Here is a 57671-nt window from a genome sequence, read left to right as displayed (position 1 = left end):
CTTCGTCACCATGCTCCAGCATCTCAGCGTCGAGGCGGACCGCTTTGTCTCCAGCACCGGCACGATCTCCGAGATCCAAACCTGAACCTGCATGACCGCCGCCGATGCGCCTTCCTCCTTCACCGTTTCAACCATGAAAACACAGTTCATCCTCACCGCAGTTCTGCTCACTGCTTTTCGCCTCCACGCTGTCGAGCTGGTCGATCCAGCTCGCTATGAAAAAGAAATCCTCGTGCCAGCGGCGCGTGATGCGGTCCAGTTGGAAGTCCTCCCAGGCGGTGATGTCATCTTTGCCGAGTTCTGGGGCACGATTAAACGTTGGGACGCAAAGTCAGGCGGTGTGAGCATTCTCGGCTCGGTGCCGACTTATGCGAAGGGCGAGATCGGACTGCTCGGCATGGCGGTGGCGCGGGATTTTGAGCAAAGCGGGCATCTCTATGCGCTTTTCTGCCCGGTGGCGCAGCAGGACACCGTGCGCGTGAGCCGCTTCACGGTGAAGGATGGTAAAATGCCGGCGGAGTCGGAGAGCGAGCTGCTTTCATGGCCTTATGATACCGAGCATGTCTTCCACATGGGCGGCGCGATGTGGATGGATGCGAAGGGCGATCTCTACATCGGCAATGGCGACAACTGTCACTATGATCCGGGCTTGCCCCAGGACACGCGGCCGGATCGCAAAAACTGGGACGCCTTCCGCTCCGCCGCCAACTCGCGCGACCTGCGCGGCAAGGTGCTGCGCATTCATCCGAAGCGGGAAGGCGGCTACTCCATCCCCGAGGGCAATCTTTTTGCCGATGGCAAGGACGGCAGGCCGGAGGTATTTGCCATGGGCGTGCGCAATCCCTTCCGCCTCTCCGTGGATGACAAGACGGGCACGCTCTACTTCGCCGATGTCGGCCCGAATATCATGCCGGTGCTCGGCGTGAAGCCGGATGGCTACGAGGAACTCAATGCCACGCAGACCGCAGGGAACTTCGGCTGGCCGCTCTTTGTCGGGCCGAATGAAGCCCTGCCGCTCTATGACTTCGCCGCGAACAAGGAGGGCAAACGCTACGACCCGCAGTCGCCGGAAAATTTGTCGCCGCGCAACACGGGCATCCAAAAACTGCCACCTGCCAGGCCCGCGCTCATCTGGTATTCCAGCCTGCCTTCGAAGGACTTCCCCACCGTCGGCAGCGGTGGGCGAACGATCATGGCCGGACCGGTGTATCGCTATGACGCGGCGAATCCTTCTCCTATCAAGCTTCCCGAGGCACTCGATGGTCGCCTCTTCATCTACGAGTGGATGCGCAACTGGATTCAGACCGTGAAGATCGGCACCCCAGGGCCTGAGATCGAGCCCTTCGTGCCGACGTGGAATCTGCGCCGCCCCATCGACATGAAGATTGGTTCCGATGGGGCGCTCTACATGATCGAGTATGGCGACCAGTGGTGGGAGAACAACGACAGCCGCATCGTGCGAGTCGTGTATCGTCGCGGCAATCGTGCGCCCGTTGCACGGATCAGCGCGAGTGAAACAGCGGGCAAACAACCGCTCGCGCTCACCTTTGATGCTTCCACCTCCACCGATCCCGATGGCGATGCGCTGAAGTTCGTCTGGAGCATCGCGGGCAAGGAACAGACCGGCGGCGGAGCGAAGTTTTCGCACACGTTTGATCAACCCGGCAGCTATGAAGTCAGCGTCACAGCGCTCGATCCCAGCGGCGCGAAGAGCACGGCGAAGGAGATGATTCACGTCGGCAATGGCCGGCCCGTCGTGCGCTTCGAGTCGCCAGCGCATGGTTCGTTCTTTGATTGGGATTCCAAGATTCCTTACCAGGTGTCTGTCACCGAAACCGATGGCGACGCGGTGCAAACGAATCTCGCCACCGTGCAGGGCGAGTTTCGCGGACGCCGTTTTGCCAGCGAGGGTGACAAGGATGTGCTCGATCCCGGCCTCGCCATGATGCGCGCCAGCACCTGCTTCGCCTGCCACATGGCCGACACACCATCCGCTGGTCCGCCTTACAAAACCGTCGCTTTGAAATACAAGGACGACCCCGCTGCTGTCGAACGTCTCGCGCAGAAAGTCCTCAGCGGCGGCACGGGCGTTTGGGGGCAGCTGCCCATGCCGCCACATCCGCAGCACAGCCTCGAGCAACTCCGCCGCATGGTCGCCTGGGTGCTCTCGCTCAAGGACGATCCCGCCAGCCCGCCGCAGTCCGGAGCCAGCGGCACCTTCACCGCGCCGAAGAAGCCCGAAAAAGGCACACGCGTGGACGAAGGCGTGCTCATCCTCACCGCCGCTTATACCGATGATGGCAAGCAAGCCACCCTGCCTCGCCTGCGTGGTGAAGGCACGGTCGTGCTGCATTCCCGCCGCAAGAAAGCCGCCCTCTATGATGAGAACCACGGCATGGCCTACGTCGAGCACGCCTACGGGGAGAAGGCCATCGTCGGCCACTTCAAAGACGGCACCCACATCCTCTGGCGCGACCTGAACCTCACCGGCATCACGCACCTCACCGTCCGCGCCGGCTGCTTCGACACCAAGGGCGGCACCCTCGAACTCCGCAGCGGCTCACCCACCGGCCCCGTGCTAGCCAGCGTCGAAGTCAAACCCACCGGCCAGGCCGACTCCGGCGAGTTCCTCTCCCTTCCCGCCACCCTCACGAACGCCACCGGCCTCACCGACGTCTGCGTCATCGCCCGCTGCGCCGACAAGAACACCGAACTCGGCCTGAACTGGATCGAGTTTCAACCGTGATCCGATCTGCCGAGGAACGAGCCCTCACCGTTGCCTGCATCTCTGTGAAATCAGTTTGGCAGACTGTTAGCCGTGGCCCTTTCAGGAACTCCGCGATGCGATGGGTTTGAGCACCGTCCACCCTGGCTCGTGAGCGTGGCATCAGTCGGAGATCCATCGGCAGGATCAAAGGCGGCTTCAACTGCCCGATGATCAGTGAACCACTGGACTCTGAGCCCAACCAACTACTGCCCGATCAACTGAGATCAGCAATTCGGGAATGAAGACCGGAGCGGTGACGAGCGCGGCTACCCCTGATGCCGCATGCGAAACTGCTTCGGCGTTAGGCCGATGCGTTTGCGGAAGTGTTGGGTGAAGGCGCTTTGGTCGCAGAAGGCGTGGGCTTGGGCGATTTCGATGACTTTGTCGGTGGTTTGGATGAGGGCTTCGGCGGCGGACTCGATGCGGATGCGGAGCATGAGTTCATAGGGCGTGACGCCGAGGGCTTGGTGGATCTTGCGATACAGGGTGCGCTCGGAGAGGCCGCATTCGCGGGCGAGTTCGGCGGTGCTGAGGATGCGGCTGGTGTTCTTCTGGATGTGGCTGACGATGAGGGTGACTTCGCTGCTAGGCTGATGACGGCTGCGACCTTCATCGCGGCGGGTGAGGCCCATGAGGCCGATGATTTTGCCGTTCTTGCCTCGCAGCGGCACCTTGGTGGTGAGGAACCAAGTCAGCGTGCGCTGCTCGTCATACCAGACTTCGAGGCGATTGATCAACGGTTTGCCCGTGCGGAAGACGAGCGCGTCATCGGCTCGGTAGGCCTTGGCCGCTTGCTCGGGGTAGAAGTCTTCGTCGAGTCGGCCAATGACATCGGCTTCACCTTCGAGGCCCAGGCGGGTCCACATCGGCTCGCTGGCAGCGATAAGGCGGCTCTCGCGATCCTTCACAAAGAAGAACACGTTGGGCTGCTGATCAAACATGAGCCTGAATGCCTGTGGATCGGTCATGCTGGCAAAAAACGCGCTTTGGATGGACTTGGGAGACATGGCAGGATGATAACAACTTTTGGCAGATCTAGGCCATGTATTTGCAAATGGAAGGGCGTTTTACTGCACCCATGAAATCCTGCCGTCTCTTCTCCTTCTTCACTCTTTGCCTGCTCGCCTGCACGGTGGCCTCGGCCCACAACACGGTGCTCACGCTGCGTCAGGATGATGCGACGAACACGATCTCGGTCTATCGCGAGAATAACAAGGAGGCAATCCTCACGCAGAATGTGCGGCCGGATTTTCGGCCTTACCTTCATCCGATTGTGGCACCGGATGGGAAGGGCTTGCTGACGGAGTATAGCCCAGGGCATCACAAGCATCAGACTGGGCTCTATTGGGGGCTGAAGCAGGTGAATGGGCGCGACTATTTTCACAATCCGGGCGCAGGCTTCTGGCGCAAGGTTTCGAGCGCGGTGCTCGTGCCGAAAGGCGAGGTGGTGAAGTGGACGACGGTTTATCAACTGCTCGGTGCCGACGGCAAGCCGGTGATGAACGAGACGCAGGTGTGGACGATGCGCGATAACGATGGCCGTTACTTCCTGGAGCTTGAATGGAAGGGTGAAGGGCTCGTGGACTTGACCATGGCCAAGCAGCCCTACGGCGGACTCTTTCTGCGCATGCCGTGGAAGCCTGGCATGGAAGGCAGCGTGATGAACAGCGTGCGTCAGGGCAACGGGCGTGCCGAAGGTCAGCGCTCGATCTGGGTGGATGTCGGCCTGAAACTGGATGGTCGCGAGGACCAGGCGCACATCGCGATTTTTGATCATCCGAAGAACGCGGGTTACCCGCAGCATTGGCGTGTGGATGGGCAGATGGGCGTGGGGCCTTGTCGCGCGATTACGGGCGATTGGAAGATTGCCAAGGGCAAGTCCGAGACGGTGCGGCATCAGTTCTTCGTCTATACGGGCAAGCTCAACGATGTGGTAGTCACAGATGCGTGGAAGGCCTACACCGGCCAGGGTTCGGATGCAGTGATGTGGGGCATCGCCAAGGCGGCGGGCAAAGAGGCGGCTTTTCTTACCGGCGAACAAGCGGTGGCGAAGATGACGGTGCCCGAGGGTTTCGAGGCGAAGCTCGCCGCCGTGGAGCCGATGATCACACAGCCGATGGCGTTTTGCTGGGATGATCGCGGGCGACTTTGGGTCGCAGAAAATCGCGACTATGAAACACGCAGCGCAGGATTCTCTGCCGATGGCAACAGTCGCATCCTGATCCTCGAAGACACGAATGGCGATGGGAAGTTCGACAAGCGCACCGTCTTTCTCGAGGGCATTCCGTTTCCATCGGCCATTGCGGTGGGCTTTGATGGACTGTGGCTCGGTGCGCCGCCGAATCTGCTCTTCGTGCCGGACAAGAATCACGACGACAAAGCCGATGGCCCGCTGGAAGTGCGGCTCACGGGCTGGGGCATTCAAGATCGTCATGAAGTGTTCAACAGCTTCAGTTGGGGACCCGATGGTTGGCTCTATGGCTGCCAGGGTTTCGCCACACGCTCGACCGTGGGCAAGCCTGCCGATGGCGGCAAAATCTTGCGCAAGGGTGATCCGTTCCCCGTCGAGATGCCGGTCAAAGATGGCCAATACATCGACGGTGGTGTTTGGCGTTATCATCCCACGAAGGATCGCTTTGAAGTCGTCGCGCACGGCTTCAGCAATCCATGGGGCCTCGACTTCGATGACCACGGCCAGATTCTTATCACTGCCTGCGTCATCCCGCATCTCTGGCACGTCATCCCCGGCGGCATCTATCACCGCCAGGGTGGCAGCCACATCAATCCTTATGTCTTCGATGACATCAAGACCATCGCCGATCATCGTCATCGCTCCGCGCATGGCGGCGCTCGTGTGTATCTCGCGGATGAGTTCCCAAAGGAATATCGCGACCGGATCATCATGGCGAACCTGCACGAGCATGATGTGATCACGGATATCCTCAAGCCCAGCGGCTCGGGCTTCATCGGTCATCATGGCAATGAACCGCTCTTCGCCAATGACAACGCCTGGGTGGGTTTCAGCATGGAGATCGGACCCGATGGCGCGGCGTATGTGCTCGACTGGCATGACACCGAAATTTGCGGCAATGCCACGCACGACAAAGACACCGGCCGCATCTACCGCCTCGCGCCGAAGGGCCTGCCAGGGAAGTCAGGCATCAATCTCGCTGCGCAGTCCGATCTCGAACTCGTCGGCCTGCTGACGCATCGCAATGACTGGTATAGCCGTCGTGCTCGTGTGCTGCTTCAGCAACGCGCTGCGGCTGGTCAACTCAATGCGGCAGTGCCCGCAAAGCTGTGGGAACTCTTCGCGCAATCCAAGACCTCCGCGCATCAACTCCGCGCACTCTGGGCGTTGCACATCACGCAGAATCTCCCTGCGGATCGTTTGCTGCCGTTGCTCGATCATGCGGAGCCGTATGTTCGTGGCTGGGCCATCCAGTTGCTTGGCGAAGATCGCGCTTACAGCCCGGCGGCCCTGGCAAAGTTCACCGCGATGGCGGAGAAGGACAGCTCGCCCATCGTGCGCCTTTACCTCGCGGCGGCGCTTCAGCGCATGAACGTGGCGGAGCGTTGGCCCATCGCGCAGAACCTCGTCGCTCATGCCGAGGACGCTGCGGATCATAACTTGCCGAAGATGCTTTGGTTCGGCATTGAGCCAATGGTCGAAGCCGATGCCACGCGGGCGATGGCACTCGCCACGCACAGCAAGATCCCGCTGCTCGCGCCATACATCGCCCGCCGCGCCATCGCTGCCAAACAGCTCGAACCCGTGGCCGCCACACTGCTGAGCAACACCGATTCCGCCCTGCGTCTCCAGCTTCTCGAAGGCGTGCGTGATGGACTCAAATCGCTGGGCCGCAATGTGGTCACAAAGCCGAAGAACTGGGACGAAGCCTTTGCCGCGCTCGATGCCACCAAGGAGGCAAAATTGAGCGACTTCACCGCTCAGATCGGCCAGCTCTTTGGCGATGCCAAAGCCGCCGCAGCCCAGCTCGCCGTTCTCAAGGACAAGGCAGCACCCGTTGAGCGTCGCCGCCAAATCCTGGCCGCCTTTGCCCGCGATGCCTATGCCGCTGCACTGCCCGTGGTGCTGTCCCTGCTCGATGAACCCGCCGTGCGCCGTGATGCCATCCGCGCTCTGGCTTCGTTCGATGCTCCGCAGATCGCGCCGACATTGATCCAGCGCTACGCCAAGCTTTCCGCCGCCGAGAAAGCCGAGGTCGTATCAACGCTCTCCGCACGCCGCAGCACTGCGAGCGCCCTGGTCGCTGAGTTGAAGAAGAACACCATACCGAAGACCGATGTCACCGCATTTGACGCCCGCCAACTCTACCGCGTCCTCGGGCCATCGTTTGTCGAGTTCTGGGGTCCCATCACCCAGCTCGCCAGTGATAAGCAGGCTGAGATGGCAAAATACAAAGCCATGCTCACTGATGCCGTGCTTGCCAAAGCCAACACCGGCCATGGTCGCGCCATCTTCGAGCGCACCTGCATCGCCTGCCACATGCTCTACGGCGCAGGCGGCATTGTCGGCCCTGATCTCACCGGCTCCAATCGCGCCAACCTCGACTACATCCTCGCCCAGATCATCAACCCCAGCGAGGTCATGCAGGAGAGCTATCAACTCGTCATCGTCACCACTCGCGATGGCCGCACCCTCTCCGGCACGGTCGCCGCTGAAGACAACCAGCAGCTCACGCTCCGCCTCGTCGGTCAGGACAGCATCGTCACCAAATCCGAGATCCTCTCCCGCGAGAAATCCCCCATCTCGATGATGCCAGAGGGCTTGCTCAAAACCCTCAAAGACGACGAAGTCCGCGACCTCATCGCCTATCTGCGCACCACCGCGCAGGTCCCGCTGCCGAAGCCGTGAGAACGCACGCGATGAAAGACTCACTCTGCCTCCGCATGCTTGCTGCGCTCGTCGTTTTCAGCAATCTTGTCCGCGCCGACGAACCACCGCTACGTGTGGCGATCACGCCGGATTCGCTGCGCTTTGCGTGGCAGCCCAGCGCGGGTAAGACGGAGATTCGCGAGTTGATGCTGCATACTTCGGCGGCGGGAGAAGGTCGCGTTTTGTGGAGCGGCGAGGGTGAGGAGGCAACGGTGCCTCGCTTCGATGGCAAACGCGACCGGCTGTTCGCGAAGTTTGAACGTCGCTCGGGTGGGAAGGCTCTTGGACCGCCGCAGCATGTCACGGATTTCTCCGCGCTCCCGCAGCGGACGAACTCCCTCGGCTCGCTCGCGAACAAGAAAGGGATCGCCTGCCTACTCGACGTGGAGGATGGCAAGGCGCTCGGCTTCGGGCAGTCGAACCAGAACATCAACATCGGCTGGCTGATCGATTGGCAGAGCGTGGAGCCCAAGCTCAGCTTCGAGTTTGAGGGGAGAAAGATCGGACTTCGTCCGGCTGCGGTCGCGGCGCTTGATCGCGACTTGCAGGCGCTCCACGCGGCCAAGATGCGGGTGACCGGCATCCTCGGGAATACCGTTCCGAAGACCATGTCACGGACATCGCCGCTCGTGCATCCCCTCACCGATCCGGCGACGGTTCCTGAGGGCCCGGCGGCGTTCAACACGGCGACGGAGGAAGGCGTTTTCTTCTACCGTGCGATCCTCCATTGGCTGGTGGATCGCTACACGCGCGAGGACGCGAAGTTTGGCCAGATCGCCGGGCTCGTGATCGGCAACGAAGTGCAGAACCACTGGGGCTGGTATCACATGGGCGCGGTCGAGCCGGAAGTTTTGTTGCGCGAATACAGCGTCGCGCTCCGCATCGCCGATCTGGCCACGCGCAGCGTTCATGCGGACTTCCCGATCTTTATCTCGCTCGACCATCACTGGACGCTTACCGCGACGACGGATCGGACGCACGACTTCACCGGCCTGGAGGTTCTGGAAGGAGTCCACGAGCGTGCGAGACGTGAAGGCGATTTTCCATGGAACCTCGCGCATCATCCGTATCCAGAGAACCTCAGGAAGCCAAGTTTTTGGGATGACCGCTCCGCGCCCCTGCGCTTCGACGCGCCGCGGATCACATTTCACAATCTCGAAGTGCTGCCCGCCTTCCTGAGCCAGCCGCGCTTCCTGTTCGAGGGCAAGCCACGCCGGATCGTGCTGACCGAACAAGGCTTTGACTGCCCGCCCGGTCCCGACGGTGAACTCGCGCAAGCCGCCGCTTTCGCGCTCGCGTGGAAGAAGGTGCAGGCGCTGCCGGGCATCGAGTCCTTCCTGTATCATCGCCATGTCGATCATCCGAACGAAGGCGGTCTCCTCTTCGGCATCCGCGAGCACGATGGCAGTGCGAACGTCAACGGCGTTGGCCGCGCGCGGAAGCTATGGGACGTCGTGCAAAAGGCCGGCACGCCGGAGGAAGAGGCCGCATTCGACTTTGCTCTGCCCATTGTCGGGCGTAAGGACTGGAGTAATGTCGTGGCGACCAAGTTCGACCCGCCGCGTGCGGTGAAGCGCGAGACGGGGTGCGTGGTCTTCGACTTCGTCGCACAGCGAACGAAAGCGCAGCAGGAGAATGTGCAGTCAGTCCAGCTGCGGCGCATCGGCCCGCCGGACGAAGTGCCGGAGGATGCTCTGCAGCAGCATCCGAAGCCGAAAGGCCGCGCCCTGCTGACCTACCGCGTCGCCATTCCCGCTACGGATGCGAAGCGCTGCCTGCTCACCTTTGACGCGCTGCTGAACAACCCGAAGAGCAACGGTGCCGCCTTCGCCATCGAGATGGACGGACGCGAAGTCTTCGCGCGCCAGCTCAAAGGCGCAGAGCGCGTGCCGGCAGAGATCGATCTCGCCGACTTCCGTGGTCGCGAAGTCAGCATCGCCTTCATCGTCGATCCCCTCACCGACCCCGCAGGCGACTGGGCGACCTGGGTCGCCCCGCGCGTCGTGCTGCGCTAAGATCGAGGCCGCGCGTTCAGCCCCGTTCCATTTGATTCAACCATGAAATCATTTCTTCGACACCTCTTCGCCTTGCTGCTCGCGCCGCTGGCGGCATCAGCATGATCTTGGAGTCAAAACACAGCCCAAACCCCGAGCAGCTGCCGAGGCGCTTGCAGGAACTCCGGGAAGCGATGGGTTTGAGCGCCGTCCGGCTTGGCTCGTGAGCGTGGCGAAAGGCGGTCATTTTCACCCTCTGAAAACTATTTTCGGCAAATGAGCGCATGGCTGGCGACGACCCTCCTCCACTGTTCATTGCTCTTTCAGCCGCTTGATCGTGCGTGGGGGCGATTTGAAGTGACGGGTGAAGATACGGCTGAAGTAGAGCGGATCGCTGATGCCGACGGCGTAGGCGACTTCTTTGACGCTCAGGGTGGTTTCGCGCAGCAGTGTGCGGGCGCGGTCGAGGCGGGTTTCGAGCAGCCATTGAGTGGGCGGGCGGCCGGTGTGCCGCTGGAAGACGGCGCGGAAGTGCGAGGGCGAAAGTCGCAGGCGTGCGGCGAGTTCGGTGGGTTTAAGCGGCTCGGCGAGGTGGCTGCGCATGTGCCGCAGGAGTTGATCGAGTTTGTCCTCCGTCGTCGTCGCTTCGGTCGCCGATGGGGAGTGGCGGTGCCAGGTCCATTGCGCGACGAGCGCGGAGAGCAGTTGGGAAGCGAGGCTGAGTTGGCCAGGCTTGTGAACTTGCTCCAGCGCACAAAGGGCCTCTTCGTGAAGGGTTGTCTGGACAGGGTCGTTGCCGACGTGGACGATGTGACCGCCGGTGGCGAGCGCTGCGGCCATTTGAGCGGCGGCGTCTCCCCGACAGTGGAACCAGCGCAGAATCAAGGCTTGCTCGGTTTCGTAGCCGTAGGCATGCGGCGTGGTCGGTCCGAGCACCATCACGTCGCCGGGATGAATGACATGCCGTTGGCCGTTCACCTCGCACCAGCCGCTACCTTGAAGAAGCCAGGCAAAAACAAATTCGCCAGCGCCGTGCGGTCGCGAACGGTCATGGCCGGCGGCATGAGGAAAGTGACCGGCGCTGGTGGCGAGGAAGCTCTGGCAGCAAGGTCCGCGCGCCTCCGCCATGCGGTAATGATCGACTTTTACGATGCGCCAGCCGCTCGGGACAGGCCAGCCGACGGGGTTCGCAAAGGACGGGGTTCGGGTGGGACGTGATTTCATGGCGATGGCTCAATCAGCGAATTGTCCATGGGCGCGGCGTTTCGTCCATGATTTTGGATGTTTGTGCTGTTGATAGGACCAGCAACGCTTCGTTAGCATGGAACCATGAGCCGCCGCTTTCATTTCACAACGATTACAACCAGCATTCTGTCCATCGCGCTTGCCTTGGGCCTTTTCGTTTCGTCAGGCTACCTTGCTCTTGCCGCCGAGCCTGCAAGTCACCCGCCGGTGCCTATCCGGTTTCATCTGGATGAGCCTCGCACGGTCACACTGGTCATCGAGGACACAGGGGGGCAAAGGATTCGGAATCTCATCAGTGCGCAGTCGTTTCAGGCGGGTGATCAAACGGTGTGGTGGGATGGAATGCGCGAGGATGGAGTGGAGGAGATCCACGTTCAGGGCATCGCGCGGTTCAATCGTCAGCGCTATGCCGTCGCGCAGCCGGGATCGTATCGCGTGCGCGGGTTGTCGCGTGGGGCGCTGGATTTGAAGTTTGAGTTCACGCCTTACACCGCAGGCAGTCCGCCATGGAAGACCGAGGATGGCTCGGGCGGCTGGCTGCATGACCATTCGCCGCCGTCAGACATCCTGTGGGTGCCGGAGAAGAAGCAGTTCTTCGTCGTGAGCTTTGTCGGCGAGATCGGCCACGGCGCGGTGTGGCTGGATGAAACGGGACGCAAGGTGTCGGGCACGCGCGGCTTTGGTGCGGCGGGTGGATGGTGCGGGGCGCAGTTTCTGGCGCGTGACAGCAAGGCCAGGGCTGGCGTGTGGGCGCACAGCGCGGTGGCCTTTGGGAAATTGTGCGAACTGTGGGAACACGGTGCCGGTGCGCGACGGGTGTGGCGGCAGGAGTTTGGGGACAAGGACGACGAGCGCATCGGCGGACTCGCAGTGCACGATGGCGTGGCGGTGCTAAGTTTTCCGAAGACGAACCGGCTGCTGTTTGTGTCCTGCGCCAAGGGCGAAACGCTCGGCGAAACGACACTCGATGCGCCACGTGGCATGGCGGTGGATGCGCGAGGTCGTTTGCTGATTATCTCCAGCCGCACGCTGCTGCGCTATCCGAGCGTGGCGGCGGCGCGTTCGGGAGAAAAGTCGGAGACGGTCATTCCGGCAGAGCGCCTCGACGAACCGCAGCGCATCACGGTGCATCCAGATGGAAGACTCCTCGTCAGCGACTGGGGCGGCAGTCATCAGGTGAAGATCTTTTCCGAAGCGGGCGAGTTTCAATCGGCCATCGGCAAAGCCGGCAAGCCTCAAGCGGGCCGCTACGATCCGCTGCATCTTCATCATCCGAACGGCTGCTGCATCGCCCCCGATGGCAGTCTGTGGATCGCGGAAGCGGACATGGCACCGAAGCGCCTGAGCGCCTGGAGCCCCGACGGCAAGCTGCTCCGCGCCTTCTACGGGCCCTCCGGCTATGGCGGCGGCGGGACGATTGATGCGAGTGATCCGTCGCGCTTCTTCTATGCCTTCAGCGGACATCTCGATGCGCGTTGTGTGATGGAGTTCAAGCTCGATTGGAAGACGGGCGGCTGGCAGTTGAAGAACGTGCTGTCGCGCCCGGACGAACATGGCGGGCTGTCACTTCCCGGGGCTCCCGAGTTGCCGCTGCATAGGGATGGTCGCACGTATCTCGTCGATTGTTTCAACTCCAACCCCATCGGCGGCAGGCCGGTCGTCAGCATGGGGCTCATTCGCGAGGATCGCCTGATTCCCGTGGCCGTGGTGGGTCACGCCAAGCCGCTGATGAGCAACTGGTCGCCGCTCAAAGCACTGGATTTGAAAACCAAGTTCGGCGGCAAGGAAGAGTCGGCATTCCTGCTCTCGTGGAGCGATGGGAATGGCAATGGGGCAGTTGATGCCGACGAAGTGCAAGTGATCGAACGCGCCGGTGCCGATGGCCTGCTGACGATGCTGCCCGACTTTCGCATCCTCAGCTCCGCAGGCTGGGAAATCGCGCCGCCGCAGTTCGGCAAAGACGGTGTGCCACGCTACGACCTCACCCAGATGAAGCGTCATTTTGAAGGACGCCTCAGCGGTCAACCGCTCCTCGCCGCCGACGGCACCTGGGTGGTGAGCGGTGGTCCCTTCACCGGCTATCGCGAGGGAAAGGTGCGCTGGAGTTATCCGAACGAATGGCCCAGCCTGCACGCCAGCCAGAACTTCTCGCCCAAGCCTCGGCACACTGGCGATGTCATCGGTCCGTGCCGCGTGCTTGGCTACCCAGTCAAAGCATCCGACACACGCATCGGCGAGCTGTGGGCCATCTATGGCAACTTCGGCGACATCTTCCTGATGACCACCGACGGCCTGTTCGTGGCGGAGCTGTTCCATGACCGCCGCGTGCTCGGCCTCGGCAGCGGGCCAGATTACACCCTCGGGCCTCGCGATGGATCACGCGGCGTGTCGCTCGCCCACCTCAGCCTCACGGAGGAAACGTTCTGGACCACCTGGACGCAAACGCCCGACCAGAAGGTGTATCTCGTCGCCGGTCACGGCCATTCCACCATCAATCGGCTGGATGGATTGGAGACGCTGCAGCCTTTCCCCGCGCAGACCATCGAGTTCACCGCCGAACTCGCGCAAGCCTCGCAAAACTACGCCAGTGAACAGGAGAAACTGCGACAGGCGAAAAGCCGCGACGAAGGCCTCTCCATCCTCATGCGCCGAGGACGCAACGTGCCCGTCGTGGATGGTCTTGATGGCGATTGGATCAAAGCCCCGTGGGTCACCATCGACGGCAGGACCGAAGCCGCGATGCAGACCGGCAATGACAAGGTCTTCGTCGCCGTGCGGTCTGCCGATCCCGGCCACGAACGACTCACCCGCAACGTCGCCGACTCGAAGACGCTCCTTTTCAAAGGCGGCGGTGCCATCGACCTGCAACTCGGCACCGACCCAACCGCCGCAGCCGACCGAACCAAGCCCGTCCTCGGCGACCTGCGTTTGCTCGTGACCCAGCATCAAGGCAAGCCCACCGCCACGCTCTACCGCCCCGTCTCCGACAGCACCCTGCACCGCGAGACCTTCACCTCGCCCGTGCAAACCGTGGCCATCGACGAGATCGTCGACGCCAGCCCCGATCTCGCCCTCAAAGAATCGCACACCGCCGACCGCAGCTTCTACGAGTTCTCCATCCCTTTGAAACTCCTGCGGCTCCAACCCGATGCGACCAAGGCACTGCGAGGCGACATCGGGGTCATCATCGGCAACGCCATCGAAACCACCGCCCGCGCCTATTGGCACAACAAGCGCATGACCATCGTCACCGACATCCCCACCGAAGCCAGCCTCTACCCGCAGCACTGGGGTGCGCTCCGTTTTGAAAAGGCCGAGTGAATGAACCGCCGCCGATTCTCTCATTACCGCAACACCCGACATCATGAAACCACTCCTCGCCTTCCTTCTTCTCACCACCAGTTTCTCCTTCGCACAGACACCCGACCTGGCGCTCGCACGCGACAAGAACTGGCTCGTCATCCAAGGCCCGCATCTGCCGAAGGGCGAGATTCGCATCAACTATCTCGAAGCGTATTGCCGCACCCACTCCACCACCGCCGACTGGCACGACACCACCATCGGCCACACGACAGAACTCCTCTCAGTCAGCGAGGACAAGAAGACAATGAAGCTGCGCTGCACCGTCAAAGACGGCGTCATCGTCGATCACACCATCACCGCCAGCGCCGACGATGTCACCTTTGCCATCAACGCGCACAATCCCTCCGCGACCGCCTCCGGCGCGCACTGGGCGCAGCCCTGCATCCGCCTCGGCGACTTCACCGGCTATGACAACAAGGGCAAGGATATCGACGACTACCTTCCCAAGTGCTTCCTCTTCCTCGACGGCAAGCTCACGCGGATGAGCGACATCAAGCCATGGATCAAAGAAGCCCGCTACATCCCCGGCCAGGTCTGGTGCCCGAAGGACGTGCCACGCACCGACGTGAACCCGCGCCCGCTCAGTCCGCTGGTGCCCAGCAACGGCCTCATCGGCTGCTTCAGCGGCGATGAGAAACAACTCTTCGCCGTCGCCTTCGACCCTTACCAGGAACTCTTCCAAGGCGTCGCCCGCTGCCTCCACTCCGACTTCCGCATCGGCGGCCTGAAACCCGGCGAGACGAAGTCCATCAAGGGCAAGATCTACATCCTGCCGAATGACGTGCCCGCGCTGCTGACGCGATACGCGAAGGATTTTCCAACGCAGCCAGAGAAGTGAGGCTCGAAAACACTCACGCATGAACCGTCATGCCCACAGCGCCGGACAACCACGACGCCCATGACTACGCCGAGCGCATCCGCGAGCGACTGCGGTGCCGATTGCAGGAGCTGCGGGAACGCTGCGGACTGAGCAAATACGGCCTTGCTCGTGAGAGTGGCATCATTCGCGAATACATCGGCAAGCTGGCAGCAATGAGACGGCTCTCGCGATCCATCACAAAGAAGAACACATTGGGCTACTGATCAAACATGAGCCGGAATGCCTGTGGATCTGCCATGCTGGCGAAAAAGGCGCTTTGGAGTGACTTGGGAGACATGGCAGGATGATGACAACTTTTGGCAGATCTAGGCCATGTATTCCCGAATGGTGGGGCGTTTTACTTTCACCATGAAATCCCGGCGCTTCTACCTCCTCTCTCTGCTGCTCGCGCCGCTCGTCACGCTGCACGCGGCCAGTCCTGTGCCATCCAAACCGAACATTCTCGTCATCCTCACCGATGACCTCGGCTACGACGACGTAGGGTGCTACTGGATGCCGGACAACCGCTCGGGCTTCGAGAAGATCCGGACACCGAACCTCGACCGGCTCGCCGACGAGGGTGCCAGGTTCACCGATTTCTATTCTCCCGCCCCCGTTTGCACCCCGTCCCGCGCAGCACTCATGACCGGCTGTTACCCGGTGCGGGTGGGCATGTCCAGCTTCGGACGCAATGGCGACGGCGTCCTCGCACAGCAGCACGTGGAGGGGCTGAACCCCGACGAGGTCACTCTGGCTGAGATTTTGAAGGGGCGCGGCTACGCCACCGCCTGCATCGGCAAGTGGCACCTCGGGCACTTGGCCCCATTTGCCCCGCGCGAGCATGGCTTCGACGCGTTTTACGGGATGATGTTCCCCAACGACATGAAACCCTTTGTCCTCCACCGCGACGAGACGGTCATCGAGCCGCACCCCGACCAGAAGACGCTCAACGAGAAGTTCACGGAAGAGGCGGTGAAGTTCGTGAGGGCGAAACGCGACCAGCCGTTCTTCCTTTATCTCGCCTACAGCGCACCGCACATCCCGTTGCACGTCTCCGACCGCTTCCGGGGAAAATCGGCGCGGGGCTTGTATGGGGACGTCGTCGAATGCATGGACTGGGGCGTGGGCGAGGTCCTGAAGGCCCTGGACGAAACCGGGCTCGCAGGCCGGACACTCGTGGTCTTCACTTCGGACAACGGGCCGGACACACGCGGACCCTACGACAAGCGCGGCCAGGCCTTCCCCCTGCGGGCGGCGAAGGCGACCACGCGGGAGGGAGGCGTGCGTGTTCCTTGCCTGATGCGTTGGCCGGGCCGAATCCCCGCCGGCCTCGTCTGCCGCGAGATCGCCTCCGCGATGGACGTCCTGCCCACCGCTGCCGGTATCGCCGGAGCGCAGCCTCCGCAGGACCGGATCATCGATGGAAAGGACATTCTCGCGCTGATGACCAAGCCCGGTGCGCCGAGTCCTCACGACGCGTTCTTCTACTACAACGGGGAGAAACTAGAGGCGGTCCGCAGCGCGAACTGGAAGCTCGTCTTCCCGCGCACGGCAATGGATGACACCCCGTATGAGCGGAAGCCGGGAGCCGCGAAGGAGGCACTTCTGCCCGAGGCGCTCTACGATCTCGCGGCGGACGTGGGCGAGACGAAAGACTTGATCAGACAACACCCTGAAGTCGCGCAACGTCTGCGTGCTCTAGCGGAGAGGATGCGCGACGACATGGGTGACTCCGCCACCAGCCAGAAGGGCAAAAACCGCCGCCCCGTGGGCCGCCTGCCTGCTTCGGGCCAGTGATGAAAAGGTGTGACCGTCGGGGCCGTTCGTGGAATGACACGAAGCCACGAACGATCATGCCCCAACCTCCACCAACTCAAGCACGCCGCGTCGTGCTCTTCTTCGCCGTCACTTTGGCGATCATTACTTATGTGGATCGCGTCTGCATTTCACAGGCGGCTCCCGCGATGCAGGAGGATCTGGGGCTGACGAAAATCCAGATGGGTTATGCCTTCACCGCTTTTGGTTGGGCTTACGCCTTGTTTGAAATCCCTGGTGGCTGGCTCGGGGATCGCATCGGGCCGCGCAAGGTGCTGATGCGGGTGGTGGGCATGTGGTCTCTCTTCACGGTGGCGACGGGTTGGGCATGGAATCTCTGGTCGCTGGTGGTCAGCCGGTTCTTCTTTGGCATGGGCGAGGCCGGTTGTTTTCCGAACATCACGAAGGCTTTTACCAATTGGTTTCCGGCGGCCGAGCGCGTCAAAGCACAGGGCATCCTGTGGCTGAGCGCCCGCTGGGGTGGTGCCTTCACGCCGCTCATTGTCGGCTGGATGCTGGCGAGTGGTGGTGAGGGCAAGTTCGGGCTTGGCCTGCATTACCGCTGGGTGTTTCTGATCTTCGGTCTGCTGGGTGTGGTGTGGGCGCTGTCGTTTTATCGTTGGTTTCGCGATCACCCGAAGGATCATCCGGCGGTGAATGCGGGCGAGCTGGCGGTCATCGGCGAAACCCAACACGCAGGAGATCATTCCATGCCGTGGGGCAAGCTGCTGGCCTCACGCACAGTCTGGATGCTCTGGGCGCAGTATTTCTTCATGTCTTACGCCTGGTATTTCTACATCACCTGGTTCCCCACTTACCTGAAGGAACAGTTCACTGGCATGGGCGACATGCAGCGAGCCTTGCTGGCCTGTGTGCCGCTGTTTTTCGGAGGCATCGGCTCCATCCTTGCGGGTCTGCTTTCGGCGCGGTTGGATGTTTGGCTCGGCAGCATCGCCCGCACACGCCGGTGGCTGGGCGTGCTCGGCATGGGCGCTGCGGGTCTCATGCTGCTCATCTCGATGCAACTCCACACACCCGTGGCATCCGTGCTGGCCATTGGTCTCGCGGCCTTGTGCAGCGATCTCGCCATGCCCGGTGCCTGGGGCGCGTGCATGGACGTTGGCGGACGCCACACCGGCGCACTCTCCGGCAGCATGAACATGATGGGCCAAGTCGGCGGTGCCATCGCGCCCATGGCCGTGCCGCTCGTGCTCGCCGCCACGAACAACAACTGGACCGTCAACATGGGCATCTTCGCCTTAAGCTACTTCCTCGGCGCCATCTGCTGGGTCTTCATCAAATCCGACGAACGTCTGCACGAATAACCCAACTCTCCACTACACTCCCTCAATCCCAATCGGACCGACGACTTTAACAGAAAAACTTGCGAGAGGACTTTTCTATCAGTTAAGCATGCGCTCGCACCATCCACATCCATGAAAAGCAAACTCATCCTCACGGGCGCTCTCCTCGCTATCGGTGCGCTCAGCGTACTTCTTTATCAGCAGCTGCACAAGCCCGCACCAGTGATAGCAGCGAAGCCTGCACTGCGGGATTCGCCGGTGAATACAGCGCGCCTGGCCGACTCGTCCACTCCTTCCATCAGCCAAGATACGAAGCCCGAACTTAGCGAAACAGCACGCATCAAAGCGGAAGCCTTCATCCGCAACCATCGCGGCCTGAGCCAGGATGCCCTACTGCAAAGCCCCGAGATTGCGATCTTTAATGAAAACTGGCAGAGGTTGATGAATAGTTTTTCGCCGCACGACAACCAGCGCATTCAAGATGCCCAGGATACTTTCGTCGCCATCAACGGAAAAAAATCTGGGTTAAGCTTGACCTTGCGCAATGTGGACGACCCCGCGTCCAGGGAGATGATCGAGGCTGCCTTTTCAGACGATCCCGCTTACGTCGCGGACTGGTTGTTGCGCAAACTTGACGCCGCAACCTTTGAAACGGCGATCAGTCCCGGCGTCGGCGAAACCAGTGAAGGGGTGAAAATCGTCCGTGGTGGTCTGAAGAAATCAGGCCATGTCACGCCGAAGTGAAACCGCTACAGCCAATCTGAGTCCACAAGAATTTTTTTCCAATGATCCTCTCCTCGCTCGATGTCCTCCAGGGCGAAGCGCCGACATCGGAGCCCATCGACACACCTCCGACTCCCGGCTTGTTAATCCAGATCACCACTCCACCACTCCATGAAACACCTCATCCTCACCCTACTAACCGTCGGCCTCCTGTCCGCTCAGGCTGAAGTCACCAAAGACAACTTTGGCACCACGCGCGACGGCGAATCCGTCGAGCGTTACACCTTGAAGAACAAGCATGGCCTTGTCGCAAAGGTCATCACCCTGGGCGGCATCATCAACGAACTGCATGTGCCGGACCGCGCGGGCAAGACCGCCGACATCGCACTCGGATTCGACACCTTGGCCGAATACGAAGAGCACAACGGCGGCGTATTTTTCGGCTGCATCACCGGGCGCGTGGCCAATCGCATCGCGGGCGGCAAGTTCGACCTCGAGGGCAAGTCCTACACGCTGGATCTGCATCCGAAGACCAGCTTCCACTTGCACGGTGGATTGAAGGGTTTCAGCAAGGTCATTTGGAAAGCGGAAATCATCACCGACCCACGCGGACCTGCTTTGCGCCTGACCTATCTCAGCAAGGATGGCGACCAGGGCTTCCCCGGCAATCTCAACACCAGCGTCATCTATGTGCTCACCGAGGAGGATGCGTTTGTCATCGAGTATGAGGCCACGACTGACAAAGCCACGCCCATCAACCTCACCAACCACACCTACTTCAACCTCGCCGGAGCAGGCAGCGGCACCGTGCTCGACCATCGGCTCACCTTGCAGTCGAAGCACTATCTTGAAACCGATGCCGACCTCTTGCCCACGGGCAAACTGCTGCCCGTCACTGGCACCGCGTTTGATTTCACCAAGAGCGAAGTCATTGGCAGCCGCCTCGATCAAATCTCCATCGGCGGCTACGACCACGCCTTCGTTCTCGCCGAGAAGCCGCAGACCAAGCCCTCCCTCGCCGCCGAAGTCTATGAGCCCAAGAACGGTCGGGTGATGCGAATCCTCACCGATCAACCTGGTATCCAGCTCTACACCGCCACCTACACCACACCGCTGAAGGGCAAAAACGGCGCGGGCTATGACCGCTTTCACGGCCTCTGCCTGGAGACGCAGCATCATCCCGACTCCGTTCATCACGCCGAGTTCCCCACGACCATCCTCCGTCCCGGAGAGACTTATCGCACCACGACCATTCATCAGTTCACCACGCGCTGATCGTTGTGGTTTGTGAAACGGGACTGGCATCAATGAGTCGGAACATCTTTGGCCCAGCAAAGCGTCCCTATCATTCTCGAGATTGACCGATGATTTTTGTTCAGGATTGAAAGAGCTCTAACAGTATACCGTATAGAAACGGTATACCACATGAGCATACCTCCGACGACAACCACCCGTTCCGACATCACCGTCTCCCGTCTCCGGCAAGAAATCCTCGATGGTGAAATACATCCCGGTCATCTCCTCGCCGAGTCAGCCGTTGCGCAAAGGCTTGGCGTCAGTCGCGTGCCAGTGCGGGAGGCGTTGTTCACTCTCGAACGCGAAGGGTTGGTGGAGTTCAGCGGCACGGGTCGGGCCTATGTCAAAGACCTGACGCCGCATGATTTTGAAGAGCTGTATGTGCTGCGTCTCGCGCTGGAACCTGTGGCGGCACGATTGGCGGCACCAGCCCTGCGCGAAGACTGCTCGCGTCTTGAGAAAAACATCAAGGCCACCAGCAAAGCCACCACCTTGCTTCAAGTCACGCAATTGGATCTCGATTTCCACGAGATCATTCTGGAGGCATCGGGGAATGCACGACTGCTCAAGCTGTGGTTCTCGCTGCGCAGTGAACTGGAGCTTTGGCTGGGGCGGCTGCATCGCTCAAAGCAACTCCAGACGCGCGGCACGCGTGCAGAGACGGTGAGCAGTCACCAAGGTGTGGTGGAGGCATTTAAAACCAAGTCCCCCACCGAGTGCGAACGGCTCATGCGCCAGCACATCCTGAGCTGGCGTGAATGGCTGCCGGTGCTGCCTGAGAACAAATGATTTTGTCGATGTCTCGAACGTCCACTCTCCACTCAACTCATGATCCGATTCTTTATCACCTCTTCAGTCGTGGGCTTCGCGCTCACGGCTGCTGCTGCCGATGGTCCGGCTGAACGAGCGAAGGCGTATGCGGAGCGGATTCATCCGTTGATGGTGAAGACCTGCGGCAAATGCCACGGCAAGGAGCCAAAAGACAACGATCTCGACCTCACGAGCCTTGTCACCGCTGAGGCGCTGCTCGCGCAGCCGAAGGTGCTGGAGGACATTGCCGAAAGGTTGAATGAGGGCGACATGCCACCGAAGAAATCTCCGCAGCCGAGTTTGGCTGAACGAGATCAGTTGCTTGGCTGGATCGGAGCAGCGGTGGATGAGGCGGCGGCAGCACATGCGGGGGACCCTGGGCCGGTGACGCTGCGCCGACTGACGAATGCGGAGTATGACCATGCGGTGCGTGATCTCACGGGCGTGGACATGCAGCCGACGCAGGCCGGTGAGTTTGCGCCCGATAGTGTGGGCGGCGAGGGGTTTGCCAATGTCGGTGAGGCCATGCCGATGACGCCGGGGTTGGTGGAGCGCTATCATCAGGCCGCGCGCTATGTCGCGGCGCGGGCGGTGCTGCTGCCCACGGGCTTCCGTTTTTCAACCTCTGCGGACCGTCCAGACTGGACGGCGGAGGCGGAGAAGGCTCTGCGCAGTTTTCACTCGCTCTATGCGGACAACTGGGGAAGGCCGCCGCTCCGTGCGCATCTCCTGGCGACGCTGAAACATCGCGACCGGCTCACTCGCGGTGGTCCGGCAGCCATCAAAGAAGTCGCCGCGGAGGAGAAACTCAACGCAACTTACCTGGCCGCGCTCTGGGCGGGACTCAGCGCCCAGCCGGCGGCGGTGCCCGATGCGCAATCGAAGCAATGGGAGGCAAAAGCAGCCCAGGTGGAAGCTGAGAGAAAACAGCGGCAGCAGGCTCTCGACTCGGCGCGGCAGAAAATCGAGTCGCGCTGGACTACATCGAAACGGGTGCTCGTGGCGTCGAAGGTGCCGGAAGCGGGCTCGGTGCCCTTCGACCATGCGGTGTCGGTTCGGCGCGGCGAAGTGCTGCTCCTGACTGTGCTGCCCAACGAAAGCTATGGAGCCGACAGCACGCTCATCGAATGGACGATCCGCGAAACGACCGGCGCTCGGCGAAGCTGGAGCGTCGCGGATGTGATTCCCGATCTTTTGAAGGGCAACCCGAGGTCGGACAAGCACGGGGCGAGTTGGAGCTTCCTGGAGACGACATCCGCCCCGGTGTTCCTCACCGAGCAGCGTAACAGCATCGCCGAACGCACCGAGTTGAAATCGTGGAGCCTCGGCTCCGAGCCCTCGATCTTTGTGAACACCGGCACCGAACCCTTGCAGGTCTGGACGAAGTTGCCCGCAAGGTCGGTCTTCGTGCATCCGGGACCGAAGCGCCATGTGACGGTCGCCTGGACAAGCCCAATCGATGCCGAGGTCGCGGTCGCGGGTCGTGTCGCCGATGCTCATCCTTCAGGGAGCGACGGTGTTGCATTTGAACTCTCGCATCTCGCCGCACCGGAGCTGGGGCAAGCGCTGGCCGTTGTGGGCGAGCGGCCTGCGATCCTACCGAGTGCGGGTCTGCCAAAGGATATGCTCGGCTGGATCCGAGAAAAATGGCGGACGACCACGACCGATCCCGCCCCCATTCTCGACGCGATCACGGCCATGCAGGACAAGTTGTTCGCGAGCCGCTATTTCAAGTATAAGCATAGTGTCCTCGCGGTGGGCAACGGCTTCCCCGCGTGGGAGGACACGATGCGCGTGGTGGCCACCGAGCGCATGCAAAGCGCGGCACGCGAGCCGATCTTCCGGTTGGTCGCTCGGCAGGTGGCACCGGCGGTGCCAGGCACGTTCGTGGTGTGGGATAAACTTCGATTGGAAGGTGGCGATGCGCCCGCTCTGGTGCTGGCGGAACACGCCGAGCTGCGATCAGCCATCGAAACCGCATCCGGGCTCCGTTTTGGCCGACATCCGAAAGGTCGTCCCGTGCCCCCGACGGCGCTGGTCACGGAGGCTGGCTCCGAGGTGCGCCTGGATTTGAAAAAGCTGCCAGAGCCGCTGATGAAGCTGCTCGCCCTGCCGCGATTGCTCCGTGCCGATGTGAGCCTTGAAGTCGGCAGCCCGCAGACGGCCACGGTTCAGGCGCTGCTGCTCGCGGAGCCGGACTTCCGGGATGCAAAGGACCCGAACAGGCTCAATCCCCAGCGGACCAACCCGACGGCGTTTCGGTCCGGCGATCCGCTCGTTGTGGACGAGCCCGAACTGCGTGTCGCACAGATCGTGCATCCGCGTGTCGCTGCTGAGCGCGCCCGCCCTGCCGCGGAGTTTCGCGCTCTGTTTCCACCCTCGGTGCTTTTTGAGCCGATCATCCCGCGTGATGCGCAGGGCAGCCTGTTCATGTTCCATCGCGAGGACGAACCGCTGCGTCGTCTCATGCTCAACGATGCGAGCCGCGAGGAGCTGGAGCGCCTGTGGAGCGAGCTGCATTTCCTGCGCGAGGACGCCCATGCCCACGCGCTGATGTATGCGGAGTTGCTGAAGTTTTACGCGAATCCGAACGGCGCACCGCGCATGGATTTCTTCTTCAATCCGGTCATTGGAGAACGTGTGAAGCGGGAGGAGGCGGCGCTGCTGGCCCAACAAGTTGCCGCCGAACCGAAGCACCTCGATGCGCTGCTCGCTTTCGCTGCAAGGGCGTGGCGTCGGCCCCTCACCGACGATGAACGCGAGACCCTTGTCTCTGCGTATCGCGCTGATCGTGCCGAGGGCATCAAGCATGATCCCGCTCTGCGTGCCGCGATGGCTCGCGTGCTGTCGTCACCCTGGTTCCTTTACCGCGTGGAGCAGCCGGCGGCCGGGCCGCGCTGGCAGCCGGTGTCGGGCGATGAATTGGCCACGCGGTTAAGCTTCCTGCTTTGGGACTCGATTCCTGATGACGAACTGCGTGCGGTGGCCCCGCGCCTCCACGAGCCCGCCGTGCTGGAGGCACAGGTGCGCCGGATGATCAAAGACAGGCGGACTCGCGGCATGGCGGAGGAGTTTGGCGCACGCTGGCTCGGCGTGCGAGACTTCGTCGCCAACCATGGCCGCAGCTTGAAGGACTTCCCCGAGTTCACGCCCGCTGTGCGTGACGCGCTGGCCGAGGAACCGGTGCGCTTTTTTGAAGACCTGCTCACCAACGACCGCGCGGTGAGCGACGTGATCGCCACCGATGCAGTCATCATCAACGAGGTGCTCGCCAAGCACTACGGCATCCCCGGCGTGAAGGGGCCCGAGTGGCGTCGCGTCGAAAAAGTCGCCACCTACGGTCGCGGTGGTCTGCTGGGACTCGGCGCCGTGCTCGCCAAGCAATCCGCCGCCGCCCGCACCAGCCCCATCAAACGCGGAGCCTGGGTGGCCCACACGCTCGGTGACCGCTTGCCCAAGCCTCCGCCCAATGTGCCGCCGCTGCCCGATGCCGTGCCCGCCGGGTTGAGCGTGCGCGAACTCACCGAACGCCATCGCAAGGACGCCAACTGCGCTGCCTGCCACGTCCGCATCGATCCGTATGGCATGACACTGGAGCAGTTCGACGCCATCGGCCGCCTGCGACCCGCCAGCTCGATGAAGCCCGGCGAAAGCCGTGCAACCCTGCGCGACGGCACCGATGTCCATGACTTCGCCGGCCTGCGAAACTACGTCGCCGGCCCGCGACGCGAGGATCTGCTGCGCACACTCGCCCGCAAGCTGACCGGCTACGCCCTGAGCCGCGCCGTGCTGCCCTCGGACCGCGCGCTCGTTGATGAAGTGAGCAAGACCATGATCACCGGCGGACGCTGGTCAGACGCCATGCTCGTCATCGTCCGCAGCGAACAATTCCGCTGCATCCGGCCCGCAGCCGAAACACAGAAATCGGCAGACAACCGGACCAAATGAGAAACGCATGAGAACCACCGTCACACTCCTCAGCGCCCTCCTGTCGTTGACCGCGTTGCATGCCAAAGACGAAATCGCCAACGCTCCCACCACCGGCGATGTCCGCGACGTGCGCGTTGTCCGCACCGCTGACCAGGAGCCGCGAGCTTCCTTGCTTGGGCAGCCGAGCATCGCCTTGTGGAAGGAGAAGCACCTTGTCGTGGCTTATCAAAAAGGCATCGCGGGCAAGGGCGACATGGGCAGCATCGACGCCATCGTTTCGACCAATGACGGCGACTCCTGGAGCATCCCCAGCACCGTCTTCGACCACACGCAGCGGCATGGCGCGATGCAGTTCGCCTACTGCAATGCGGTGCTCTACCATCCGCCGGGGCAGGAGGTGCTGTGGTGCTTTGCCATGCGCTGCCCTCTGAACTATCCTGACAGCGAGGACTCGCACCTCGCCGCTGCCTACAGTGGCGATGGCGGACGCTCTTGGAATCCCGTGGAGCTGGCCATGCACTACACCGGGCCGCTCGTCATCCTCGGTGAAATTCAGCGCATCATCGAAAACGGCCAGCCGGTTTATCTGCTGCCCGCGCATCGCAATACGAAGCGCGCCGATCCGCTCGGTCAGCGCGAGCAGTTTGTGCTGCGCAGCACCAGCCTGCTGGATTGGAGTCTCGGCGGTTATGTGCCCCAGCCGGAGCCGGGGGAAATCTTCCTGCACGAAGGCCAGATCGCCGTCGTCAACGAGCAGCAGCATCTCAAGATGGTCATGCGAACCGCCGAGGGACGAAAGGAGGGCGGCGCGCTCAATCCTCCTCGCGCCTGGTCCAGCACCAGCACCGATGGCGGCAAGACGTGGAGCATCGCCCAGGAGGAGCCGGAGCTTTGGAACACCGTGTCGGAAGGATGGTTCGGCCAGTCGCGCACCGGCACACAGCTCTACGTTTACAATGACGGCCCCGCATGGAGCCGCATGGCGCTGCGCTACAAAGTGAAGCCCGCGAGCGGCGCATGGAGCTCGGAGCGCATGTTCTTCGACGCTGGCATCCACAACTCCTATCCCACGCTCATCGAAACAGCGCCCGGCGAGTTCCGCGCCGTGTGGGACAGCGGTGACGAGAAGCATGGCCGGCGTTCGATTCGCTTTGGAAAGCTCACCCTCAAAAAGCAACCATGAGAACTACTTCCAAAGTGGGAGGATTCATCCGTCACCTCCTCTCTATCCCGAATGCCCGTTGAGCCTCCTTCAACCAAGAACAAGGAACCTTCATGATTATCCAACCTCAATACTGGCTTATCGACCGCCGCCATGCGCTCAAGGCGCTCAGCAGCTTCGTTTCCCTGCTCATGCTGACGGATGGGGCTGCGCTTGGCGTCGTGCCAACGCCGAAGGAAATGCGTGGCCCTTTTCCGATCATGTCCACGCCCTATTTCGAGGACGGATCTGTCGATTACGCTGGTCTCAAGCGCGAACTAAGATGGGTGGACGAGTCGGGCTGTCCGGGCGTCATCTGGTGTCAGTCGAACGACGCCATCGACCTGTTGACGACCGAGGAAAAGTTTCGGGGGTTTGAGGCGTGTGCCGAGGCGGCAGAAGGGCGCAAGGTCGTCCTCACCCTCGGGGCCAACGGCACCAACACCGCGCAGATACTTGAGATCGCCGCGGAAATTGAACGTGTCGCCGAGCGGCACCCCGACGTCAGGATGGCGATCATCTCGCGTCCGCCGGACGATGTCCGCACCGAGGCGGACATCGAACAGGCGTGGAACGAACTTGCGAAGGTCGCGAAGCGTCCAGTCATCTTCCAGACCTACGGCACGCCCGCCACGCCGACGCCCTCGGTCGCGCTACTCGTGCGGTTGGCAGAGAAACATCCGGCGATTTACGGCTATGTGAAGGAAGAGGCCGAAGGTTATGCGGCGGTCGAGCGGATGTCGGAGCTTTCGGCCGCCAAGCCCGTCATCAAGACCGCGATGGCGGGGTGGGGTGGCTGGCAGTGGCTCATCCAGCTTCGGCATTGCGGGTGCGAGGGGCTCGTCACCGAGCGCTGCGCCTTTGCGCCGGTGCTCGCCAAACTCTGGCGCATCCATGAAAGCGGCGAGCGCGGTCTTCCCCTCACCGAAGCTTACGCCATGTTCCGTCTCCTGTGCGATCAGCGGAACTTCCCTTCTGGTTTGCGCGGCTACCCGCTATATTTCCTCGAGAAAGAGGGCGTTTTCAGGAATCGAGTTTCGCGTCAATACACCAACTCACGCGTCACTGATGGAGGAAGCTTCGGCGTCGGCAAAGTCTGGAAGCTGGAGAAGGCAGAACTCACACCGTTGCAATGCCGGGAGCTCGACGCGCTCTACCGGGACATGCTCGAGTTTGTGGCCAAGTAACCGAATGCGTCTTGCCTGGCCAGCCCCTCACCCCAGTCCCTGCTCCATGAACCCAATCTTCTCCCTCCTCACGGCCCTCCTGCTCGCGCCGCTCTTCGCGCTGCACGCCGCCGAGCCGGTGACCATTGATCTCGCCAAGCGCACCTGGCAGGGCATCCCCGGCCTCGAACGCACGGCGAAGGGCCGCGTGTTTGTCTCGTGGTTCACGGGTGGAACGCATGAGCCACAACCGGAGAACACGGTCGTGCTTTCGCAAAGCGACGATGGCGGCAAGACCTTCTCCGCGCCGCAGGCGATGGGTTTGCCTCTGAATGATGGCACGCGCTGCTACGACCCGTGCCTGTGGATTGATCCGAAAGGGCGGCTCTGGTATCTCTTCAATCGCAGCGTCAAGGACAGCACCCGGCACGGAGTCTATGCACGCATCTGCGATGCTCCGGATGCCACGCCGCCGGTCTGGGGCGCGGAGTTCCGTGTCGGATTCGATAGCCCCTTCAGCTTCCGCATGAACAAACCCATTGTGCTCTCATCCGGCGAATGGGTGCTGCCGGTGGTGCATGCGCTGGAGCCGTTGGCGGGCTGGGCGGGATTCGATCCGAAACAGGTCTTCGGCGCAGCGATCTCCACCGATGAAGGCAAGACCTGGAAGCTGCATGGCGCGGTGAAGACCGAGAAGGCGGGACTCGAGAACATGATCGTGGAGCTCAAGGACGGACGTCTGTGGATGCTCATCCGCACTGAGAAGGTGCTGTGGGAGAGTCATTCCTCCGACAAAGGTCGCACCTGGACGAAAGGCAGGCCGACCACCATCGCCACGCCGCATTCGCGCTTCTTCATCCGGCGTCTCGCCTCAGGCCATCTGCTGCTGGTGAACCACTACAAGTTCACCGGACGCAGCCACCTCACCGCGCAGCTTTCCACCGACGACGGCGCGACGTGGAACGACGGCCTGCTGCTCGATGAACGCAGCGGCGTCTCCTATCCCGACGGCGTGCAGGACAAGGACGGCCTCATCTGGATCACCTATGATCGCGATCGCGGCGGCGCAGGCGATATCTTGCTCGCGAAGTTCAAAGAAGAAGACGTGATCGCCGGCAAGAACGTTTCCGGTGCCGTGAGCCTGAAGCAGGTGGTGAACAAGCTCAACAAGCCTGCCAGTGCACCGAAGCCCGCCGTCAAAGTGACGCAGGAGCTGCTCAACAGCATCCACGTCACGCCGAAGCTCATCTTCGATCCGATGCCCGCCTATGGCCAAAAGTATCTGCCCTTCGCGATGGCGGCGAGCATGGAGTCCACGAAGAAAGGCCGGCTCTGGACCTGCTGGGCGGGCGGGCAGGACGGACCAAATGCCTACCTGCTGGCGAGTTACAGCGATGACCAAGGCAAGTCGTGGCGCGATCCCGTGTTTGTGATCGATCCGCAGGCGCATGGATTAAAGATGGGCACGCGGCTCGGCTCCTTTTGGTGCGATCCGAAGGGAAGGCTCTGGCTGTTCTTCCATCAGTCCGTCGGCATGTTCGACGGCAGTTGCAGCAACTGGTATGTCCGCTGCGATGATCCCGATGCGGAGAAGCCCGTGTGGACGCGGCCGGTTTACATCGGCTTCGGCGCGTCTCTGAACAAACCCATCGTGCGCAAGAACGGCGAGTGGATCCTGCCCGTGTCACTGTGGGAGCGCTGGCACATCGACAAGCCCTTTGCCGATTGCTACCACGAACTCGATGCCGTGCGCGGCTCAAACGTTTTCGTCTCCGACGACGAGGGCGGCCACTGGCGGTATCGCGGCGGCATCATTTACCAAGACAGTTGCTTCAACGAGCACACCGTGGCCGAGTTGAACGACGGGCGGCTCTGGATGCTCTCGCGCGGGATGAAGGAAACCTTCCAGAGCTTCTCCGCCGATGGCGGCAAGACCTGGCTGCCGCAGTCCACCGCCTTTCCGCATGTGAACAGCAAGGCCGTCATCCGCCGCCTGCAATCCGGCCACCTGCTCGTCATCCGTCACGGCCAGGACATGACAAAAGCCACGCCCAAGCGACAGGAACTCACCGCCTTCCTCACTACCGATGAAGGCAAGACCTGGTCCGGCAAACTGCTGCTCGACGAACGCGACAACGTCTCCTACCCCGACATCGCCCAGGCCCCGAACGGCGACATCTACGTCCACTACGATCGCGAGCGCACCGGCGCGGCCGAGATCCTCTTCGCCCGCTTCCGCGAGGAGGACGTGCAGGCTGGCAGTCTCGTCAGCAAAAACGTCGCGCTGAAAAACCTCGTGAAGCGCAAGCTGGGGATGAACCACGGCTCCGGCGGCAACTAAATCTCCACCAAACCACATCACTCACACCCCTACTCAACCCATGAACATCCAACGCAACAACTGGCTCATCAGCCGCCGCCATGCGCTTCGCGGAATCGGGGCGACACTCGCCTTGCCTTTGCTCGATTGCATGAAACCAGCCCGGGCCGCCGCCGCGAGCACTGCCAGTCTGCCACCGACGCGCACGCTGGTCACCTTCACCGGCATGGGTTTCCACTCCAAGCACTGGTGGGCCAAGGGCGACGGTGCCGCGATGGAACTCGGCCCTTGCCTGAAGCCGCTGGAGTCCTGGAAGGAGCGCATGGTCTTCCTTCGCGGCCTTTGGAACGAGCAGGCGAACAACGGAATCATCCACTGCATGCAGACGGGCAACATGCTCAGCGGTGCGACCATGGCGAAGAACGAGGTCCACACGGGCGTCAGCTTTGATCAGGTGATGGCGAAGCAGATCGGCGACCGCACCCGGCTGCCTTCGCTGGTGCTCGGCTGCGAGGAGGCGGTGCCCGGCCTGCAGGACGGTCATCCTTTGCTCTATGGCTCGCACATTTCGTGGAGTTCACCCGTGTCGCCGACCTGGACGGAAACGCGGCCCGCGCTCGCCTTTGACCAACTCTTCCGCACCGAGCGCAACCGCGATGACCGCCGCGTCGTCGATGCCGTCCTCGAGGACGCCAAGTCCCTGCAACGCAAGCTCTCCAGCGCGGACCGTCAGCGCTTTGAGGAGTATCTCGGTTCGGTCCACGAGATCGAGGGACGCATCAAGCGGGCCGGCAAGGAACGCGAGGCCGGTGAATGGAAACCGACCCTCACCAGCCCCGATCGTCCGCGGCCTGCCGACGGCATCCCGGCGGACCTCCCGGAGTATTGGAGGCTCATGAATGACATCCTCATTCTGGCCTTCCGCACGGACTCCACCCGGATCGCGACCATGAAATACTGCAACGACGCCTCCACCATCGTGCACGCGCACCTCGGCATCCGCGATCACCATCATTACATCGCCCACTCGCAGCCGGACGAGTTGATCACGCTCAACCAGTTCTTCATGTCGCAGCTCGCCTACCTCTGCCAGCGCATGTCCGAGATCAAGGAAGGCGAAAGCACCCTGCTCGACAACACCGCGATCATGCACTGCTCCAGCATGTTGCACGGCAACCATGACTCCAAGCAGTTGCCGGTGATCCTGCTCGGCGGTGCCGGCGGCAATCTCCGCGGCGGCCGCGTGCTCGACTACCTCGACAAACCCAACCGCCGCATGTGCAGCCTCTTCCTCAACCTCATGGACTGGGGCGGCCTGAAACTCGACCGCTTCAACGACTCGACCGAGCGGCTTCCGGGTGTGTGAAAGCACCACACCATCACCATCAACTTTCCATCCAACACCGGGGCTCCAACCATGAAACCCGCCTGCAAACAACCTGCTGATCACACGACGACGCGCAAAGCAATGCGCGTTGTAAAATGGCCGGCACTCATCGTCATTGCATTGGTTTCCATCCCTGCCTTTGCCGATCAAAAGCAAGTCTTCGAGCAAACCATTCAGCCTGTGCTGAAACAGTATTGCCTGGACTGTCACTCGACGAAGAAGCAGAAGGGCGATCTCGATTTGGAGCGCTTCACCTCACTCGATCTTGTGAAGCGTGATCCCATCGTGTGGGAGCATTCGCTGGATCAGATCCGCGACAAGGAGATGCCGCCGAAGGGCAAACCGAAACCGTCTCCCGAGCAGACAAAGCTGCTCACGGACTGGATGCAGAGCACGCTGGATGACATCGCGCTCGCCAGCGCTGGTGATCCAGGGCCGGTGGTGCTGCGGCGTTTGTCGAACATGGAATACACCTACACGCTGCGTGATCTCACCGGCGTGGAGTCGCTCGATCCGGCGAAGGAGTTCCCCGTCGATGGCGCGGCAGGCGAAGGCTTTACCAATGCAGGCGCAGCACTCGTCATGTCGCCCGCGCTGCTCACCAAGTATCTCGACGCAGCTAAGGATGTGGCGGCCCACATGGTGCTGACACCCACGGGCATTCGTTTCTCCGTAGGAACCTCGTCGCGAGACGCGACCGACGAGACGCTGGCGAAGATTCGTGCCTTTTATGCGCGCTTCAGTGACACAGGGGAGGAACACGCTGTCGAAGTCGGTGGCACTGGCAAAGTCAGCAACAAGGGCGGGGTTCTGCCGCTCGACAAGTATCTCACCGCCGTCACTCAGGAGCGCGGCGCCCTCATCAATGGAACAAAAGCGTTCGCTGATGTGGCGCGGGAGCGTGGCTTGAGCGCGAAATACCTCGAACTTCTCTGGGCCATGTTGCAGGACACTCGAGCTTCGCTTGTGCTCGATCCACTGCGCTTGAAATGGCGGCAAGGCAGGCTCACTGCTGCGGACATCGAACCTTGGCAGAAAGCACTGTGGCGTTTCGCGATCGTGGGCCACTTGGGGAAGGTAGGCGGCCCAAAATCGTGGTTGGAGCCGGTGACACCGCTCGCTGCTCAAAACGAGATGCGCATGAAACTGCAGCCGCCCAAGGATGGCGGTGATCTCACGCTCTATCTCTCCGCCAGCGATGCGGGCGACGGCAATGGCAACGACTTCGCGGTTTGGGAAAATGCGCGGCTGATAACGCCTGGCCGTGGAGAACTGGCGTTGCGTGATATGCGTTCGGTGATGCAGCAGATGATGCGTCACCGCGATGCCGCTGTGGAAAGTGCGGTGCGCTGCCTCGCCGCCGCGAACGAAGCGGAGTCAGCGAAGGACATGGCCGACCTCGATGTCCTGGCGAAGAAGCACAACGTAGATGCCAGGATGCTTGCCGGCTGGCTAAATCATCTCGGCATCACCGGCGGTGCCTTGAAGCTCGAGCCGCTGCTCGTGAAGAAGACCGAGAGCGTGCAGAACTACAACTTCATCAAAGGATGGGCCGGTGAAAGCGCACTCAGCGTGCTGGCGAATTCCTCGGACACGGCCGTGCGCATTCCGGGCGAGATGAAGCCGCACAGCATCGCCACGCATCCTTCGCCGAGGCTGGCCTCCGTCATCGCCTGGCGCAGCCCGGTCACGGGCACGCTGCGCATCAGTGGCACCGTGCAGGACGGACACACGGCCTGTGGCAATGGCATCCTTTATTCACTCGAGCTGCGGCGCGGCCAGACGCGTGAACTGCTCGCCGCCGGCGAAAGCAAGGGAGCCACGGTGATCTCACTCGGGCCGCTGGAAAATGTGCGCGTCTCGCCCGGGGATGTGATCGCGCTGGTGATTGATCCGAAAGGCAGTGACCACGGCTGCGATCACACTCCGGTGAATCTGACCTTGAACGACGGGAAGCTGGAGTGGGATCTGGTGAAGGATGTTTCGCCGGATATTCTCGCCAGCAATCCGCACGCGGATCATCATGGCAACAGCGCCGTGTGGCATTTCCTCAGCCAGCCAGCGAGCGGAGCGGACACGCCCGCCATCGCGATGGGCTCGGAATCGCTGCTCTCGAAATGGCGCAAGACGAACGACGCAGCGGAGCGGGCACAGATCGCCGCGCAAGTGCAGCAGTTGCTGCAACACGACGACGAGACAAAGGCGAGCGCCGCGGATCGCGACCTGAGGAATCACTTGCTCGCCTTCAATGGGCCGCTGCTCGCTGATGCGTGGCGCTCAGTCAAGGCGCAGCCCGGCGCGATTGCTTCACCGTATGGCATCGATCCCGCAATTTGCGGCAATCATCCGAAAGGCGGTGACGTCGCTCCGACGAGCCTCTGCGTGCAGGCGCCTTCGGTGATTGAGGTGCGACTTCCCGCAGCGATGCTCACCGGTGCCGAACTGGTCATCACGGGTCGTCTCCATCCAACCAGCGGCGGCGAAGCCAGCGTGCAGATGCAGGTGCTGACAGCAAAGCCGGTCGCACCATCCGGTCTGCAAGCCGCGACCGCGATGTCAGCCAAGGAAACGGGCGCGTGGAACTCCAGCAAACCACCCGTGATGTTCGACGCCCCCATCCTCGTGCACGATGGCAGTGAGGCACGTCGCCGTTTCGAGAAGGCGTTCGATGATTTCCGGGCGCTGTTCCCGGCGGCGCTGTGCTACACAAAGATCGTCCCCGCCGACGAGGTGGTGACGTTGACGCTGTTCCATCGCGAGGATGAGCAACTCCGACGCTTGATCCTCGATGACGAGCAAACTGCCGAGTTGGACCGCCTCTGGGAAGAGCTGCATTTTGTCAGCGAAGATGCGCTTACGCTCGTCGATGCCTTTGAACAGATCTGGCAATACTCCACGCAAGACGGCCCCAATGCGCCCAATGGTGACAAACGACTGGAGCCTCTGCGCGAGCCGATCATGCGCGGCGCAGAGACTTTCAAGAAGCTGAAGATCGAGTATGAACCACGGCAAGTGCAGGCCGTGCTCGACTTTGCTCCGAGAGCATGGCGGCGCCCGCTGACCGATAAGGAAAAGAACGAACTCCGCGCGATTTACGGTCAGCTCCGCAAACAAGACCTGCCGCACACCACGGCCATGCGCCTGATGCTCGCACGAGTGCTAACGTCACCCGCGTTTCTGTATCGCGGCGAAAAAGCCACGCCAGGGCCCAAGGCCTCGCCAGTGAGCGATTGGGAGATTGCCACCCGCCTCAGCTACTTCCTCTGGTCCTCCGCACCCGATGCCGAACTCACGCAACTCGCCGCCACAGGCAAGCTGCACGAACCCGAAGTGCTCGCAGCTCAGGCAAAGCGAATGTTGAAGGACGAACGCATCCGCCGCCTCGCCACCGAGTTCGGCTGCCAATACCTGCACGTCCGCGAAGTAGCCGAGCTGGATGAAAAGAGCGAGCGACATTTCCCCACCTTCGTGAATGTGCGCGAGTCCATGCAGGAAGAAGTCACCCGCTTCTTCATCGACCTGTTTCAGAATGATCGAAGCGTCCTCTCACTGCTCGATGCCAATCACACGTTCGTGAATGCGGAGTTGGCACGGCACTACGGATTAAAGACAGAGGAATGGGGACAGAGGAATCCTCAGAATCATTCCCCTGTCCCCATTCCTCTGTCTTCTTCTGACTCAGAGTGGCACCGCATCGAAGGAGTCCGCTCTCAAGGCCGTGGCGGCATCCTCGGTTTCGCTGCCACACTCGCCAAGCAAGCCGGTGCCTCGCGCACCAGCGGCATCTTGCGCGGTGCGTGGCTCACCGAGGTCATTCTCGGCGAGAAGCTGCCCGTCCCGCCGAAAGGAGTCCCTACCCTGCCCGAAGAAACTCCCGCCGGCCTCAGCGAGCGTCAGCTCATCGAAAGGCACAGCAGCGATGCCAACTGCGCCGGATGCCACAAGCGCATCGACCCCTTCGGCTTCGCTCTCGAAGGTTTCGACGCCATCGGACGCACCCGCCAGGCCGACACCAAGGTCGTTTTGCCCGACGGCACCCCCGTCGAAGGCCTCGAAGGCCTGCGCGCCTATTTGATCGAAAAACGCCGCGACGACTTCATGCGTCAGTTCAGCCGCAAACTCCTCGGCTACGCCCTCGGACGCAGCGTGCAGCTTTCCGACAAGCCCCTCATTGAAAGCATGACAAAATCCGAAGCCCACCGCTTCGCCGCCCTCGTCGAACTCATCGTCCGCAGCCCACAGTTCCGCGAGGTGCGCGGACGGGATTTCATCGCCAACAACTAACCCAACACTCAATCCTATGAACAAACATCAATTCACCCGGCGAGCCTTCCTGCGTGGAGCAGGTGTCACCATGGCATTGCCGTGGATGGAGTCCTTCAACGTCTGGGGCGATGAGCCCAAGAAAAACAAACCGGCGAGCGAGGCTCCGGTGCGCCTCTGCGTGACCTTTTCCGGCAATGGCTTCCAATCGAAGGAATGGTGGGCGAAGGGCGAAGGCAAGGCGATGGAGCTCGGTCGCGTGCTGGAGCCGCTGAAGGACTTCCGCGAGCGACTGCTCTTCGTGCGCGGCTTGTATCACGAGGAAGCGCGCAAAGGGAACATCCACAGCTCACAGACGGGTAACATGCTCTCCGGCTCGCCCATCGCGAGCGGTGGCGAGATCCGCAGCGGCACGAGCTTCGATCAGATGCTCGCACAGACCTACGGACGATCCACGAAGGTGCCGAGCCTCGTGCTGGCCTGCGAGAAGTCGAATCCCTCAGTGCACAAGAACTACTCGATGCTCTACAGCTCACACATCTCGTGGAGTTCACCGACGACACCTACGCCACTCGAGTTGTATCCCGCACTCGCGTTTGATCGTCTCTTCAAAGACGACGCCTCGCCCGCCGACAAAAGCGTGCTGGATGCCGTGCTGGCCGATGCGCAGGATTTGCGCCGCGACATCAGCGCCAGTGACCAACGAAAGCTCGACGAGTATCTCGACAGCGTGCGCGAGGTGGAGAAGCGCATCGAAAACGCCGGCAAACGCGGCGAACTGCAAGGCTGGCGGCCCACGCTCGACAAACCGAACATGCAGCGTCCTGCCGACGGCATCCCGCAGGACATTGCCGAGCACATGAAGCTCATGTGCGACATCCTCGTGCTCGGTTTTCAGACCGACACGACACGCATCACCACGCTGAAGCTCAACAACGACCACAGCGCTCTGCGTTTCCCGAATCTGCCCAGCATCCAGCAGCCCGGCCACGGCATTGACTACATGATTCACCACCTGCTTTCGCACAGCGATGGTGAGGACTATCTCAAGGTGAACCAGCTCTTTATGGAGCAGTTCGCCTACATCGCGCGCAAGCTCGACAGCATCCGCGAAGGCGAGCGCACGTTGCTCGACAACACCATGCTCATGCACTGCTCCAGCATGATGGCCGGGGCCAAGCACGACAATGACCAACTCCCCATCATCGTCCTCGGTGGCTCGGGAGGCCGGCTCAAAGGCGGACGTGCGCTCGACTACAAAGACAAGCCCGACCGCCAACTCTGCCGCCTCTTCATGTCGATGATGGACAAAATGGACGTGCGCCCGAAGACCTTCGGCGATGCGAAACTCATGCTGGAGGAAGTGTGATCATGCTAACATTCAGGCGGTCACTTTTTCTTCTCGCGCTTGCGTGCCAAGCCGCGCCAGCCGCCGATGCTGCTTCATCGAAAAAGCCCAACGTTCTCTTTGTCGTCTTCGACGACTTGAACAACCGCCTTGGCTGTTACGGCGATCCGGTGGCGAAGTCGCCGAATCTGGACCGGCTGGCGGCTCGCGGCACGGTGTTCACGCGCAACTTCTGCCAGCAGCCGATCTGCGGTCCATCACGCGCTTCGTTCATGAGCGGGCGCAGGCCGGACTCGCTCGGCATCTGGAGCATGACGAAGTATCTCTACGATCTGCATCCGGACGCGGTCACGATGCCGCAGTGGTTCATGCAGCACGGCTACACGTCCATGAGCATTGGCAAGGTGCTCGGCGGCTATGGCAAGGAGGCGGACTTCAAGACGCTGAGTGTGCCGGATCGTCGCACGGGCGGCAAAACGAAGGATGAGTTCGCGATTTCAGGTGGCGCTGCTTTGCCGCCGAACCTCGCGAGGGACCTGCTCTGTGAGAATCGCGATGTGCCGGACGAAGCGTGCTTTGACAACGTGTCGGCCAGTCTCGCGATCACCGAGTTGCGGGCGCTCGCGAAGAAGCCGGAGCCGTTCTTTCTCGCGCTGGGCCTCTTCAAGCCTCACTCGCCTTACAAGGTGCCGAAGCGCTACTGGGACATGTATCGTCGCGAGGACATCCCGGCCATCGAGACACCCGCACGGCCTCGCAACGCGCCCGAATTCGCCTTTCACGCGAACCACGAAATCCTCGGCGAGCCCAATGCCCACCGCACGCTTGATGAGGAAGCGAAGCGCGAGATCCGCCATGGTTACTATGCGGCGATGAGCTTCGCCGATGCGCAGTTTGGCCGCGTGCTGGATGCGCTCGACGAACTCAAGCTTCGTGACAACACCATCGTCGTCATCATCGGTGACAATGGCTTCCATCTCGGCGAGCACGATGTTTGGGGCAAGATGACCTTGTTCGGTTGGGACGCGCGAGTGCCGCTCATTATCAGCGCTCCCGGCATCGGAAAGGGCGGCGCGAAGACGACCGCCATTAGCGAGTTGATCGACATCTTTCCCACGCTCACGGACCTCAGTGATCTTCCCTCTCCGGGTCAGCTCGACGGCACCAGCCTCGTGCCGGTGCTCAAGGACCCAACTGCCACCGTGAAGACCGCGGCGCTCACGCAACATCCGCGCCCCGCGCTTTACTGGGGCGGCGGCCCGCAGGCATTGCCGCAAGTGATGGGCTACGGGCTGACCACCGACCGCTGGAGCTACCATGAGTGGCGCGATTTCAAAACCGGCCACGTCGTCGGCCAGGAACTCTACGACGAGCAAACCGATCCGCTCGAAACGGTGAACCTCGCCGGCACCGTTGAAGCTGCGGCACGGATTCCCGCGCTTGCGGCGCAGCTCAATACCATGACCAAGGATGGGAAACCATGAGAGCGTTCCTATTGAGCATCTCACTGGCAGCATTGGCGTTTCCGGCCTTTGCCGCCGACACCACGTCAACACGACCGAACGTCCTGTTCATCGCCATCGATGATCTGAAGCCTCTGCTCGGCTGTTACGGCACGTCGTGGATTCAGTCGCCGAACATCGACCGGCTGGCGGCAAAGGGGACGGTCTTCACGGCGAACTACTGCCAGGTGGCGTTCTGCGCACCGACTCGGTTCAGTCTGCTCACGGGCTTGCGACCGGACAGCACCGGCATGTATCTCAATCCGGATCAGTCGCAGGACCTGCTCCGCACCCGTCTGCCTGATGTGGTGACGCTGCCGCAGCAGTTCAAAAACCACGGCTACATCACGCATCCGCTGCACAAGGTCTTTGATGGCCGCACCGTGGACCAGGGGCACGACGCGGCTTCATGGACGGTGCCCTACGGTCCCTGGGAAATGGCTCCTGGCGAGAAGCCCGCGCCGGGAGGTTATCAGGACCCCGCGACGAAAACCCGGCTTGCCGAAGCCTTGAAGCAAGGCAAGCCCATCTCAGGCCCCGCGACGGAGGCGTGCGACATCGCTGACAACGCCTACCACGATGGTGGAGTGGCCCACACGGCCGCGAAGCGCATCCGGGAGTTTGCCAAAAAAGAACAGCCGTTTTTTCTCGCGGTCGGTTTCGTGAAGCCGCATCTGCCCTTCATCGCGCCGAAAAAATACTGGGATCTCTACGACCGCGCCGCTCTTCCGCTCGCGCCGTTCCAGCAACTCCCTCAGGGCAGCCCGAACGACCTTGCGTTTTATAGCAACTCGGGCGAACTGCGGGCTTACTCGGACATTCCCAAGACCGGCCTCATTCCCGAGGCGCTGCAGCGCGAACTCGTCCACGGCTACGCCGCCTGCGTGTCCTACATTGATGCGCAGGTCGGTCTGCTCATGCAGACGCTGGCGGACTGCGGCGTGGCGGACGACACCATCATCTGCTTCTGGGGCGACCACGGCTGGCATCTGGGTGAGCACGGGCATTGGGGCAAGCTAACCAACTACGAGGACGCCGCCCGCGCACCGCTGATCATCTCCGCTCCCGGTGTCGCAGGCGGCAAACGTGTCACGGCGCTCACCGAGTTTCTCGATGTCTATCCAACCCTCTGCGAACTGGCCGGCCTGCCGATCCCGGCGCAAGTCGAGGGCAAGAGTCTGGTTCCGCTGATGCGCGGCGAAGACGTGCCCCTCCACAAAGCCGCAGTCAGCCAGATGAGTCATGGACGAGGGAAAAACGGGTCAATGGGCTGGTCCCTCCGCACGCCACGTTACCGCTACATCGAATGGCGGTCCGCAGACTTCAGCTCGGACAAGCCCGTCTTCGGCAGCCATGCGCAGGACACTGAACTCTACGACTACAAGTCCGATCCGCAGGAACGCGAGAACCTCGCCGACAAAACCGATCACGCCACCTTGGTGAAACAGCATCAAGCCCTGTTCGACCAACTGCTGCCGCATCTGCCAACCCGAGAATAGCGAATGAAGCCCTTTTGCATACTCATCGGCGTTCTGGCGTTGTCCGTTTCGGCCTCTGCCGACGCCATCGAGCGCCCCGCTGCGCCTTTGCGTGAAACCGTTCCCGGTCTCCGCATCGAAACACAGGCCTATCCCGATCAAGCCGCCACCGAATGGCAGCTCCGCCTCCGGGCACCCGAGGCTGGCGAGTCTCCGCTCTATGAAAACCTGAAGTCTGCCGATTTCGAGGTCGCCTTCCCGCCCGATGCCAAGGTGCGGCTGCACTGGAACAAAGGCAGCCATTCCGAGCCGGGTGATTTCGAACCGAAAACCAACCCGCTCGTCGTGGGCGAGGTCTTCTCGCTCGAGTCCTTCGGCGGGCGCTCCTCGGATGGCGTGATGCCCTATTTTAATCTCGCGGGCGAAGGCGGCGGACTGATCGTCGCCGTCGGCTGGACCGGGGATTGGAAGGCAACATTCGAACTTCAGGCCAACGGCAAGGTGCGCGTCATCGCCGGACTGAAACGCACGCGTTTTCGTCTCGCACCCGACGAGGAAGTGCGGCTGCCCTCGATCCTCGCCTTGAACTACAGCGGCGACTGGATCGACGGACAAAACAAGTTCCGCCGTCTCATGCTGGCGCATCACACGCCGAAGAATCATCCGCCGATGACTCTGATGCCGGTGGAGGCAGGTGTGCATGGCATCTTTCCCTTCAACGAGACCTCCGAAGATAAGCTCGTGAAGCTCGCCAGCGATGTCGCCGCCCTCAAGTTGCCGCTCGATTGCTATCACCTTGATGCGGGCTGGAACGAAGGCGGCTTTCCGAAAGGGCAGGGCAATCCCCAGGCCGACCCGATCCGCTTCCCAAACGGTCTCGCACCCGTGGGGGCTGCCGTGCGCAAGACGGGGATGCGCTTCCTCGCTTGGTTCGAGCCGGAGCGGGCCATGCGCGGCACCTGGCTGGAACGCGAGCATCCCGACTGGTTGCTGAAACCGACGGGCACACCGGATCGGCTTCGTTATCAAGAGCGGGATGGTTTTTACCTGCTCGACCTCGGCAATCCCAAGGCACGGCAGTGGGCCATCGATTCCATCTCGGAAGAGATCACCCGCTCGGGCCTGAGCTTTTACCGGCAGGATTTCAATCTCTACCCCTCCTACTTCTGGCACGCCGACGAAAAGCCCGATGAAGTCGGCCTGCGCGAAATCCGCCACATCAATGGCCTCTACGCATTCCTCGACGAACTGGCCCGCCGTCATCCCGAACTGATTCTCGACAACTGCGCGGCAGGAGGTCGACGACTCGACTTCGAGATGATGCGCCGCTGCATCATTCTCTGGCGCAGCGACAGCACGTGGGGAGACAAAACCTTTCCACAGAATGTCCAGGCCATGACCCACGGCCTCTCGCACTGGCTGCCGCTCCACGGACTCGGCGCCGCCGCTACCGATGAGCTGGCCCTGCGCAGCGGCATGGGCGCGTGCGGCGGCTTCTCCATCAACTATCGAAATCCCAAAGCCGTCGCCGCGCTGCGAACGCATCTCGACAGCTATCTCAAAGTTCGCCCGCTTTACACCGGCGATTACTTCCCGCTCACGCCCCACAGTCGCGACACGACCTCATGGATCGCGTGGCAGTTTCATCGCGCCGATTTGAATGAAGGCATCGTGCAAGCGTTCCGCCGTCCCGATGCCGCGAGTGACACGCTCACCGTCAAACTTCGCGGCCTCGTTCCGCAGCAAAGTTACGAGATCGAGAACCTCGACGGCGGCAAAGAAGTCCGCACCGGCGCTGAACTCATGCGCGGCCACGCCATCACCTTGAGCGAGAAGCCCGCAGCCGCCGTGCTCGTGCTGAAAGCCATCCAATGAATCCAACCATGAACACCACCACCCACCTCTTCATTGCCATCCTGGCCTTCGCTTTGCCATTCAGCATGCGAAGCTCCGCCGCTGACACGCCCGCCAAACGCAGATTGCTCTTCACCGAATATGGCAAGGGGCCGAACCGCATTGTCGAACTCGATGGCGATGGGAAGCTCGTGTGGGAGTTCAAGCCGCCGAGCACCACGGTGATCTTCCAGGCGCTGCCGAATGGGAACATCCTCTTCGGCTACGGTGGGCAGCCCACGGGGGTGCGTGAGATTACTTCGCGCGGCGAGAAGGTGTTCGATTACGTCAGCAAGTCGCATCAGGTCTTTGGCTGCGAACGGTTGGCAAACGGCAACACTCTTGTGGCGGAGCAGGAGCCGTGTCAGGCGGTGGAGGTGAATCCTAAGGGCGAGATTGTGCATGTCACGCCGCTCACCACAAATGTGAAGGGTTTTCATCTTCAGGTGCGCAATGTCCACAAGCTGGCGAACGGCAACATCCTTGCCGCGCACGAAGGCGAGGGTGCGGTGCGCGAAGTCGATCCGCAGGGCAAGGTGGTGTGGGAATACACCGGCGTCACCAACACCGGCGAAGCACAGCGACTCGCCAATGGCAACACGCTCATCTGCTGCGGCACGCAGAAACGTTTGATCGAGGTCACACCGGACAAGCAGATCGTGTGGGAGTTCAGCGACAAGGATGCGCCCGATTTGAATATCACCTGGGTCTCCAGCCTTCAGCAGCTCAAGAACGGAAATCTACTCATCGGCAACTTCATGCGCGGCAAGGAAGGCCAGGGCGCGCACGCCATCGAAGTCACGCACGACAAGGAGAAGCGCGTCGTCTGGAAATGGGATGACCACAGCCTCATTAAGTCCCTCACCACCGTCCGTGCGCTCCGAGAGTGAACCCTTTACCCATCCTGAACACAGCCATGCCCACCATCGCCATCACTGACTACACCTTTCCCGATCTGAGCCTGGAGGAAGCGATTCTCCGGCCTGCGGGCGTTGAGATCGTCTCGCTCAAAGAGAAGCGTCCTCCCGCGGAGATCGCCGATCTCGTGCGCCATGCCGACGCCGTCATCGCGCAGTTCGCGCCGGTGAATGCCGAGGTGGTCAACGCGATGACGAAGGCGAAGGCCATCGTGCGCTACGGCATCGGCTACGACAATGTGGACGGCGCTGCGGCACGCGAGCGCGGCATTCCGGTGTGCAACATCCCGGACTATTGCATCGATGAAGTGGCGGATCACACGCTGGCCTTCATCCTCGCCATCACGCGGCAGGTGGTGCCGAACGCGCTCGACATCCGCGCGGGCAAATGGGGGCTCGCCACGCCGTTGACCGCGATGTCATCGCTGAAGCACCTTACCATCGGCATTGTCGGCTTTGGACGTATCGGTCGTGAGGTCCTGCAGCGTCTGCTCGCGTTCAAGGCACGTGTGCTGGTGTTTGATCCCATCGTGGCAGCGGATGAGGTCGCCAAAGCAGGTGCCGTGGTGGCCTCATCGTTCGATGAACTGCTCGCGCAGAGCGACATCGTCTCACCGCACTGTCCCTCGAACGCGAAGACGAAGCAGATGTTCAACGCCGCTGTGTTCGCGAAGATGAAAGCAGGCTCCGTCTTCATCAATGTAGGCCGTGGCGATCTCGCCGACAGCGCCGCCATCACGGACGCTCTGCAATCCGGTCATCTCGCCGGTGCCGCGCTCGACGTCTTCGATCCCGAGCCGATTCCTGCCGAACATCCGATCCGCACGATGCCGAATGTCATCCTCGCCGCGCACATCGCCTCCGCGAGCCCGCCTGCGGTGAAGACGCTGCGCGAGACCGCCGCACGCATCGCGCTCATGGCCGTGCGCGGCGAACCGCTGCCGAACATCGTCAACGGCGTGAGCGCCGCGAAGTGATTTCATTCCACCATGCCAACCATCCATCACACCATGCACACTCGTCGTTCCTTCCTCACCTCCATCGGTTCACTTGCTGCCGCGCCACTATTCGCGCGCGACTACGGTCCCGGCGCGCCGCCGGTGCGTTATCCCGAGCCGGACGTCATCGCGCTCGACAAGGCGTTTGAAAAATACAAGATCGGCTCCGCGCCCATCGAGCGGCTGCACACGGGCATGTATTGGGCCGAAGGGCCCGCATGGAGCGGTTGGGGCCAATACCTCGTGTGGAGCGACATCCCGAACAACGTGCAGCATCGCTGGCTGCAGGACGACGGCGAAGTCACGACGATCCACAAGCCCGCCGGCCACAGCAACGGCAACACCTTTGACCGCGAAGGAAGGCAGATCTCCTTTGAGCACGGCAACCGCCGCGTGGTGCGCTATGAGACCGACAACAGCATCACGGTGCTCGCGGACAAGTTTGACGGCAAGCCCTTCAACGCACCCAACGACGGCGCGGTGCATCCCGATGGCAGCGTGTGGTTCACCGATCCCGGCTACGGCAGCCTCGGCAACTACGAGGGCAACAAAGGCGACCTGCTGCTGAAGGAGGCCGTTTACCGCATCGATCCCTCCGGCAAGGTCGAAAAGATGACCGATGAGATCTTCAAGCCCAACGGCCTCTGCTTCTCGCCGGACTACAAGAAGGTCTATGTGGCCGACACCGGTGCCACGCATTACCCCGACGCGCCAAAGAACATCAAGGTCTGGGACATCGACGGGGCGAAGGCAAAAAACGGCCGCGAGTTTGCCTCGATGAAGATGGACCTGAATGGCAAGGAGGTCGCCGGCCTCGCTGACGGCATTCGTTGCGACAAAGACGGAAACATCTGGGCCGGCTCCGGCTGGGTGGGCGAAGGTTACGATGGCGTGCAGATTTTTTCGCCCGAGGGCAAACGCATCGGCCAGATCGTGCTGCCGGAAGTGTGCAGCAACGTGTGCTTCGGCGGTCCGCGCCGGAACCGTCTTTTCATGACCGCCAGCCGCAGCCTCTATGCCGTGTATGTCGAGGCCATTGGTGCTCATTGGTGCTGATAACCGCCGCCTGAACTGATGCCAACGCCACCGGACATGGATGCCTGCATCCTCGAAGCCCCCGACATCGTGCTTGTCGGCAGCGGCATCATGTCCGCGACGCTGGCTGTGATGCTCAAACGTCTCGATCCGCGCCTGCGCATCCAGATGGTCGAGATCACCAGCGAGCTCGCGCAGGAAGCCTCGAACGGCTGGAACAACGCGGGCACCGGCCACGCCGGCATCTGCGAACTCAGCTACACTCCAGCACGCGATCAAAACGGTGGCGTGCCCATCAGCCGGGCCTTGCACATCTTTGAGCAGTTCGAGCACTCGAAGCAGTTCTGGGGCTCTTCGAGCGCTGAAGGCATGGTGGGAGCTGCCGCGGATTTTATCCATGCGGTGCCGCACGTCTGCTTTGTGAAGGGTCGCGAAGACGTGGACTTCTTGCGTGCACGGCACACCGCGATGGCGGAGCATCATTTCTTCCGCCGCATGTCGTTCACGACCGATTCGTCGATCATCCAGCAGTGGGCTCCTCTGGTCATGGAAGGACGCGATGCTTGTCCAGTCGCGGCCACCTCCGGTGCCGGCACCGAGGTGGACTATGGTTTGCTGGCCCGCCGTCTTTGCGGCTGGCTGGCGGAGCAGGAGCATTGTGGCATCGCCGCCGGATGGAAGGTGACGAAACTCCAGCGCGGGGCAGCGGACTGGCATCTCGACCTTCGATGCATGGCCTCCGGTGAAGAACGCAAACAGCGTGCGAAGTTCGTCTTCGTCGGCGCGGGCGGCGGCAGCCTGCCTTTGCTGCAATCCACCGGTCTCGCTGAAGTCGCTGGTCTTGGCGGTTTTCCCATCGGCGGCCAGTGGCTTGTTTGCGACGAGCCTTCGATCTGCACCCGGCATGGAGCGAAGGTTTACGGTGCCACGCCGCCCTCATCACCCAGCCTCGGAGCGGGACATCTCGATGTGCGGCGGCTCAATGGTCAGCGCCAGCTTCTCTTCGGCCCGTTTGCCTCATGGACGACGCGTTTCCTCAAACACGGACGCTGGAGCGACCTGCCGCTCTCGATTCGTGCGGGCAATCTCAGCGCGCTGCTGAAGACGGGCATGCGCAATCGTTCGCTGGTGAAGTATCTCATCACCCAGGGCCTGCAAAGCATGGAGAGCCGCATGGAGGCCGTGCGCGAGTTTTACCCCAATGCCTGCTTGGACCACTGGAGGCTCGTGCAGGCGGGCATCCGTGTGCAGGCCATCAAGAAAGCCGACCGCGGCGCGGTGCATTTCGGCACCGAAGTTTTCTCCTCCAAAGACCGTTCGGTCGCTGCGCTGCTGGGCGCATCGCCGGGTGCCTCGGTCTCAGTGAACATCGCCCTCGAAGTCGTCCAGACCTGCCTGCCGCATCTGCTCGCCGGCACTGAAGGCCAGCAGCGCATGAGGCGAATGATCCCCACTTTTAACCAAGACCTGAAGCAGCCGCACAACGCTGCTTTGTTCGAGAAAACCAGCCGCGAAGCCGCAGAACAACTTCAAATCCATCCCCAACCATGATTACCCTCACTGACAAAATCGCCCTCGTCACTGGAGCCGGTTCCGGCATCGGAGCCGCCATCGCGGAATGCTTCGCCGAAGCCGGAGCGCTCGTCTTTGCCTCCGACCGCGACGAAACTGCCGCGCAGCAGACTGCGGCACGCATTCGCGAAGCTGGCCATCGCGCGGAATCGCTCGTGCTGGATGTCAGCGACGAGTCCTCGTGCCTTGCCGCTGTGCGCACGGTCACCGAGAAATGCGGGCGCTGCGATGTGCTCGTCAACAACGCGGGCGTCGGGCATGTCGGCACCATTTTGACCACCAAGCCCGAGGACTTGGAAAGACTGTGGAAGATCAATGTGCTTGGCATCTATCACCTCTCGCGTGCAGTGCTGCCCGGCATGATCGAGCGCGGCATCGGCTCCATCGTCAATATCGCATCCATCGCCGGGCTCATGGGCATGGAGGCACGCTTCGCCTACACGACGACGAAGCACGCCGTCGTCGGCATGACCCGTGCGATGGCCATGGACCACGGCACCACGGGTGTGCGCATCAATTGCATCTGCCCCGGCCGTGTTCGCACACCGTTCGTGGACGCGATGCTACGCCAGTATGAAAACCCCGACGACTATCTCCGCCAGATGGAGGCTCCACATGCCATGAAACGCATGGCCGCGCCCTCTGAAATCGCCTCCGCCGCTCTCTATCTCGCCAGCGACGCGGCCTCCTTTGTCACCGGCAGCGCCATGACCGTGGATGGCGGCTACACCACCGGAAAATAGACAGCACCATCACTCCACGACTCCACTTCTCCAACACTCCAACTCCCTACCCACAAACAACCATGCGCATCATCCGCCACCAAACCAACGACGGCACCATCCAGCACGCAGCCCTTCAGCCCGACGGCACCGCCCGCCGCATTGATGGAGACATTCTCGGCAGCTTTCGCGTCACCGAGGAGGTCGTCAAACCGGGCAAGCTCCTCGCGCCGCTGCAGCCCGCCGCCATCTTCTGCATCGGCCTGAACTACCGCCAACATGCCGAGGAGAGCAACGCCGCCATCCCGCAGTATCCGGTGCTCTTCATGAAATCCCCCGGCGCGGTGCAAAATCCGGGCGATGACATCGTCCTGCCCCGCCATCTCCAAAGCGACGAGGTGGACTACGAGTGCGAGCTGGCCGTTGTGATCGGCAAGACCTGCAAAAACGTCTCGAAAGCGAACGCGCTGGATTACGTGATCGGCTACACCTGTGCCAACGATGTGAGCGCCCGCGACTGGCAGATCAAACGTGGCGGCAGCCAATGGTGCCGAGGCAAGACCTTCGACACCTTTGCCCCGTTGGGCCCGTGTCTCGTGCTGAAGGACGAAATTCCTGACCCGAACACCCTGCGCATCCAGACCATCCTCAATGGCAAAACGATGCAGGATTCGAACACCAACGACATGATCTTTGACGTGCCCACACTCATCGAGTTCCTCAGCGGCAGCACCACCCTGCTGCCTGGCACCGTCATCCTCACCGGCACGCCTCAAGGCGTCGGCGCGGCCATGAAACCGCCCGTTTTCCTCCAGCCCGGAGACACCGTGACCATCGACATCGAAAAGATCGGCGCACTCACCAATCCCGTCGTGGCGGAAGCGTGACTCCAAGACTCCCGCACGCCATGAAAACCAGCCTGCTGCTCCTCCTTGCCTGCTCCGCCATCGCGCGCGCCCAGGTGCCGGCGGAGCATGTCCACGATCTCTCCCTGCCCGTCTCACCCGCCTGGCCCTGTGTCTGGCCGCTGGGCATGATGCAGCACATCACCATTCCGCGCTTCACCTTCGGACCGGGTGCTTTCCACCGCGAGACCATCGTGCTCGACGAGCACACCGGCACGCAGTGGGACGCCCCCGCGCATTTCGTGCCACCGCCGGACTCCGGCCTGCCCGGCGCGGGTCCGATGGGGCTGGTGACTGGCGAAAAAGTGCCGGCGTGGCAGTTCGTGGGCGAGGCCTGCGTGATCGATGTCACCGCGCACCGTGACGACGCGCCCGGTGGCTCGAGCTTTCTCATCCGCCCGGAGCACGTGAAAGCGTGGGAGGAAAAATACCGGCCTCTGCGTGCCGGAGATGTGGTGCTCTTCCGCAGCGATTACACGGACACCTACTACCTGCCGGTGAACCGCGGCGGGGCACGCTTTGTGATCCGTCCGCTGACCAAGATGGCGCCCGCATGGCCGGCTCCCGCGCCGGAGACCATGACATATCTCGGTGAGAAAGGTGTGATGGCAGCGGGGCTCGATGGCGCCAGCATGGGGCCGCTGCCGGACCTCGCCGTGGCCACGCACCAGGCGGGCGGGGCCTTTGGGATGATCTGGATCGAGTGCGGCACCAACTTCAAGGCTCTGCCTCCCACGGGCGCTTTCTACGCCCTGCTGCCCGCGAAGCACGCCGGCGGCTCCGGCGGCGAGGCGCGTGTGCTCGCAATCACGGAGCCCAAACTGGCTTCACGACTGATCGACGCCGCGCGGTCCAAACGAGTCACCGATGTGTCCGTCACTCTCGATAACAACCTGCCCGTGACCTGGCAGGGCCACGGGCCGGGCGAAGAGGCACAGCGCTACCTGGCCGAGCCGCTCAACCAGTTCGAGAAGCCGCGCGGCCCTTACATGGCATGGACGCACACCTTCGACAGCCAGGTGGGCACGCACCTCGTGACGCCCGCCTTCACGCTTCCGCCGCCCGGCTTTGATGCGGGCCAGTTTTCACCGGAGATCCGGGATCTGCGCGCCCGTTTTGAGAAGGAGCACGGGCCTCTCGGCCACAGCACGCAGACGATCGACAAGCTGCCGCTGAACCGCCTGATCGGCGGGGCCAGAATCATCGATGTCTCAAAGCTCCGCGGCACCACCGGCAGGGACACGTGGCCCGCATCGCCCATCATCACCGCGCAGCTGGTGCTCGATCATGAAAAAGCGCATGGTCGTCTCGCCGCGGGAGAAATCGTCCTCTTCCGCACCGGTTACACGGATGAAAAGTTCAAGCCGCTACCCGATGCACCCGCGCAGGATGAGTGTTTCACCGCGCCGCTCGCTGGAAAGTCCGAAGGCTGGCCCGCGCTTTCGCCCGGAGTCATCGCCCTGCTGGCGGAGCGCGGCGTGCGCTGCACCGGGATGGACACGCCCACGGCCGGTGGCGTGCAGCGCGAGGCCTCGCTCATGACCTACTGGGCAGCAGCGAAGCATGACATGCTGCTCGTCGAGTTCCTCACCGGTCTGTCCTCTCTGCCGGAAAAGGGCGCCTGGTTTCTTTTCGCGCCCGTCAAAATCGAAGGCATTCGCAGCGGTCACGGTCGTGCGCTCGTGCTGCAACCCTGAACATCCACGTCATGAGCCCCGATCCAGCACTTCCTCACACCACCACCCCGGTGCCAGCCGTCGATGTCCCTGCCCTGCGCCGCAAGGTCGCCTGGCGCATCCTGCCTCTGGTCATCATTCTCTACATCATCTCCTATCTCGACCGTGCGAACGTGGCCTTTGCCAAGCTGCGCATGGGCGAGGCGCTGGGGTTTTCCGAGGAGGTGTTTGGCTTCGGCATCGGCGTGTTCTTTATCGGTTATCTGTTTCTGGAGATCCCCGGCGCGCTGCTGGTGGAGCGCTGGAGCGCGCGGAAATGGTTTGCGCGCATTCTCATCACCTGGGGCTTTATCTCGGCGGCGATGGCCTTTGTGAAGACCCCGGCTCAGTTCTACTGGGCACGTTTCTTCCTCGGCGTGGCGGAGGCGGGCTTCTTCCCCGGCATCATCGTGTATTTCACGCACTGGTTCGCACAGAGCGACCGCTCGCGGGCACTCTCCGGCCTGCTCGTGGCCGTGCCCTTCAGCCTGGCGCTCGGCGCGCCGGTTTCATCGATGCTGCTCGATGTGAAATGGTTTGGGCTCGATGGCTGGCAGTGGCTTTTCATCGTGGAGGGGCTGCCAGCCGTGCTGCTCGGCTTCATAGTTTGGGCGAGGCTGACTGACCGCCCGCGAAACGCGGCATGGCTCACGCAGGCCGAGCGGGATCATCTGGAGGGTGTGCTCGCCGCAGAGGCCGCGGCCAAGGAGGTCAGCGGCAAAATCTCCGTCTGGCAGGCGTTGCGCCTGCCCGCCGTTTGGCTGCTGGTGATCGGCGTCATGGTCGGCAACAGCGGGGGTTATGCGCTCAGTTTCTGGCTGCCCACCACGGTGAAGAATCTCTCCGGCGGCTCTGATCAGATGACGCTGCTCTACAGCGGCCTTTATTACAGTTGCGGCATCCTCAGCGTGCTCATCTCCGGCCAGACGGCCGACCGCACAGGAGATCGCAAATGGCACGCCGCGGGCGGCATGGTCGCCACCGGCATCTTCCTGTTGTGCAGCACGATACCGGGCCAGGGATTCGGCACGCAGATGATCTGGCTCTGTCTCACCGCGTTGGGTGCGTTTTTTTGGATCTCGCCATTCTGGACGCTGCCCTCCCTTACCCTCACCGCCTCGGCAGCCGCCGTGGCCACCGGCCTGATCAACATGGGGGCAAACCTCGCCGGCTATCTTGGCAACCATGTCACCGGCTGGCTGCGGACACACGGCTACGGTGAAATGCAGTGCCTCCACTTTCTCGCCGCCTGTTTCATCGTCGGCGGCCTCATCATCAGCTTTCTCCGCGTCAAGCCCAGGGCTGTCTGAGCCTCGCATCGCAGGCCCGCTCCAGCCACCGCATCTCTTCTTCTTTTCTCTTCATGACCTCCACGGACAAAACCTCCCCTCTCGCTCTTTACCGCACCATGCTCGTGATCCGCATGGTCGAGGAACGTCTCGCCAAATCCCACCAGCGCGGCCTCATCCACGGTGCGTGCCACACCTACGTCGGCCAGGAAGCCATTGCCACCGCTGTGTGCGCCCATCTGGACAGGAACGATGCCGTCTTCAGCACTCATCGCGGGCATGGCCACGCTCTCGCGAAGGGCATGGAACCGCGTGAACTGATCGCCGAACTCTACGGGCGCGAGACCGGCTGCTCGCGTGGTCGCGGCGGCTCGATGCATCTCTTCTCCCCGGAGATCGGCATGATGGGCACCAGCGGCATCGTCGCCCCGTGCATCCTCCAGGCGGCAGGCGCAGGCTATAGCTCGCTGATCACAAAATCGCGCCAGCTTGGTGTCGCCTTCTTTGGCGATGGCGCGGTGAACAACGGCGCCTTTCACGAGGGACTGAACATGGCCGCCATCTGGAAGCTGCCCGTGCTGTTCGTGTGCGAGAACAACCAGTTCGCCACCGAAGTGCCCTTCGAAACCGTGGCGGGCAATCCCAGCGTGGCTGCACGCGGCGCCGCGTATGGGATCCCCGCCATCGAACTGGACGGCAATGACGCACTCGCCATCGAGACCGCCGCGCGCGAGGCGGTGCGGCGCGCACGCGCAGGCGAAGGCCCCACACTGCTGGAATGCAAAACCTACCGCACCCGCGCCCACGCCGAGGGCATGGGCGACTTCACCTACCGCACCCGCGAGGACGTGGAGCAGTGGAAGACGCGCTGCCCGATTGCCCGATTGAAGCAGCACCTGCTCAAGAAAAAAATCGCCAGCGAGACCCAGCTAAGCGCCATTGAGCATGAGGTCGCCGCGCTCACAGAATCAGCGCATGAGTTTGCCGAAAAAAGCGCCTACCCGACAGCGGAGAGCGCCACGACGCACGTCTATGCCGCACCACGCAGCGGACCTCCGCGCGATGTGCCCGCTTCGAGCGCAAACACTCGCGAGCTGACCTTCATGAAGGCCACGCTCGAAGCGCTGACCGAGGAAATGGCGCGCAATCCAAACATCTTCGTGCTCGGCGAGGGCATCGGAAAACGCGGCGGCAACTTCGCCACCACCGCCGGCCTCTACGAAGTGCACGGTCCCGAACGCCTGCGGGATACCCCCATCTGCGAACGCGGCTTTGTGGGCCTCGCCGGCGGCGCCGCCATGACAGGCACACGCCCCGTGGTGGACTTCATGTTTGCCGATTTCGTGCTCGATGCCGTCGGCGAGATCATCAACCAGATTGCCAAGATGCAATACATGAGCAGCGGTCGGCTCAAGATGCCCGTGCTGCTGCGCGGCTGCATCGGCATCGGCCACTGCGCCGCCACCCATCACAGCGGCAGCTATTACTCGATGTATGGCCACTTCCCCGGCCTGCGCGTCGTGGTGCCCTCCTCGCCGCGGGATGCGAAGGGTCTCCTCAAGACCGCGCTCACCTGCGATGATCCGGTGCTCTTTCTCGAACATCGCGAACTCATGACCGTGAAAGGCCCCGTGCCGGAGGAGGAATACTTCATTGATTTCGGCAAGGCTGCCATCGTGCGTGAAGGCGGAGACATCACGGTCGTCGCACTCGCGCTCATGGTTCACAAGACGCTGCAAGCCTGCGAGGTGCTCGCCAAGGAAGGCATCGACGTCGAGCTCATCGACCCGCGCACCGTCTCGCCGCTCGACACGGAAACCATCATCCGGTCAGTGGCCAAGACGGGCCGCCTCCTCATCGTGGACGAAGACTTCGCACACTGCGGCATCAGTGCCGAGATCGCCGCGCAGCTGGCCGACCGCGGCTTTGACGATCTCGATGCGCCCATCCGCCGCCTGAACGGCAAGCCCTCGCCCACGCCCTACAGCCCCACACTTGAGGCCGCCGTGGTGCCGGATGCCGCAGCGATCGCTGACGCCATCCGAAACCTTTGTGCAGAATAACCGCCCCTGACTCATGCCCATCGAAATTCAACTCCCGCGTCTCGGCTGGTCCATGGAGGAAGGCAAATTCCTCGCCTGGCTCAAAAAGGATGGTGACTTCATCAAGGAGGGCGAACCGCTCTTCACCCTCGAAAGCGACAAGGCCGCCCAGGATGTCGAATCCATCGACAGCGGCCTCTTGCACATTGCACCCAACGGTCCCAAGCCGGGCGACGTTATCAAAGTCGGGCACGTGCTCGGCTACTTGCTCGCTAAAGGCGAGAGCGCACCGGTTCCCAATCAACCTGAAGAGAAGGTAAAAGACTCGGGTCCAAAGAACCTCATTCATTCTCCTGCCCCCATTCTTCTGCCTACAAAATCCCGCACCGAGACACCCGCCAGCCCCCGCGCCCGCCGTGCCGCCAAAGAGCATCGCGTTGATCTCGCCACACTCGCACCCACCGGCAAAGGCGGCCGCATCCGTGAGCGGGATGTCCTTGCCGCAGCCACTTCCACCTTGATCACCGGCATGAAACAGGTGCCGCTCACGCCCATGCGGCGCACCATCGCCGCTCGGCTCATGCACAGCCGCCAGACTACTGTGCCCGTCACCATCACCGCCCGCTGCGATGCCACCGCGCTGCTCGCCCTCCGCAAGCAGCTCAAATCCATGGGCGAAAAAGCGGACCTCGCCGTCATTCCCACCATCAACGACATCCTCGTCAAACTCGCCGCCGCCGCCTTGCGACAGCATCCCATGCTCGCCGCCACTTGGGCGGAGGATCATCTCCTGCTCCCTGAAAACATCCATCTCGGCATCGCTGTGGACACCGAGGCAGGCCTGCTCGTCCCCGTCATCCGCGACGTAGGCACCTCCACGCTCACCCAGATCGCCGTGCAATCGCAGAAGCTCATCGCCGCCGCTCGTGCAGGTCAGCTCGCTGCCGCAGACATGCAGGGCGCTTGCTTCACGCTCAGCAATCTCGGCAGCCTTGGCGTCGAGGCCTTCACCCCGGTCATCAATCCCCCCGAGTCCGCCATCCTCGGCATCGGTGCCATCGTGCGCGAGGCCGTGCCGCTCGATGACGGCACCTTCACCGCGCGTGACCGCCTCACGCTCAGCCTCACCTTTGATCATCGCGTGAACGACGGTGCCGCCGCCGCGCGCTTTCTACAAACCCTCCGCCACCTCATCGAACATCCTCTCCTCGGCCTCGTTTAAACCTATCCCCACTCATGAAAGTCCAACTCAAAGACCAAGTCGCCCTCGTCACCGGAGCCGCCGGAGCCATCGGCCAAGCCATCTGTGCTTCACTCGCCGCCAACGGCGCCAAAGTCGTCTATGCCGACATCAATCTCGAAGGTGCCCGCCAGCTCGCCTCTGCCACACCTGGAGCCATGGCACTCCGCATGGATGTTACCGATGAAAAACAGATCGAGTCAGCCATCAGCGAAATCATCGCCGCACACGGTCGCCTCGACATCCTCGTCAACAACGCCGGCATCAACACCATGGCCCACCGCGTGAACATCGACTCCTTTCCCGCCGAGGAATGGGACCGCATCCTCCGCGTGGACCTCACCGGCCTCTTCCTCGTCAGCAAGACCGCCTCGCGCCACATGCTCCAGCGCAAATCCGGCCGCATCATCAACATCTCCTCCGTCATGGGCCTTGTGCCCGCGCGCCTCCAATGCGCCTACACCGCCGCAAAGGCCGGAGTCGTCAATCTCACGCGCACCATGGCCATCGAACTCGGCTCGCAGGGCATCCTTACCAACTGCATCGCCCCCGGCTCCATCCTCAGTGAAGGCACAAAGCAGCTCTTCTACGGCGAGAACGGCCAGTTCAACGACCGCGTCCAGGCCATGCTCGCCCACGTCCCCCTCGGCCGTCCCGGCCAGCCCGAGGAAATCGCCCACGCCGTCCTCTTCCTCGCCGCCCCCGAAAGCTCCTACCTCAACGGTGCCATCATCCCCGTCGATGGCGGCTGGCTCGCGGGCTACAGCCGCGATTTTTAACGCCTGAAACCAAACAATCTCACTGCCCGATTCAGTTCAGCACGCGCTGATCATTGCAGACCGCTGGCTTTTACGCTCCGCTGCGTCGTCAGTCCTGCCCTCCCTCCGCCATGAGCCAAAAATCCGTCCCCGAGCCTGATTCCTCAGCCTTCCATTCCCAGTATCCCTCCATCGAGCACCTGCGCGAGCAGGCGCGGCGGCGGGTGCCGCGCTTTGCGTTTGAGTATCTGGAAGGCGGTTGCTTCTCGGAGGTGAATCTCCGCCGCAACACCGAGGAAATCCGAGAGGTGCGGCTGCACCCGTGGTATCTCCGCGACTACGCGGGCGCTGATTTGCGGACCGAGATTTTTGGCCAAACCTATGAGGCTCCGTTTGGCGTTGCCCCCATCGGGCTGCAAGGGCTCGTCTGGCCACGCGCCACGGAGATTCTCGCCAAGGCAACCAGCCAGCATCAGGTGCCCTTCATCCTCAGCACCGTGGCTACCGCCAGCATCGAGACTGTGGCCGAGATCACAGGCGGCAAGGCCTGGTTCCAGCTCTATCATCCGGCCGAGCCCGAGTTGCGGGACAAGCTCCTCGAACGTGCTCACGCGGCGGGCTTTCCGGTGCTCGTCATCCTCGCGGATACGCCCACCTTTGCCTACCGGCCCAAAGAAATCCGCAACGGCCTCTCCATCCCGCCGCGCATGTCCTTGCGCAACATCGTCCAGATGATGATGCGCCCGAGTTGGTGCCTCGGCCAGCTCATGGCGGGTGCACCACAGTTCCAGACCATGAAGCCCTACATCCCGAAAGGGCTGAACATGAAGCATCTGGGTCTTTTCATGAACCGAACCTTCTCTGGCCGCCTCAGCGCGGACAAGATCAAGGCCATCCGCGAGCGCTGGCCGGGTAAACTGGTCGTCAAAGGCATCGTCACCCCCGAAGATGCGGAGCTGGCTCTCCAACTCGGTGCCGATGGCCTCATCGTCTCCAACCACGGCGGCCGCCAGCTCGACGCCGGGGACTCCACCATCCGCTCCCTCGCAGGCTTGCAGCGCGAGTTTGGCAGCCGCACCACTTTGATGCTCGACAGCGGCGTGCGCAGCGGCCCGGATGTGGCCTGCGCCCTCGCCTCAGGGGCAAAGTTTGTCTTCATGGGCCGCAGCCTCATGTATGGCGTGGGTGCTCTGGGACCCCGGGGAGGTGATCACACCTTGATCATGCTCAAGCGCCAGCTTCGCCAGGTCATGGAGCAGATCGGCTGCGAGCGAGTGGCTGACCTGCCCAAGCATCTGCTGCCTCTCCGCGAGTGACCCACCATGCCAAGCCGCGCCGTCCTTCAGCGATGTTCGGCAACTCGATACGCGGCGAGCGTCGCTTCAAACAGGCGTTTGAGGATGCGACGAACCGGTGAGATGATCCCCTCAACTGCGCCCGCATTGCACCTAGCAGGGCGCTTCGGAGTGGTCATCCTCAGGCCTCCTCCTTCAGCCCCTTCACCACCATCTCGCGGAAGGCGCGGACGTGGGCGAGTTCGTGGCGGCCTTTGGGGTGGAGGAGGGCGACTTGGTCGTGGCCGAGGAAGCTGGACACATTGCGGTGGATGAAGCGGGCTTTCACATCGGCGGGCACGGGCAGCGCCTCGGTCGCGGGGCGGGAGAGGATGGCCACGCCCATGCCGAGAGCCACGTAGTTGAGGATGGAGGTGACGTTGCCCGCCGTCATGATGACGTTCACCTGGTCGCTCAGCCCGGCTTTGGCGACGAGGTGATCAAACTGCATGCGTGAGCTGGAGTTTTCCCCGGCGAGGATCAGCGGCTGCTTGACGATGTCGCGCAGTTTGGGGGCTTTGATCTGGGCAAAGGGATGGCTGGCAAGGCATACGACCTCGAAGGGATAGCGCACGAGCGGTGTGGCCTCGAAGCGTGTGGGCAGCGTCACGCCCTGCGGCGTGCCGACGATGGCGAGGTCGGCTTTTTCGGCCTCCAGGAGCTGCCACGCGATGCGCGATGGCGCGTCGATGAGCGAGAGGCGCACCTGCGGATGAGACTCACGGTAGCGAGCGATGACATGGCGCAGGGAGCTGTTGAGCACAGTGGCGGGCGCAGCCATGCGGAGATGTCGCTCGGCCTTGCCGTGTTGGTCGTGGAAGACCTTCTTCAGCGAGTCAAAGCCCTCCACCAGCGGCGCGGCGAGGTCCAGCAGCCGCTCGCCGTCCTCGGTGAGGCGCACATCATGGCCTTTGGCGGTGACGAGTTGCACACCGTAGTCGTCCTCCAGCGCCCGCACCTGACGCCACACGGATGGCGTGGCCATGCCGAGACTCCGCGACGCGGCGGCGAAGGTGCCGTGTCTGGCGATTTCAAACAAGGCGCGGATCTGGCGAAACCGCACTTCCCTTGAAGTAGCGGCGGTCATCGGAGGGCTTGGCACTGCGTTTGGATTTCATTGCTCTGAGAGTAACGGCCATTAGGAAAATAGTCTCGCAAGCTCATGAAGAAGGGTGGTGGCACTGTATTTTCAAGGATGCTTTCGCTGTCGTCGATCGCGCCAAGCCTTTCCGAATCCCGAATGAAACTCACCGCCCTGTTTTTGATCCCACTCGCTGCCTCTGCGGCGGAGGGAGATGCTTTTTTCCGCGAGCGTGTGGAGCCATTGCTCAAGCAGCGTTGCTACGAATGCCATTCGCACGCCGGCAAGATCAAGGGCGGGCTGGTGCTGGACTCGCGCTCAGGCTGGCAGGCGGGTGGTGACAGCGGTCCTGCGCTGGTGCCGGGGTCGACGGAAAAGAGCCACCTCATCGAGGCGGTGCGCTACACGAACCCGGACATGGAGATGCCGCCGAAGGCGAAACTGCCAGAAAGCGAGATCGCCGTGCTGGAGGAGTGGGTGAAGCGCGGTGCGCCCGATC

General features: G+C 62.2%; 38 protein-coding genes (1 of these 38 running past the window's edge). 35 read left to right on the top strand and 3 right to left on the bottom strand.

What is annotated here, in order from left to right:
• Positions 1–85 carry the end of a DUF1552 domain-containing protein gene (locus ACILSI_RS09225; protein ID WP_395721581.1) on the top strand. Its footprint begins 1211 nt before the window's first position, so 85 of the gene's 1296 nt are visible here — the last part of the coding sequence; its start codon lies off the left edge, out of view; its stop codon occupies positions 83–85.
• 48 nt (positions 86–133) lie between these two features.
• Positions 134–2746, top strand: a complete 2613-nt coding sequence (locus ACILSI_RS09220) for a PQQ-dependent sugar dehydrogenase (RefSeq protein ID WP_395721580.1) — start codon at positions 134–136, stop codon at positions 2744–2746.
• Between the two features lie 287 nt (positions 2747–3033).
• Here ACILSI_RS09220 and ACILSI_RS09215 read toward each other — a convergent pair whose 3' ends face one another.
• Positions 3034–3774: a helix-turn-helix domain-containing protein gene (locus ACILSI_RS09215; protein ID WP_395721579.1), complete on the bottom strand. Its 741-nt coding sequence runs from the start codon at positions 3772–3774 to the stop codon at positions 3034–3036.
• 71 nt (positions 3775–3845) lie between these two features.
• Between ACILSI_RS09215 and ACILSI_RS09210 the strand changes: the two genes are divergently transcribed.
• Positions 3846–7646, top strand: coding sequence for a PVC-type heme-binding CxxCH protein (locus tag ACILSI_RS09210; RefSeq protein ID WP_395721578.1), 3801 nt, complete (start codon positions 3846–3848; stop codon positions 7644–7646).
• 11 nt (positions 7647–7657) lie between these two features.
• On the top strand, positions 7658–9682 hold the full coding sequence (locus ACILSI_RS09205) for a DUF5722 domain-containing protein (RefSeq protein WP_395721577.1): 2025 nt from the start codon (positions 7658–7660) through the stop codon (positions 9680–9682).
• A gap of 291 nt (positions 9683–9973) precedes the next feature.
• Here ACILSI_RS09205 and ACILSI_RS09200 read toward each other — a convergent pair whose 3' ends face one another.
• Positions 9974–10885, bottom strand: a complete 912-nt coding sequence (locus tag ACILSI_RS09200) for a helix-turn-helix domain-containing protein (RefSeq protein WP_395721576.1) — start codon at positions 10883–10885, stop codon at positions 9974–9976.
• Between the two features lie 105 nt (positions 10886–10990).
• On the opposite strand from ACILSI_RS09200, the gene ACILSI_RS09195 reads away from it, so the two are divergent.
• From ACILSI_RS09195 to ACILSI_RS09050, 30 genes are all read left to right on the top strand, one after another.
• Positions 10991–14227: a hypothetical protein gene (locus ACILSI_RS09195; RefSeq protein ID WP_395721575.1), complete on the top strand. Its 3237-nt coding sequence runs from the start codon at positions 10991–10993 to the stop codon at positions 14225–14227.
• A 43-nt stretch (positions 14228–14270) separates the two neighbouring features.
• Positions 14271–15107: a hypothetical protein gene (locus ACILSI_RS09190; RefSeq protein ID WP_395721574.1), complete on the top strand. Its 837-nt coding sequence runs from the start codon at positions 14271–14273 to the stop codon at positions 15105–15107.
• Positions 15108–15136: 29 nt separating this feature from the next.
• Positions 15137–15352 carry a hypothetical protein gene (locus tag ACILSI_RS09185; protein WP_395721573.1) on the top strand — a complete coding sequence of 72 codons (216 nt, stop codon included), beginning with the start codon at positions 15137–15139 and terminating at the stop codon, positions 15350–15352.
• 145 nt (positions 15353–15497) lie between these two features.
• The gene (locus ACILSI_RS09180; RefSeq protein WP_395721572.1) at positions 15498–16925 is read left to right on the top strand and encodes a sulfatase; all 1428 of its coding nucleotides are present in this window, start codon (positions 15498–15500) and stop codon (positions 16923–16925) included.
• A 56-nt stretch (positions 16926–16981) separates the two neighbouring features.
• Positions 16982–18268 (top strand): MFS transporter, encoded by a 1287-nt coding sequence (locus tag ACILSI_RS09175; protein ID WP_395721571.1) that lies wholly within the window; start codon positions 16982–16984, stop codon positions 18266–18268.
• Between the two features lie 111 nt (positions 18269–18379).
• Positions 18380–18991: a hypothetical protein gene (locus ACILSI_RS09170; protein ID WP_395721570.1), complete on the top strand. Its 612-nt coding sequence runs from the start codon at positions 18380–18382 to the stop codon at positions 18989–18991.
• 150 nt (positions 18992–19141) lie between these two features.
• Positions 19142–20245, top strand: coding sequence for an aldose epimerase family protein (locus tag ACILSI_RS09165; RefSeq protein ID WP_395721569.1), 1104 nt, complete (start codon positions 19142–19144; stop codon positions 20243–20245).
• 150 nt (positions 20246–20395) lie between these two features.
• Entirely contained in the window at positions 20396–21055 is a 660-nt protein-coding gene (locus ACILSI_RS09160) for a GntR family transcriptional regulator (protein ID WP_395721568.1), read from the top strand.
• Between the two features lie 39 nt (positions 21056–21094).
• Positions 21095–25024, top strand: coding sequence for a DUF1592 domain-containing protein (locus ACILSI_RS09155; RefSeq protein ID WP_395721567.1), 3930 nt, complete (start codon positions 21095–21097; stop codon positions 25022–25024).
• A gap of 7 nt (positions 25025–25031) precedes the next feature.
• Positions 25032–26189: a sialidase family protein gene (locus tag ACILSI_RS09150; RefSeq protein ID WP_395721566.1), complete on the top strand. Its 1158-nt coding sequence runs from the start codon at positions 25032–25034 to the stop codon at positions 26187–26189.
• A 92-nt stretch (positions 26190–26281) separates the two neighbouring features.
• Positions 26282–27394: a dihydrodipicolinate synthase family protein gene (locus tag ACILSI_RS09145; protein ID WP_395721565.1), complete on the top strand. Its 1113-nt coding sequence runs from the start codon at positions 26282–26284 to the stop codon at positions 27392–27394.
• Positions 27395–27440: 46 nt separating this feature from the next.
• Positions 27441–29714 (top strand): sialidase family protein, encoded by a 2274-nt coding sequence (locus ACILSI_RS09140; protein WP_395721564.1) that lies wholly within the window; start codon positions 27441–27443, stop codon positions 29712–29714.
• Positions 29715–29754: 40 nt separating this feature from the next.
• Positions 29755–31059, top strand: a complete 1305-nt coding sequence (locus tag ACILSI_RS09135) for a DUF1552 domain-containing protein (RefSeq protein WP_395721563.1) — start codon at positions 29755–29757, stop codon at positions 31057–31059.
• A gap of 51 nt (positions 31060–31110) precedes the next feature.
• Positions 31111–35364 carry a DUF1592 domain-containing protein gene (locus ACILSI_RS09130; protein ID WP_395721562.1) on the top strand — a complete coding sequence of 1418 codons (4254 nt, stop codon included), beginning with the start codon at positions 31111–31113 and terminating at the stop codon, positions 35362–35364.
• Positions 35365–35380: 16 nt separating this feature from the next.
• The gene (locus tag ACILSI_RS09125) at positions 35381–36712 is read left to right on the top strand and encodes a DUF1552 domain-containing protein (RefSeq protein ID WP_395721561.1); all 1332 of its coding nucleotides are present in this window, start codon (positions 35381–35383) and stop codon (positions 36710–36712) included.
• A gap of 2 nt (positions 36713–36714) precedes the next feature.
• Positions 36715–38175: a sulfatase gene (locus tag ACILSI_RS09120; protein ID WP_395721560.1), complete on the top strand. Its 1461-nt coding sequence runs from the start codon at positions 36715–36717 to the stop codon at positions 38173–38175.
• On the top strand, positions 38172–39692 hold the full coding sequence (locus ACILSI_RS09115) for a sulfatase (protein ID WP_395721559.1): 1521 nt from the start codon (positions 38172–38174) through the stop codon (positions 39690–39692). Before ACILSI_RS09120 ends, ACILSI_RS09115 begins: the two co-directional genes overlap by 4 nt.
• A 3-nt stretch (positions 39693–39695) precedes the next feature.
• Positions 39696–41546, top strand: a complete 1851-nt coding sequence (locus ACILSI_RS09110; protein WP_395721558.1) for an alpha-galactosidase — start codon at positions 39696–39698, stop codon at positions 41544–41546.
• Positions 41547–41554: 8 nt separating this feature from the next.
• Positions 41555–42454 (top strand): hypothetical protein, encoded by a 900-nt coding sequence (locus ACILSI_RS09105; RefSeq protein WP_395721557.1) that lies wholly within the window; start codon positions 41555–41557, stop codon positions 42452–42454.
• 26 nt (positions 42455–42480) lie between these two features.
• Positions 42481–43458, top strand: a complete 978-nt coding sequence (locus ACILSI_RS09100) for a C-terminal binding protein (protein ID WP_395721556.1) — start codon at positions 42481–42483, stop codon at positions 43456–43458.
• Positions 43459–43470: 12 nt separating this feature from the next.
• Positions 43471–44535, top strand: coding sequence for an SMP-30/gluconolactonase/LRE family protein (locus ACILSI_RS09095; RefSeq protein WP_395721555.1), 1065 nt, complete (start codon positions 43471–43473; stop codon positions 44533–44535).
• Between the two features lie 18 nt (positions 44536–44553).
• A complete protein-coding gene (locus ACILSI_RS09090; protein ID WP_395721554.1) occupies positions 44554–46065 on the top strand; it encodes a malate:quinone oxidoreductase in 1512 nt (503 codons plus the stop codon).
• Positions 46062–46829, top strand: a complete 768-nt coding sequence (locus ACILSI_RS09085; RefSeq protein WP_395721553.1) for an SDR family NAD(P)-dependent oxidoreductase — start codon at positions 46062–46064, stop codon at positions 46827–46829. The genes ACILSI_RS09090 and ACILSI_RS09085 overlap by 4 nt, the downstream gene beginning before the upstream one ends.
• Before the next feature lie 62 nt (positions 46830–46891).
• Positions 46892–47695 carry a fumarylacetoacetate hydrolase family protein gene (locus ACILSI_RS09080; protein ID WP_395721552.1) on the top strand — a complete coding sequence of 268 codons (804 nt, stop codon included), beginning with the start codon at positions 46892–46894 and terminating at the stop codon, positions 47693–47695.
• Positions 47696–47715: 20 nt separating this feature from the next.
• Positions 47716–49410, top strand: a complete 1695-nt coding sequence (locus tag ACILSI_RS09075) for a cyclase family protein (RefSeq protein ID WP_395721551.1) — start codon at positions 47716–47718, stop codon at positions 49408–49410.
• An 11-nt stretch (positions 49411–49421) separates the two neighbouring features.
• Positions 49422–50738: an MFS transporter gene (locus tag ACILSI_RS09070; protein ID WP_395721550.1), complete on the top strand. Its 1317-nt coding sequence runs from the start codon at positions 49422–49424 to the stop codon at positions 50736–50738.
• A gap of 53 nt (positions 50739–50791) precedes the next feature.
• The gene (locus ACILSI_RS09065; RefSeq protein WP_395721549.1) at positions 50792–52780 is read left to right on the top strand and encodes a pyruvate dehydrogenase complex E1 component subunit beta; all 1989 of its coding nucleotides are present in this window, start codon (positions 50792–50794) and stop codon (positions 52778–52780) included.
• Between the two features lie 13 nt (positions 52781–52793).
• A complete protein-coding gene (locus ACILSI_RS09060) occupies positions 52794–53981 on the top strand; it encodes a dihydrolipoamide acetyltransferase family protein (protein ID WP_395721548.1) in 1188 nt (395 codons plus the stop codon).
• Between the two features lie 14 nt (positions 53982–53995).
• A complete protein-coding gene (locus tag ACILSI_RS09055; protein WP_395721547.1) occupies positions 53996–54778 on the top strand; it encodes an SDR family NAD(P)-dependent oxidoreductase in 783 nt (260 codons plus the stop codon).
• Positions 54779–54888: 110 nt separating this feature from the next.
• Positions 54889–56073 (top strand): alpha-hydroxy-acid oxidizing protein, encoded by a 1185-nt coding sequence (locus ACILSI_RS09050; protein ID WP_395721546.1) that lies wholly within the window; start codon positions 54889–54891, stop codon positions 56071–56073.
• Positions 56074–56233: 160 nt separating this feature from the next.
• Here the strand turns inward: ACILSI_RS09050 and ACILSI_RS09045 are convergent, their stop codons facing one another.
• Complete coding sequence (locus ACILSI_RS09045; RefSeq protein ID WP_395721545.1) at positions 56234–57178, bottom strand: LysR family transcriptional regulator; 945 nt, start codon at positions 57176–57178, stop codon at positions 56234–56236.
• 153 nt (positions 57179–57331) lie between these two features.
• Here ACILSI_RS09045 and ACILSI_RS09040 point away from each other — a divergent pair.
• Positions 57332–57671: c-type cytochrome domain-containing protein (locus ACILSI_RS09040; RefSeq protein ID WP_395721544.1), on the top strand; the 340-nt coding region annotated here is incomplete at its 3' end.

This window comes from Prosthecobacter sp., assembly GCF_044232965.1.
GTDB lineage: Bacteria > Verrucomicrobiota > Verrucomicrobiia > Verrucomicrobiales > Verrucomicrobiaceae > Prosthecobacter.
The sequence above is the reverse complement of the archived record's forward strand: the minus strand, read 5'-3'. Positions and strand labels throughout refer to the sequence as shown.

Excerpts from the sequence above, each read along its gene's own strand:
- ACILSI_RS09220 (WP_395721580.1), top strand. The coding sequence starts at position 134 with ATGAAAACACAGTTCATCCTCACCGCAGTTCTGCTCACTGCTTTTCGC.
- ACILSI_RS09215 (WP_395721579.1), bottom strand. The coding sequence starts at position 3,774 with ATGTCTCCCAAGTCCATCCAAAGCGCGTTTTTTGCCAGCATGACCGAT.
- ACILSI_RS09210 (WP_395721578.1), top strand. The coding sequence starts at position 3,846 with ATGAAATCCTGCCGTCTCTTCTCCTTCTTCACTCTTTGCCTGCTCGCC.
- ACILSI_RS09205 (WP_395721577.1), top strand. The coding sequence starts at position 7,658 with ATGAAAGACTCACTCTGCCTCCGCATGCTTGCTGCGCTCGTCGTTTTC.
- ACILSI_RS09200 (WP_395721576.1), bottom strand. The coding sequence starts at position 10,885 with ATGAAATCACGTCCCACCCGAACCCCGTCCTTTGCGAACCCCGTCGGC.
- ACILSI_RS09195 (WP_395721575.1), top strand. The coding sequence starts at position 10,991 with ATGAGCCGCCGCTTTCATTTCACAACGATTACAACCAGCATTCTGTCC.
- ACILSI_RS09190 (WP_395721574.1), top strand. The coding sequence starts at position 14,271 with ATGAAACCACTCCTCGCCTTCCTTCTTCTCACCACCAGTTTCTCCTTC.
- ACILSI_RS09185 (WP_395721573.1), top strand. The coding sequence starts at position 15,137 with ATGCCCACAGCGCCGGACAACCACGACGCCCATGACTACGCCGAGCGC.
- ACILSI_RS09180 (WP_395721572.1), top strand. The coding sequence starts at position 15,498 with ATGAAATCCCGGCGCTTCTACCTCCTCTCTCTGCTGCTCGCGCCGCTC.
- ACILSI_RS09175 (WP_395721571.1), top strand. The coding sequence starts at position 16,982 with ATGCCCCAACCTCCACCAACTCAAGCACGCCGCGTCGTGCTCTTCTTC.
- ACILSI_RS09170 (WP_395721570.1), top strand. The coding sequence starts at position 18,380 with ATGAAAAGCAAACTCATCCTCACGGGCGCTCTCCTCGCTATCGGTGCG.
- ACILSI_RS09165 (WP_395721569.1), top strand. The coding sequence starts at position 19,142 with ATGAAACACCTCATCCTCACCCTACTAACCGTCGGCCTCCTGTCCGCT.
- ACILSI_RS09160 (WP_395721568.1), top strand. The coding sequence starts at position 20,396 with ATGAGCATACCTCCGACGACAACCACCCGTTCCGACATCACCGTCTCC.
- ACILSI_RS09155 (WP_395721567.1), top strand. The coding sequence starts at position 21,095 with ATGATCCGATTCTTTATCACCTCTTCAGTCGTGGGCTTCGCGCTCACG.
- ACILSI_RS09150 (WP_395721566.1), top strand. The coding sequence starts at position 25,032 with ATGAGAACCACCGTCACACTCCTCAGCGCCCTCCTGTCGTTGACCGCG.
- ACILSI_RS09145 (WP_395721565.1), top strand. The coding sequence starts at position 26,282 with ATGATTATCCAACCTCAATACTGGCTTATCGACCGCCGCCATGCGCTC.
- ACILSI_RS09140 (WP_395721564.1), top strand. The coding sequence starts at position 27,441 with ATGAACCCAATCTTCTCCCTCCTCACGGCCCTCCTGCTCGCGCCGCTC.
- ACILSI_RS09135 (WP_395721563.1), top strand. The coding sequence starts at position 29,755 with ATGAACATCCAACGCAACAACTGGCTCATCAGCCGCCGCCATGCGCTT.
- ACILSI_RS09130 (WP_395721562.1), top strand. The coding sequence starts at position 31,111 with ATGAAACCCGCCTGCAAACAACCTGCTGATCACACGACGACGCGCAAA.
- ACILSI_RS09125 (WP_395721561.1), top strand. The coding sequence starts at position 35,381 with ATGAACAAACATCAATTCACCCGGCGAGCCTTCCTGCGTGGAGCAGGT.
- ACILSI_RS09120 (WP_395721560.1), top strand. The coding sequence starts at position 36,715 with ATGCTAACATTCAGGCGGTCACTTTTTCTTCTCGCGCTTGCGTGCCAA.
- ACILSI_RS09115 (WP_395721559.1), top strand. The coding sequence starts at position 38,172 with ATGAGAGCGTTCCTATTGAGCATCTCACTGGCAGCATTGGCGTTTCCG.
- ACILSI_RS09110 (WP_395721558.1), top strand. The coding sequence starts at position 39,696 with ATGAAGCCCTTTTGCATACTCATCGGCGTTCTGGCGTTGTCCGTTTCG.
- ACILSI_RS09105 (WP_395721557.1), top strand. The coding sequence starts at position 41,555 with ATGAACACCACCACCCACCTCTTCATTGCCATCCTGGCCTTCGCTTTG.
- ACILSI_RS09100 (WP_395721556.1), top strand. The coding sequence starts at position 42,481 with ATGCCCACCATCGCCATCACTGACTACACCTTTCCCGATCTGAGCCTG.
- ACILSI_RS09095 (WP_395721555.1), top strand. The coding sequence starts at position 43,471 with ATGCCAACCATCCATCACACCATGCACACTCGTCGTTCCTTCCTCACC.
- ACILSI_RS09090 (WP_395721554.1), top strand. The coding sequence starts at position 44,554 with ATGCCAACGCCACCGGACATGGATGCCTGCATCCTCGAAGCCCCCGAC.
- ACILSI_RS09085 (WP_395721553.1), top strand. The coding sequence starts at position 46,062 with ATGATTACCCTCACTGACAAAATCGCCCTCGTCACTGGAGCCGGTTCC.
- ACILSI_RS09080 (WP_395721552.1), top strand. The coding sequence starts at position 46,892 with ATGCGCATCATCCGCCACCAAACCAACGACGGCACCATCCAGCACGCA.
- ACILSI_RS09075 (WP_395721551.1), top strand. The coding sequence starts at position 47,716 with ATGAAAACCAGCCTGCTGCTCCTCCTTGCCTGCTCCGCCATCGCGCGC.
- ACILSI_RS09070 (WP_395721550.1), top strand. The coding sequence starts at position 49,422 with ATGAGCCCCGATCCAGCACTTCCTCACACCACCACCCCGGTGCCAGCC.
- ACILSI_RS09065 (WP_395721549.1), top strand. The coding sequence starts at position 50,792 with ATGACCTCCACGGACAAAACCTCCCCTCTCGCTCTTTACCGCACCATG.
- ACILSI_RS09060 (WP_395721548.1), top strand. The coding sequence starts at position 52,794 with ATGCCCATCGAAATTCAACTCCCGCGTCTCGGCTGGTCCATGGAGGAA.
- ACILSI_RS09055 (WP_395721547.1), top strand. The coding sequence starts at position 53,996 with ATGAAAGTCCAACTCAAAGACCAAGTCGCCCTCGTCACCGGAGCCGCC.
- ACILSI_RS09050 (WP_395721546.1), top strand. The coding sequence starts at position 54,889 with ATGAGCCAAAAATCCGTCCCCGAGCCTGATTCCTCAGCCTTCCATTCC.
- ACILSI_RS09045 (WP_395721545.1), bottom strand. The coding sequence starts at position 57,178 with ATGACCGCCGCTACTTCAAGGGAAGTGCGGTTTCGCCAGATCCGCGCC.